General features: G+C 72.7%; 52 protein-coding genes (2 of these 52 cut by a window edge). 18 read left to right on the top strand and 34 right to left on the bottom strand.

The window, feature by feature from the left end; genetic code table 11:
- The 3 genes from IGS69_RS14610 to IGS69_RS14620 form a co-directional block, all read left to right on the top strand.
- Window positions 1–826, top strand: partial view of a D-alanyl-D-alanine carboxypeptidase gene (locus tag IGS69_RS14610; protein WP_232543523.1) — the 3' portion only. It extends 1,997 nt beyond the left edge of the window; only the last 826 of its 2,823 coding nucleotides appear in the window; its start codon lies beyond the left edge, outside the window; it ends in the stop codon at window positions 824–826.
- 159 nt (window positions 827–985) lie between these two features.
- Window positions 986–2,851 carry an MFS transporter gene (locus IGS69_RS14615; protein ID WP_190899905.1) on the top strand — a complete coding sequence of 622 codons (1,866 nt, stop codon included), beginning with the start codon at window positions 986–988 and terminating at the stop codon, window positions 2,849–2,851.
- 92 nt (window positions 2,852–2,943) lie between these two features.
- On the top strand, window positions 2,944–4,059 hold the full coding sequence (locus IGS69_RS14620; RefSeq protein WP_190899907.1) for an ADP-ribosylglycohydrolase family protein: 1,116 nt from the start codon (window positions 2,944–2,946) through the stop codon (window positions 4,057–4,059).
- Window positions 4,060–4,161: 102 nt separating this feature from the next.
- Here the strand turns inward: IGS69_RS14620 and IGS69_RS14625 are convergent, their stop codons facing one another.
- Window positions 4,162–5,730 carry a sodium:solute symporter family protein gene (locus IGS69_RS14625; RefSeq protein ID WP_190899909.1) on the bottom strand — a complete coding sequence of 523 codons (1,569 nt, stop codon included), beginning with the start codon at window positions 5,728–5,730 and terminating at the stop codon, window positions 4,162–4,164.
- A gap of 126 nt (window positions 5,731–5,856) precedes the next feature.
- Window positions 5,857–6,642: an SDR family oxidoreductase gene (locus IGS69_RS14630; RefSeq protein WP_190899911.1), complete on the bottom strand. Its 786-nt coding sequence runs from the start codon at window positions 6,640–6,642 to the stop codon at window positions 5,857–5,859.
- A gap of 84 nt (window positions 6,643–6,726) precedes the next feature.
- Between IGS69_RS14630 and IGS69_RS14635 the strand changes: the two genes are divergently transcribed.
- The gene (locus IGS69_RS14635; RefSeq protein WP_190899912.1) at window positions 6,727–7,566 is read left to right on the top strand and encodes a hypothetical protein; all 840 of its coding nucleotides are present in this window, start codon (window positions 6,727–6,729) and stop codon (window positions 7,564–7,566) included.
- Here the strand turns inward: IGS69_RS14635 and IGS69_RS14640 are convergent.
- Window positions 7,517–8,464, bottom strand: coding sequence for an amidohydrolase family protein (locus IGS69_RS14640; RefSeq protein ID WP_190899914.1), 948 nt, complete (start codon window positions 8,462–8,464; stop codon window positions 7,517–7,519). The genes IGS69_RS14635 and IGS69_RS14640 overlap by 50 nt on opposite strands.
- A 293-nt stretch (window positions 8,465–8,757) precedes the next feature.
- Between IGS69_RS14640 and IGS69_RS14645 the strand changes: the two genes are divergently transcribed.
- Window positions 8,758–9,270 carry a DUF2165 domain-containing protein gene (locus IGS69_RS14645; RefSeq protein ID WP_190899916.1) on the top strand — a complete coding sequence of 171 codons (513 nt, stop codon included), beginning with the start codon at window positions 8,758–8,760 and terminating at the stop codon, window positions 9,268–9,270.
- Here the strand turns inward: IGS69_RS14645 and IGS69_RS14650 are convergent.
- Complete coding sequence (locus tag IGS69_RS14650; protein ID WP_190899918.1) at window positions 9,263–9,817, bottom strand: hypothetical protein; 555 nt, start codon at window positions 9,815–9,817, stop codon at window positions 9,263–9,265. The genes IGS69_RS14645 and IGS69_RS14650 overlap by 8 nt on opposite strands.
- A gap of 124 nt (window positions 9,818–9,941) precedes the next feature.
- Window positions 9,942–10,940, bottom strand: coding sequence for a glycosyltransferase family 2 protein (locus IGS69_RS14655; protein ID WP_190899921.1), 999 nt, complete (start codon window positions 10,938–10,940; stop codon window positions 9,942–9,944).
- 124 nt (window positions 10,941–11,064) lie between these two features.
- Here IGS69_RS14655 and IGS69_RS14660 point away from each other — a divergent pair, with 124 nt between their 5' ends.
- Entirely contained in the window at window positions 11,065–11,535 is a 471-nt protein-coding gene (locus IGS69_RS14660) for a GtrA family protein (RefSeq protein WP_190899924.1), read from the top strand.
- A gap of 18 nt (window positions 11,536–11,553) precedes the next feature.
- A complete protein-coding gene (locus IGS69_RS14665; protein WP_190899926.1) occupies window positions 11,554–12,963 on the top strand; it encodes a hypothetical protein in 1,410 nt (469 codons plus the stop codon).
- 24 nt (window positions 12,964–12,987) lie between these two features.
- On the opposite strand, the gene IGS69_RS14670 is transcribed toward IGS69_RS14665, so the two are convergent.
- The 9 genes from IGS69_RS14670 to IGS69_RS14710 all read right to left on the bottom strand — a co-directional run bounded on the left by IGS69_RS14670 (window position 12,988) and on the right by IGS69_RS14710 (window position 21,758).
- Window positions 12,988–15,573, bottom strand: coding sequence for a bifunctional FO biosynthesis protein CofGH (locus IGS69_RS14670; RefSeq protein ID WP_190899927.1), 2,586 nt, complete (start codon window positions 15,571–15,573; stop codon window positions 12,988–12,990).
- Window positions 15,570–17,039 (bottom strand): phytoene desaturase family protein, encoded by a 1,470-nt coding sequence (locus IGS69_RS14675; RefSeq protein ID WP_190899929.1) that lies wholly within the window; start codon window positions 17,037–17,039, stop codon window positions 15,570–15,572. Before IGS69_RS14675 ends, IGS69_RS14670 begins: the two co-directional genes overlap by 4 nt.
- A 46-nt stretch (window positions 17,040–17,085) precedes the next feature.
- Window positions 17,086–17,292, bottom strand: coding sequence for a hypothetical protein (locus IGS69_RS14680; RefSeq protein WP_190899931.1), 207 nt, complete (start codon window positions 17,290–17,292; stop codon window positions 17,086–17,088).
- Between the two features lie 43 nt (window positions 17,293–17,335).
- Window positions 17,336–18,187 carry a serine hydrolase domain-containing protein gene (locus IGS69_RS14685; protein WP_190899934.1) on the bottom strand — a complete coding sequence of 284 codons (852 nt, stop codon included), beginning with the start codon at window positions 18,185–18,187 and terminating at the stop codon, window positions 17,336–17,338.
- 20 nt (window positions 18,188–18,207) lie between these two features.
- Window positions 18,208–19,230 (bottom strand): HTTM domain-containing protein, encoded by a 1,023-nt coding sequence (locus IGS69_RS14690; protein ID WP_190899936.1) that lies wholly within the window; start codon window positions 19,228–19,230, stop codon window positions 18,208–18,210.
- Complete coding sequence (locus IGS69_RS14695; RefSeq protein ID WP_190899938.1) at window positions 19,227–19,868, bottom strand: DUF5819 family protein; 642 nt, start codon at window positions 19,866–19,868, stop codon at window positions 19,227–19,229. The genes IGS69_RS14690 and IGS69_RS14695 overlap by 4 nt, the downstream gene beginning before the upstream one ends.
- Window positions 19,869–19,875: 7 nt before the next feature.
- Entirely contained in the window at window positions 19,876–20,247 is a 372-nt protein-coding gene (locus IGS69_RS14700; RefSeq protein WP_190899940.1) for a hypothetical protein, read from the bottom strand.
- Between the two features lie 192 nt (window positions 20,248–20,439).
- Window positions 20,440–20,712, bottom strand: a complete 273-nt coding sequence (locus IGS69_RS14705) for a response regulator transcription factor (protein WP_190899942.1) — start codon at window positions 20,710–20,712, stop codon at window positions 20,440–20,442.
- Between the two features lie 191 nt (window positions 20,713–20,903).
- The gene (locus IGS69_RS14710; protein WP_190899943.1) at window positions 20,904–21,758 is read right to left on the bottom strand and encodes an LLM class F420-dependent oxidoreductase; all 855 of its coding nucleotides are present in this window, start codon (window positions 21,756–21,758) and stop codon (window positions 20,904–20,906) included.
- A gap of 199 nt (window positions 21,759–21,957) precedes the next feature.
- Here IGS69_RS14710 and IGS69_RS14715 point away from each other — a divergent pair, with 199 nt between their 5' ends.
- Window positions 21,958–23,472 (top strand): CehA/McbA family metallohydrolase, encoded by a 1,515-nt coding sequence (locus tag IGS69_RS14715; RefSeq protein ID WP_190899946.1) that lies wholly within the window; start codon window positions 21,958–21,960, stop codon window positions 23,470–23,472.
- On the opposite strand, the gene IGS69_RS14720 is transcribed toward IGS69_RS14715, so the two are convergent.
- The gene (locus tag IGS69_RS14720; RefSeq protein WP_190899948.1) at window positions 23,469–24,290 is read right to left on the bottom strand and encodes an endonuclease/exonuclease/phosphatase family protein; all 822 of its coding nucleotides are present in this window, start codon (window positions 24,288–24,290) and stop codon (window positions 23,469–23,471) included. The two genes, IGS69_RS14715 and IGS69_RS14720, sit on opposite strands and share 4 nt — an antisense overlap.
- A 99-nt stretch (window positions 24,291–24,389) precedes the next feature.
- Here IGS69_RS14720 and IGS69_RS14725 point away from each other — a divergent pair, with 99 nt between their 5' ends.
- Complete coding sequence (locus tag IGS69_RS14725; RefSeq protein WP_190899950.1) at window positions 24,390–24,782, top strand: nitroreductase/quinone reductase family protein; 393 nt, start codon at window positions 24,390–24,392, stop codon at window positions 24,780–24,782.
- A gap of 6 nt (window positions 24,783–24,788) precedes the next feature.
- On the opposite strand, the gene IGS69_RS14730 is transcribed toward IGS69_RS14725, so the two are convergent.
- The 10 genes from IGS69_RS14730 to IGS69_RS14775 form a co-directional block, all read right to left on the bottom strand.
- Complete coding sequence (locus IGS69_RS14730) at window positions 24,789–26,240, bottom strand: aldehyde dehydrogenase family protein (protein ID WP_190899952.1); 1,452 nt, start codon at window positions 26,238–26,240, stop codon at window positions 24,789–24,791.
- Window positions 26,237–27,967: an N-acyl-D-amino-acid deacylase family protein gene (locus tag IGS69_RS14735; RefSeq protein ID WP_190899954.1), complete on the bottom strand. Its 1,731-nt coding sequence runs from the start codon at window positions 27,965–27,967 to the stop codon at window positions 26,237–26,239. Before IGS69_RS14735 ends, IGS69_RS14730 begins: the two co-directional genes overlap by 4 nt.
- An 88-nt stretch (window positions 27,968–28,055) precedes the next feature.
- Complete coding sequence (locus IGS69_RS14740; protein ID WP_190899956.1) at window positions 28,056–29,174, bottom strand: LLM class flavin-dependent oxidoreductase; 1,119 nt, start codon at window positions 29,172–29,174, stop codon at window positions 28,056–28,058.
- Window positions 29,175–29,270: 96 nt separating this feature from the next.
- Window positions 29,271–30,041 (bottom strand): SDR family NAD(P)-dependent oxidoreductase, encoded by a 771-nt coding sequence (locus IGS69_RS14745; protein ID WP_190899958.1) that lies wholly within the window; start codon window positions 30,039–30,041, stop codon window positions 29,271–29,273.
- A gap of 10 nt (window positions 30,042–30,051) precedes the next feature.
- On the bottom strand, window positions 30,052–30,954 hold the full coding sequence (locus tag IGS69_RS14750) for a TIGR03619 family F420-dependent LLM class oxidoreductase (protein WP_190899960.1): 903 nt from the start codon (window positions 30,952–30,954) through the stop codon (window positions 30,052–30,054).
- A gap of 14 nt (window positions 30,955–30,968) precedes the next feature.
- On the bottom strand, window positions 30,969–32,216 hold the full coding sequence (locus IGS69_RS14755) for an amidohydrolase family protein (protein ID WP_190899962.1): 1,248 nt from the start codon (window positions 32,214–32,216) through the stop codon (window positions 30,969–30,971).
- Between the two features lie 123 nt (window positions 32,217–32,339).
- Entirely contained in the window at window positions 32,340–33,266 is a 927-nt protein-coding gene (locus IGS69_RS14760) for an endonuclease domain-containing protein (RefSeq protein ID WP_190899964.1), read from the bottom strand.
- Window positions 33,267–33,412: 146 nt separating this feature from the next.
- Complete coding sequence (locus tag IGS69_RS14765) at window positions 33,413–33,589, bottom strand: hypothetical protein (RefSeq protein WP_190899966.1); 177 nt, start codon at window positions 33,587–33,589, stop codon at window positions 33,413–33,415.
- 218 nt (window positions 33,590–33,807) lie between these two features.
- On the bottom strand, window positions 33,808–36,858 hold the full coding sequence (locus IGS69_RS14770; protein WP_190899968.1) for an AfsR/SARP family transcriptional regulator: 3,051 nt from the start codon (window positions 36,856–36,858) through the stop codon (window positions 33,808–33,810).
- 320 nt (window positions 36,859–37,178) lie between these two features.
- Window positions 37,179–38,786: a FadD3 family acyl-CoA ligase gene (locus IGS69_RS14775; protein ID WP_190899970.1), complete on the bottom strand. Its 1,608-nt coding sequence runs from the start codon at window positions 38,784–38,786 to the stop codon at window positions 37,179–37,181.
- A gap of 97 nt (window positions 38,787–38,883) precedes the next feature.
- Between IGS69_RS14775 and IGS69_RS14780 the strand changes: the two genes are divergently transcribed.
- Genes IGS69_RS14780 through IGS69_RS14790 form a run of 3 tightly spaced genes read left to right on the top strand, consistent with a single transcriptional unit; the run spans window position 38,884 to window position 41,241 of the window.
- On the top strand, window positions 38,884–40,044 hold the full coding sequence (locus IGS69_RS14780) for a lipid-transfer protein (protein ID WP_190899972.1): 1,161 nt from the start codon (window positions 38,884–38,886) through the stop codon (window positions 40,042–40,044).
- A 10-nt stretch (window positions 40,045–40,054) separates the two neighbouring features.
- A complete protein-coding gene (locus tag IGS69_RS14785; RefSeq protein WP_190899974.1) occupies window positions 40,055–40,468 on the top strand; it encodes a Zn-ribbon domain-containing OB-fold protein in 414 nt (137 codons plus the stop codon).
- On the top strand, window positions 40,465–41,241 hold the full coding sequence (locus tag IGS69_RS14790; RefSeq protein ID WP_190899976.1) for an enoyl-CoA hydratase/isomerase family protein: 777 nt from the start codon (window positions 40,465–40,467) through the stop codon (window positions 41,239–41,241). The genes IGS69_RS14785 and IGS69_RS14790 overlap by 4 nt, the downstream gene beginning before the upstream one ends.
- A gap of 59 nt (window positions 41,242–41,300) precedes the next feature.
- On the opposite strand, the gene IGS69_RS14795 is transcribed toward IGS69_RS14790, so the two are convergent.
- From IGS69_RS14795 to IGS69_RS14805, 3 genes are all read right to left on the bottom strand, one after another.
- A complete protein-coding gene (locus IGS69_RS14795) occupies window positions 41,301–41,936 on the bottom strand; it encodes a hypothetical protein (protein WP_190899978.1) in 636 nt (211 codons plus the stop codon).
- A 164-nt stretch (window positions 41,937–42,100) separates the two neighbouring features.
- The gene (locus tag IGS69_RS14800; RefSeq protein ID WP_232543525.1) at window positions 42,101–44,479 is read right to left on the bottom strand and encodes an outer membrane protein assembly factor BamB family protein; all 2,379 of its coding nucleotides are present in this window, start codon (window positions 44,477–44,479) and stop codon (window positions 42,101–42,103) included.
- Between the two features lie 192 nt (window positions 44,480–44,671).
- Window positions 44,672–45,397: a VOC family protein gene (locus IGS69_RS14805; RefSeq protein ID WP_190899980.1), complete on the bottom strand. Its 726-nt coding sequence runs from the start codon at window positions 45,395–45,397 to the stop codon at window positions 44,672–44,674.
- A 134-nt stretch (window positions 45,398–45,531) separates the two neighbouring features.
- Between IGS69_RS14805 and IGS69_RS14810 the strand changes: the two genes are divergently transcribed.
- Window positions 45,532–46,167, top strand: coding sequence for a TetR family transcriptional regulator (locus tag IGS69_RS14810; protein WP_190904503.1), 636 nt, complete (start codon window positions 45,532–45,534; stop codon window positions 46,165–46,167).
- Between the two features lie 93 nt (window positions 46,168–46,260).
- Here IGS69_RS14810 and IGS69_RS14815 read toward each other — a convergent pair whose 3' ends face one another.
- Window positions 46,261–46,731, bottom strand: a complete 471-nt coding sequence (locus IGS69_RS14815) for a nitroreductase family deazaflavin-dependent oxidoreductase (protein ID WP_190899982.1) — start codon at window positions 46,729–46,731, stop codon at window positions 46,261–46,263.
- Window positions 46,728–47,945, bottom strand: coding sequence for an acyl-CoA dehydrogenase family protein (locus IGS69_RS14820; RefSeq protein WP_190899986.1), 1,218 nt, complete (start codon window positions 47,943–47,945; stop codon window positions 46,728–46,730). Before IGS69_RS14820 ends, IGS69_RS14815 begins: the two co-directional genes overlap by 4 nt.
- A 104-nt stretch (window positions 47,946–48,049) precedes the next feature.
- Between IGS69_RS14820 and IGS69_RS14825 the strand changes: the two genes are divergently transcribed.
- Window positions 48,050–49,219, top strand: coding sequence for a thiolase C-terminal domain-containing protein (locus tag IGS69_RS14825; protein ID WP_190899989.1), 1,170 nt, complete (start codon window positions 48,050–48,052; stop codon window positions 49,217–49,219).
- A 102-nt stretch (window positions 49,220–49,321) separates the two neighbouring features.
- The gene (locus tag IGS69_RS14830; RefSeq protein WP_190899991.1) at window positions 49,322–49,999 is read left to right on the top strand and encodes a pyridoxine/pyridoxamine 5'-phosphate oxidase; all 678 of its coding nucleotides are present in this window, start codon (window positions 49,322–49,324) and stop codon (window positions 49,997–49,999) included.
- A gap of 6 nt (window positions 50,000–50,005) precedes the next feature.
- Here IGS69_RS14830 and IGS69_RS14835 read toward each other — a convergent pair whose 3' ends face one another.
- From IGS69_RS14835 to IGS69_RS14850, 4 genes are all read right to left on the bottom strand, one after another.
- Complete coding sequence (locus IGS69_RS14835) at window positions 50,006–50,917, bottom strand: GNAT family N-acetyltransferase (protein ID WP_190899992.1); 912 nt, start codon at window positions 50,915–50,917, stop codon at window positions 50,006–50,008.
- Window positions 50,918–50,986: 69 nt separating this feature from the next.
- The gene (locus IGS69_RS14840; RefSeq protein ID WP_190899994.1) at window positions 50,987–51,199 is read right to left on the bottom strand and encodes a DUF4287 domain-containing protein; all 213 of its coding nucleotides are present in this window, start codon (window positions 51,197–51,199) and stop codon (window positions 50,987–50,989) included.
- 107 nt (window positions 51,200–51,306) lie between these two features.
- Window positions 51,307–51,933, bottom strand: a complete 627-nt coding sequence (locus IGS69_RS14845; protein WP_190899995.1) for a GNAT family N-acetyltransferase — start codon at window positions 51,931–51,933, stop codon at window positions 51,307–51,309.
- A gap of 71 nt (window positions 51,934–52,004) precedes the next feature.
- Window positions 52,005–52,463 (bottom strand): Zn-ribbon domain-containing OB-fold protein, encoded by a 459-nt coding sequence (locus IGS69_RS14850; RefSeq protein WP_190899996.1) that lies wholly within the window; start codon window positions 52,461–52,463, stop codon window positions 52,005–52,007.
- Between the two features lie 269 nt (window positions 52,464–52,732).
- On the opposite strand from IGS69_RS14850, the gene IGS69_RS14855 reads away from it, so the two are divergent.
- From IGS69_RS14855 to IGS69_RS14865, 3 genes are all read left to right on the top strand, one after another.
- Complete coding sequence (locus tag IGS69_RS14855) at window positions 52,733–53,950, top strand: flavin-containing monooxygenase (protein ID WP_190899997.1); 1,218 nt, start codon at window positions 52,733–52,735, stop codon at window positions 53,948–53,950.
- A 138-nt stretch (window positions 53,951–54,088) separates the two neighbouring features.
- Complete coding sequence (locus tag IGS69_RS14860) at window positions 54,089–56,314, top strand: acetate--CoA ligase family protein (RefSeq protein ID WP_190899998.1); 2,226 nt, start codon at window positions 54,089–54,091, stop codon at window positions 56,312–56,314.
- A protein-coding gene (locus IGS69_RS14865) for an enoyl-CoA hydratase/isomerase family protein (RefSeq protein ID WP_190899999.1) crosses the window boundary here: on the top strand, window positions 56,314–56,423 show its 5' portion. It continues 682 nt past the right edge of the window; the window shows 110 of its 792 coding nt (coding positions 1–110); its start codon is at window positions 56,314–56,316; its stop codon lies beyond the right edge, outside the window. Before IGS69_RS14860 ends, IGS69_RS14865 begins: the two co-directional genes overlap by 1 nt.

Here is a 56,423-nt window from a genome sequence, read left to right on the forward strand (position 1 = left end):
GGGCGACAAGATCACCCAGCGGGAGGCCCTGGAGAGCATCCTGATCGCGTCCGCGAACAACGTGGCGCGACTGCTCGCCCGCTGGGACTCGGGGTCCGAGAAGGCGTTCGTACAGAAGATGAACGACGCCGCCGCGGACCTCGGCATGAAGAACACGACGTACACCGACCCGTCGGGCCTGAACAACACGACCGTCTCCACGGCCGTGGACCAGGTGAAGCTCGCCCGGGCCGCCATGCTCCAGCCGGTGTTCCGCGAGGTCGCGACGATGATGTCGTACGTCGACTACAAGCAGAAGAAGCACGACAACTGGAACCGCCTGGTCGGCTACAACAACGTCACCGGCATCAAGACCGGCACCACCACCTCGGCGCTCGGCAACCTCGTCTTCGCGGCCAAGAAGGACGTGAACGGCGAGGTCCACCGGATCATCGGCGCGGTCGTGCGCCAGCCCGCCGGCGGACCGGACAACACGATCCTGGGCGCCGCGCTCCACGAGGGCGACAAGCTGATCCGGGCCGCGCAGGGCGCGCTGGAGTCGGCGACGATCCTGAAGAAGGGCGACGTCGTCGGGTACGCGGACGACGGTCTCGGCGGCCGTACGCCGGTCGCCGTCACCGAGGACGTCACGGCCGTCGGCTGGGCGGGCCTGTCCGTCAAGCTGACGTTCGCCGGTGACGACCTGCCGCACACGGCCAAGGCCGGCACCAAGGTGGGCACGCTCACCGTCGGTGACGGAACGACCAGCGCCGTGAAGGTTCCGGTCGCCCTCCAGAAGGACCTGGTGGAGCCGGGCCTCGGGGCCAAGCTCACCCGCCTCGGCTGACCCGGGGCGGCCGCAGCACCGCACTCCGCCGGCAACGGCCCGTCCGGGCGCCGCCCGGCGGGGTGCGTGCTAGCGTCCCGAACCGGGACAGGTCGCCGCCCGCGGCGGCGTGGCGGCGGAAGCCGAGAACAGAAGACGGGACACGGGGAGTGCCTTCGAGTGGCCACTGCGGAGCCGACACGCGCAGACGACGCCGAACCGGGCTCGGTACCAGGCCCGCGAATAGGCCTGCCCGAAGCGGCGGAAGACGGTGCGCCCGGGAGCGGCGCGGCTGAGGACGGCGGTTCGCGGTTCGAGTGGCCCGCGCCCGTCCTGGCGCTGCGTGAACGCATGCTGCGGCACCCGGTCCTGTCCGTCACGGGCCTGGCCGCGGCGCTGCACATCCTCTGGTTCTTCACGTTCGCGAACAGCGGCGGCGATCTGGCCGCGCAGGACGCGTGGGCCGAGTTCGTCGGCCGGCACCCGGACTCGGCGTACAACCTCGCCTGGTACGGCGGGATGCACCCGGTGTCCTACAGCGTGGTGTCGCCGTATCTGATGTCGGTGCTCGGCGTGCGGACGACGATGATGATCGCGGGGACGGTCTCCGCCGGGCTGCTGACCCTGCTCCTGCTGCGCAGCCGTTCCGTGCTCAATCCCCTGTGGGCCTCGCTCGCGGGCGTGTTCGGCCTGTTCTGCAACGCGGTGTCCGGGCGGGTGACGTTCGGTCTCGGCATGATGTTCGCGCTCGGCGCGGTCGCCGTCGTGTTCTGCTGGCCGTACCGGTGGCGGTACAAGCGCTGGGCGAAGGCACTGAGCGCGGCGCCGCTGGCCGCGCTGGCCACCATGGCGTCGCCGGTCGCGGGCCTGTTCGTGGGCCTGGTGGCGGTTGCGCTGTTCCTGCAGAAGCGGCGGCCGGGCGCGTGGGCACTGGGGCTGGCGCCGACCGCGGTGGTGGCGGTGTCGGCGTGGCTGTTCCCGTTCTCGGGCACGCAGCCGATGATGATCGGCTCGGTGCTGCTGCCGCTCGCGTTCTCGGTCCTGGCCTATGTGCTGGTGCCGCGGGACTGGAAGACGGTCCGGCTCACGGCGGCGGTGTACGGCCTGGGGGTCGTGCTGGTGTGGCTGATCAGCTCCCAGATCGGTTCGAACATCACGCGGCTGGCGATGCTGTTCGCCGGGGTCGCGCTGGTCGCCGCGCTGCCGTTCACGGTGCCGCGCAGCCGCCGGTGGTACGCGGCCGTGGTGGCGCTCTGCGGTTTCGGCGTGTGGATCGGCTTCAAGACGGTCGACGACATCGTGCACACGGCCCCCGCGGCGTCCTGGTCGCGCGAGCTCGCACCGCTCGTCAACGAGTTGCAGGAGGTCGGCGCCGAGAAGGGCCGGGTGGAGGTCGTGCCCGCCCGCTCCCACCGCGAGGCCTCCGCGCTCGCCCCCTACGTCAATCTGGCCCGCGGCTGGAACCGCCAGGCCGACATGGAGCGCAACCCCCTCTTCTACGACGACACGCTCAACTCGGCGAACTACCACGAGTGGCTGAAGCGCTGGGCCGTGCACTACGTCGTGCTGCCGAAGGGCGAACCGGACGGTGACGGGGGTCAGCGGGAGCGGGCGCTGGTGCAACGCGGGCTGCCGTATCTGACCCAGATCTGGGGCAACGACACCTGGCAGCTGTTCCGGGTGACCGCCCCGACCTCGCTGGCCGAGCCGAACGCCGTGGTCGACCGGGCCGAGCAGGGCGAGATGGTCCTCCAGGTGAAGAAGGCGGGCCGGGTCCTGGTCCGCATCCCCTACTCGCCCTGGCTGAGCATCGTCGACGCGGAGGGCAAGAGCCTGAAGCCGCCGCAGGAGACGGAGGAGTCCAGGAACCGTCCCGAGGGTGAGCCGAGGACGTATGTGAACGTCAACGGCTGTCTGGCGGAGACGGAGGAGGACGCGCACGGCGACAAGTGGACGGAGCTGCTGGCCCCGAAGGCCGGGACCTACCGCCTGGCGGCGCCGTACCAGTTCCCCCGTGGCACGCCGTGCCCGGAGGAACTGCGCTGAGCCGGTCCGTCGCACCCCACTGAACCCCTCGTTCCCGTTCGATTACAGTGCTGAGCTGTCGTACGTATGGACGGTGCCCCGGGGAGGTCTAGGTGGGTGCGACTGCCGGCGCCGTCTGGGGCCGTACAGAGCAGCAGGACTTCCGCAGCCGGGTGCGCGGGACCCTGCTCGGCGTGGCCGTGGGAGACGCGCTGGGCACGCCGGTCGACAGGCTGGGCATCGCGGCGATCCGGGAGGCGCACGGGGCGGAGGGCCTGGTGGACCTGGCCCCCGCCTACGGCAGACGCGGCGCGGTCACGCACCTCACCCAGCTCACCCTGTTCTCCGTAGACGGGCTGATCCGGGCCCAGGTCAGACGGGACACCGGCGCCTGGCATCCGCCGACCGATCTGCACCGGGCGTATCTGCGCTGGGCCGCCACGCAGCGCGACTGGGGGCCCGACGAGCGCCGCAAGGAAGACGGGTGGCTGGCGCGGGAGGAGTGGCTGTACGCGCGGCGCGACCCCAGTCGCCCCCTGCTGCTGGGGCTGGGCGACGAGACCATGGGGACCCCGGAGGCGCCGAAGAACCCCGGGGAGGCCGGGGCCGAGGCCGCCGCCCGGTCGGCGCCCTTCGGGCTGCTGGTGGGCTGGGAGCCGCAGCTGGTCGCCCAGCTCGCCGTGGAGTGCGCGGCGCAGACCCACGGCCACCCCACCGCCTCCCTCGCGGCGGGCGCGTACGCCGTGATCGTGCACGCGCTGGCGCTGGGCGAGAGTCTCGACGCCGCCGTGCAGCGGGCCTTCGGGCTGCTGGCCGCCCGGCCGGGGCACCAGCCGGTGTCGGAGGCGCTGCAGCATGCGCTGGGCGCCGTGCGGCAGGGCATGCCGGGCCCGGAGCGGGTGGCCGAGCTGAGCGGGGCGGGTACGGCGGAGGGGCTCGTGGCCGCCGCCGTGTACTGCGCGCTGGTCGCGGCGGACGTCCGGCACGGGCTGTGCCTCGCGGTGAACCACGACGGCCCGTCCGCCACCACCGGCGCGCTGACCGGCGGCCTGCTCGGCGCGCTGCACGGGGAGACCGCCCTGCCGCCGGCCTGGCTGGCCGAGCTGGAGGGCCGCCCCACCATCCTGGAACTGGCCGACGACTTCGCCATGGAGATGACCCAGGGCCCGGCCCTGCACGGCCCCGCGGGCTCCTCCCCCGGCTGGCTCGCCCGCTACCCGAGAGCCTGATCCGGCCCCCACCCGTGCGACCGGGCGGCACGGGACCGGCCCCGGGGTCGGTGCCCTGCCGAGGGGTGGGCGCACGGTGGGGGGTGAGTGCACGGTGGGGGGTCACTCCTTGGCGAGTCGGATCACGTCGTCGGCCGGGCCGGCCGGTGCCGGGATCGTGGCCGACGCCGTGTCGTCCCCGTCCGTGTTGATGCGTTCGATGATCGCCAGCCGCTCCGGTGTGTCCTCCGGCCGGATGTAGCCGACGAGGATGTACAGGACCAGCGACACCGCCAGCGGGATCGAGACCTGGTACTGGAGCGGCACGCCGCCCTCGACGTTCCAGTTGACCGGGTAGTTCACCAGCCAGAAGGCGAACAGGCCCATCGACCAGCTGACCAGGGCCGCGGTGGGGCCGGAGCGGCGGAACGCGCGCAGCAGGCCCAGCATCATCGGGATCGCCATCGGGCCCATCAGGCCGGCCACCCACTTGATGACGACCGTGATGATGTCCTGGAACGCGGGCGAGTTGACCTGGGTCGCCGCCGCCATGGACAGTCCGAGGAAGACGACCGTGGCGATGCGGGCGACCCGCAGGCCCTGGTTCTGGTTCCAGGCCCGGGCCCGCGCCCAGATCACCGGCGCGCAGTCCCGGGTGAAGACGGCCGCGATGGCGTTGGCGTCGGAGGAGCACATGGCCATGGTGTGGGAGAAGAAGCCGACGATGACCAGGCCCAGCAGGCCGTGCGGCAGCAGCTGTTCGGTCATCAGGGCGTAGGAGTCCGAGCCGTCCGGCTTCTGCGACTCGACCAGCAGCGGCGACATCCACATGGGGAAGAACAGGACCAGGGGCCAGACCAGCCAGAGGATCGCCGACAGCCGGGCGGAGCGCTCGGCCTCCTTGGCGTTCGGCGTGGCCATGTAGCGCTGGGCCTGGTTGAGCATGCCGCCGTTGTACTCGAAGAGCTTGATGAACAGGAACGCGAGCAGGAACACCGTGCCGTACGGCCCGACCAGCGGCTTCCCGTGGCCCTGGAGTTCGGGCGAGTCCCAGACGCCGAAGAAGCCGCCGTGGTCGTCGAGGCGTACGAACACCGCCACGAACATCGCGATGCCGGCCAGCAACTGGATGATGAACTGGCCGAGTTCGGTCAGCGCGTCCGCCCAGAGGCCGCCGATCGTGCAGTAGATCGCCGTGATGCCGCCGGTGATGAGGATGCCCTGGTTGAGGGAGATTCCCGTGAAGACGGACAGCAGGGTCGCGATGGCCGCCCACTTGGCGCCCACGTCCACGATCTTCAGCAGCATCCCGGACCAGGCCAGCGCCTGCTGCGTCTTCAGGTCGTAGCGGTTCTTCAGGTACTCCAGCGGTGAGGCCACGTGGAGCCGGGAGCGCAGCCGGTTGATGCGCGGCGCGAACAGCTTCGACCCGATGGCGATGCCGAGGGCGATGGGGAAGGACCAGGTGACGAACGACGTGACGCCGTAGGTGTAGGCGATGCCCGCGTACCCGGTGAACATCACCGCGCTGTAGCCCGACATGTGGTGCGAGATGCCGGACAGCCACCAGGGCATCTTGCCGCCCGCGGTGAAGAAGTCGCTGACGTCGTCGACGCGTTTGTGCGACCAGACTCCGATCGCGACCATCACGGCGAAGTAGCCGATGAGCACGGCCCAGTCGAGACCGTTCATGTGCGCCCTCCCAGGGATCAGCCCGGGGCTCATCGTGGGCGCTGCCGCGTGAACACGACAAGTAACCGTAGGGTCAAAGGGAGGTAAAAATGTTCGGCGTGATGGCCTTGGTTCACCTACATGAACTCACCGCATCAGCTCCCCCGCGTTGACCAGCAATGACTGTCCGGTGATCGACCGCGCCCGGTCCGACGCCAGGAACACCGCCGCGTCGGCCACGTCCGCGTCCGTGGCCAGTTCGGGCAGCGCCATCCGCTCGGTCAGCCGCTCCAGGACGGCGCTCTCCCCCACCCCCTCCGACTGCGCCGCGAACCGCACGTACGCCCGCACCGGCGGCCCCCACATCCAGCCGGGCAGCACGGTGTTGACCCGGATCCGGTACGGACCGAGCTCCCGCGCGAGCGAGTACATGGCACTCGTCAGCGCCCCCTTCGACGCCGCGTACGCCGCCTGCCGCACCTGCGAGGGGGCGGCCACCGCCGACTGCGTCCCGATGAACACCACGGATCCGCCGGCCTCCTTGAGCGACGGCAGACAGGCCCGGGTCATCCGCAGCGTGCCCAGCAGGTTCACGTCGAGGACGGACCGCCAGGACTCGAAGTCGGCGTCCTCCAGGCCGCCGAAGTAGCCGTCCAGCGCGGCCACATGGACGACGGCGTCGATCCCCCCGAACCGCTCCCGCGCCACCCGGGCCAGCGCCTCGCACTGCGCCTCGTCACGGATGTCCGTGGAGCGGTACGCGGTGAGCTCCCCGCCGGGGTCGATCTCGCCGGCCGTCTTCGCCAGGCCCGCCTCGGTGCGGGCCCCGAGGACGGCACACCCTCCGTCCCGCACGACGGCCGCCGCGACCTGCCGCCCCAGCCCGGCCCCGACTCCCGACACGACGACCGTCTTTCCCGCGAGCAGTGACATGGCAGGACCTCCCCGGACCGGACCCTGGCGTTCAATCTGACGGAGCGTCAGAGTATGGGTCAGTCACCGACGAAGGGGAAGGGCATGAGCGAGGACACCCGCAGCGAGCTGTACGCCGAACTGGCCGCCGTCGGCCCCTACGGCACCCACCCCGGGCACGCCCTCATCACCATGGTCGAGCCGCGTCCCGGCCACGAGTACGCCTACAACCGCTGGTACGAGGACGACCACTACTACGCCGGTGCGATGGCCATGCCCTGGATGTTCGCGGGCCGCCGCTGGGTGGCGACCCGGGATCTGCAACTCCTGCGCCACCCCGAGAAGTCGGCGATCGCCCAGCCGGTCACCGCGGGCTGCTACCTCTCCACGTACTGGATCACCGCCGGCCGCTACGACGACCACATGCGCTGGACGGTCGCCGTCAACCAGCGCCTCAACCGGGACGCACGCGTCTACCACGACCGCACGCACGTCCTCACGGCGTTCCAGAACCACGAGGCGACGGTGTACCGCGACGGCGCGGCCGGCCCCCGGGACGTCCACGCGCTCGACCACCCCTACGCGGGCCTGGTCCTCCAGGTTGTCGAGGCGGACACCCCCGAGCGGCGCGCCCCGCTCCTGGAGTGGCTGCGCACCCGCCACCTGCCCAAACGCCTGGCGGGTTCCCCGGCCGCGCTGGTGACGGTCTTCAGCCCGACCCCCCTCCCCGGCGACCGCATGACCTATGTGAAGCAGGTCGAGGGCGTCGGCACCCGGCTGACGCTGCTGTGGTTCCTCCAGACGGACCCGAGGGAGTGCTGGGAGCCGTACTTCACCGGCCTCGACACGGCGGTGACGGAATCGGGGCTGGGCAGGGTGGAGTTGGTGGCCCCGTTCATCCCGACGGTGCCGGGGACGGACACGTACGTGGATCTCTTGCGCTGACATCGGCGCAGAAGAGCGCGGCCGCGTTGTCGTGGCACACGGCCCGGAGCCACTCCTCGCCGAGGTCCAGCCGTTCCAGGGCCTGGAGCTGGTGCAGGTACGGGTAGGGGATGTTGGGGAAGTCGGAGCCGAGCAGGATGCGGTCGCCGAGCGCGGCGAAGCGGGGCAGGGCCTCGCGGGGGTACGGCATGAAGTCCTCGGTGAAGTCCGTGAACGCCATCGTCGTGTCCAGCCGCACCTCGTCGTACCGCTCGGCGAGGTCGAGGAACTCCTCGTACTCGGGCATGCCCATGTGCGCGACGATCAGCCGCAGCCTCGGGTGCCGCGCCAGGACCCGCGCGACGGGCTCGGGGCCGGTGTGCTTGCCGGGCGCGGGCCCGGAGCCGCAGTGCATCACCACGGGTATCCCGGCCTCGGCCAGCACGCCCCACGCCGGGTCGAGCCGCTCGTCGGCCGGGTCGTACGCGCCCACCTGCACATGTGCCTTGAACACACGCGCCCCCGCCTCCACGGCCTCGCGGACGTACGTCTCCACGTCCGGCTCCGGGTAGAGGGTGGCGGTGTGCAGGCAGTCGGGGGTGCGGCGGGCGAAGTCGGCGGCCCAGCCGTTCAGCCACGTGGCCATGCCGGGCTTGTGCGGGTAGAGCATCGAGGTGAAGGCGCGCACACCGAAGTCCCGCAGCAGCGCCGCCCGCTCCTCCTCGGCCCTGCGGTACGTGATCGGCCACTCCAGCCCGCCGACCAGCGGCCCGTTGCTGTCGAAGTAGTCCCACACCTTGTGCAGTACGCGCTCCGGCATGAAGTGGGTGTGGACGTCGATCAGCCCGGGAAGTCCGAGCCGCCCCCAGAACCGCCGGACCTCACCGGCCTCCTCGGACGCCTTGCGCTGCTCACTCATGCCGGTCTCCGTCACGGGGTGCGGTCCCGCTCCTTCGAAGTCGTGGAGCGGGGCGGTGGGGTCACCGTAATAGGAGGGCATCTCCGTCCCCCCGGCCAGGGGTCGGTTCAGCCCACACCGTCTTGCCGTGAGCCGCCGTCTCCACCACCCCCCAGCGGTGCGCGTACGTCACAACCAAGGACGCCGCCCAGCCGGCGTTCCCCGCTGAAGTCCGGTCCGGTTTCCTGGAGTTCACGGCGGGGCACTGACCGGCGGGGTACACCCGAGGGCCGTGCGCGGGGAGAATGATCGCCATGGCCACCTCCTCCACATCACGCGGCGCGCTGTCACTCGCCGCCACCCTGCTCACCGCGACCATCGCCCTCTACATGGCGCTCGTCGCCTTCGGGAACATCACCGACTTCGGAACCAACCAGCAGTTCGTCCGGCACGTGCTGGCCATGGACACCACGTTCAAGGACGAGGACCTGATGTGGCGCGCCGTCACGAGCCAGGGGCTCCAGGACGCCGCCTACGTCGCCATCATCGTCTGGGAGACCCTCGCCGCGCTGGTCCTCATATACGGGAGCTGGCTGTGGGCCAGACGCGATGACGTGCGCGCCCGGCGGATGTCCACGTACGGGCTGCTGATGGTGATGCTGCTGTTCGGGGCCGGGTTCATCGCGATCGGCGGTGAGTGGTTCTCGATGTGGCAGTCGAAGAGCTGGAACGGGCTGGACGCCGCGACCCGGGTCTTCCTGTTCAGCGGGGTCGTGCTGCTCGTCAACCAGCTGTCGTCGCCCCGGTCGGCGGCCTCCGCTACCTGACCACCGTGACGGTCGTGCCGACCGTGCCGAACGCCCACAGTGCCGTGCCGTCCGCCTTCTTCATCCGGACCCCGCCCGTCTTCCCGCCGGAGGCGGCGGGCGGCGGTGAGGCGCCGTCGACCGCGTTGGAGAAGGCGACGGAGACCCCGTCCTTCGCGGCGAAGTACAGGATGTGCTCGATCTGGACGCCGTCCGAGCCGGTCGTGGCCGCGTTGCGCGACGACACCGTGTAGCTGCCCGGGTCGGGGCTGACCGACCCCGGCCAGACGGTGAACGTGCGGCGGGTCGCCTCGCTCGCGTCCACCAGCCAGACCCGCTTCTCGCCGAGGGAGTAGACGACGCGCCGGCCGGTGCCGGAGCCGTCGGGCACCTTCGCCGGGGCCGATGCCGTGGGGGTGGGCTTCGCCGAGGCCGTGCTGCTCGGCTTGGCCGAGGTGGCGGTGGGGTGCGAGCCCCGGTCCGCCTGCACGCCCAGGACCGTCACCGCGGCTATCGCTCCCACGGTCAGCCCGGTCACCCAGGCCCACGAAGGAAGTCGGGCAGGCACCGGCACGCATCTCCTCAGTCACGGGACCCCCCACCGAAGGGGGGTTCCGATCATCGTACTGCGCACCCGCCGACCCCCTGTCCCGCCGTCCCCTGTGCCTCCGTCCCTCTGCCCCTCCGCTCCCTCAGCGGCCGTCGGCGGTCTTGCGGACCGGGACCGGGCCCGCGCCGGCGCCGCGGGCGGCGTAGCGCGGCGTGCGCACCGGGGCCGGGTAGGAGAGGTGCACCAGCCGGGTCTGCTCCTGGCGCATGTGCATGAGCGACTCGAGGATGTAGCCCACGAGCAGCACGAGCGCCGCGATGGTCATGATCGCGGCGGCGAGGATCGCCGTGGGGACCCGGGGGACGGTGCCGGTTTCGACGAAGTCGGCGATGACGGGGATGCCGAGGATGACCGAGACCAGGGCGAGCAGGCCCGCGAGCAGGGTGTGGACCAGCGAGGGGCGCTCGCGCCGCGCCAGGTCGAGGATGACCCGCAGGATGCGCCAGCCGTCCCGGTAGGTGCGCAGTTTGCTCTCGCCGCCGGCGGCCCGGACCCGGTAGTCGGTGAGGATCTCCGCGGTGGGCAGCCGCAGGTGCAGCGCGTGGATCGTCATCTCGGTCTCGGTCTCGAACTCGCGGGCCAGCGCGGGGAAGGACTTCACGAAGCGCCGCGAGAAGACCCGGTAGCCGCTGAGCATGTCGGTCACGTCGTTGCCGAACAGGGATCTGACCGCCCCGGTGAGCAGCTTGTTGCCGACCGCGTGCCCGGCCCGGTAGGCCCCGTCGACGGTCACCCGGCGGGCTCCGACGACCTGGTCGTACGGCCCTTCGAAGAGCAGGTCCACCAGGTCGCGGGCACGGGAGGCGTCGTAGGTGTCGTCGCCGTCGATGATGAGCAGCGCGTCGGCGTCGACGTCGGCGAAGGCGCGGCGGATGACGTTGCCCTTGCCCTTGCGGGTCTCCTCCCGGACGATCGCGCCCGCGGCCCGGGCGACTTCCACGGTGCGGTCGGTGGAGGCGTTGTCGTAGACGTAGACGACGGCCTCGGGCAGGGCCGCGCGCAGGTCGCGGACCACCTTGCCGACGGCCGCCTCCTCGTTGTGGCAGGGCACGACACACGCGATCGTCGGTTCCACGACCACTCCTCACTCGACCGGGTTCCGCACACCGTCGGCACCTCATACATCAGCACCTCATACAGTCGGACATAGTGCGATATGAGCGCGCCTGACCGGATGGCGCGTGCCGGGTCGTTACGCTCGCCGGGTGCCGGTCCTCGACTCTGTGACGCTGCGCGCGCGTGACGCCATCAAGGGCATCTGGCGTGAGGCCGCCAAGTTCGGCGTCGTCGGGGCCCTGGCCTTCGTCGTCGACAACGGCGGCTACAACCTGCTCGTCTTCGGCCTGCCCGGCGGCGCGGAGGGCGGGGTGATGCGGACCGCTCCCGTGCAGGCGTCCGTCATCGCCACGACCGCGGCCGCGCTCTTCAGCTGGGTCGGCAACCGCTACTGGACCTACCGCGGCCGGCACCGCGAGAAGGTGACCCGCGAACTGCTGCTGTTCCTCGTCGCGAACGGGGTCGGCCTCGCCATCACCGCGGGCACGGTCTACGCCTCGCGGCAGCTGCTCGGGCTGGACTCGCCGCTCAGCGACAACACCGCCCGCATCCTCGGCTGGGTCCTCGCGACGCTGTTCCGCTTCTACGCCTACCGGCGCTACGTCTTCGTCGCATCCTGAGCCGCTAACATCCGACATATGGGACAAAAGCCTACGGTGGCGCGTGCGCAGCGCTGGGTCTGGGTTCTGGCCGCCGTCGCCGCGCTCTGCTGCCTGGCCACGGTCCTCGTCTTCGCCCCCGGCTTTCTGAGCCCCGACAGTCTCGACCAGCTCCGGCAGGCCCAGGGCAAGGCCCCCCTGACCGACTGGCATCCGCCGGTGCTGAGCCTGGTGTGGCGGGCGCTCATCGCCATGACCGGGTCGATCACGTCGATGCTCGTCCTCCAGTCCGCCGTCCTCTGGGGCGCGCTGTGGGTGCTGGCCCGGTGCGTGTGGGAGCTGACCCGGAGCCGCGGCGGGTCACTCGCCGTGCTCGGCGTGGGGCTCGCGCCCTTCGTGCTGAACTTCGCCGGGGTCGTGTGGAAGGACGTGCACGCGGCGTTCGCGCTGCTCGCCGCCTGCGCGGTCGCCTTCACCGGGCTGCGGCTGCGCGACCGGGACCCGCGCCCGGCCGTGCGGTGGGCGCTGCTCGGGCTGGGGGCGCTGTTCCTGGCCTACGCCATGCTGGTGCGCAAGAACGCCTTCGTCGCCGCGATCCCGGTGTTCGTCATGCTCGTCCTCACCCTGTGGCGCGCCCCGGGACGCCGTACATGGCTGACGTGCACGGCCGCACTCGCCGCGGCCCTGGTGGTGCCCGCCGCCGCGATCTCCCTGTTCGCGCAGCCCCTCCAGACGAAACAAGGCGCGCAGATCATGCTCGACGACCTCGTGCACGTCCTGACGGTGGACGAACTGCGCTCCGCGGACGTGCCGCCCGGACTGCGGGACCGGCTGGTGGCCTCGGCGCGGGAATGCGACCGGGTCGGCGCCCTGTCGGACGCCTACTGGGCCTGCTACCGGCGCCCGGCGGACGGGCTGCGCGGGGACTCCGGCACGATCACCTCGCTGTGGCTGAGCGAGATGAGCGGGCATGCGCCGGGCTATCTCCAGTACCGGCTGCGGCTCTTCGCGACGCTGCTGTTCGAGACCGACTACGTGTACAAGGCGGGCATCACCCGCAACGACCTGGGCATCGCGGTGGCGCACCCTCAGCTGGCGGACATGCTCGGCTCGTACGTCGAGGGCATGGCCGCGGACCTGCGGTGGCTGTTCCGCGGCTGGTTCTGGCTCACGGTCGCGCTGGTGCTGGCCATCCGCCCCGGCCGGGGCCTGTTCGCCATGCCGGTGCGGGCGCTGGGCATCAGCTCGGCCGCCTACATCCTCGGCTATCTGCCGATCATGCCCGCGACGGACTTCCGCTACGTCTACTGGCCCGCGCTCGCCTGCGCCCTCGGCCTGCTGCTGCTCTGGCTGGGCCGCGGCAGGACCGCACCGGCCCCCGCGGCTCCCGGCGCCACGGCCGGCCGCGCCCTGCCGGCGCATCAGCCGGCGGACGCCGGAAGCCAGTAGGGCGCCGCAAGCCGCCCGGGGGGTTCAGTCGAGCACCGGCAGCAACTCGGGCAGATGCCCGTCCGAGGCCGCCGCCGCCCGCTGCCGCTCCTGCGGGACGTCACCGTAGAGGGTGGTGCGGGGCCGGGCGGGACGGCCGGCCGCGTCCGCCACCGCGATGAGGTCCTTCACCGACTTGTACGAGCCGTACGACGAGCCCGCCATGCGGGAGATGGTCTCCTCCATGAGCGTCCCGCCGAGGTCGTTGGCGCCCGAGCGGAGCATCTCGGCCGCGCCCTCGGTGCCCAGCTTCACCCAGCTGGTCTGGATGTTGGGGATGTGCGGGTGCAGCAGCAGCCGGGCCATGGCCGTGACCGCGCGGTTGTCCCGCATGGTCGGGCCCGGGCGGGCGATCCCCGCGAGATAGACGGGCGCGTTGGTGTGCACGAAGGGCAGCGTCACGAACTCGGTGAAACCGCCCGTGCGCTGCTGGATGCCGGCCAGGGTGCGCAGGTGCCCGAGCCAGTGCCGGGGCTGGTCGACATGGCCGTACATCATCGTCGAGGACGAGCGGATGCCCAGCTCGTGGGCCGTGCTGACGACCTCGATCCAGTCGGCGGCGGGCAGCTTGCCCTTGGTGAGGATCCAGCGGACCTCGTCGTCGAGGATCTCGGCGGCCGTGCCCGGGATGGTGTCCAGGCCCGCCTCCTTGGCGGCGGTCAGCCACTCACGGACGGACATGCCGGTGCGGGTCGCGCCGTTGACGACCTCCATCGGCGAGAAGGCGTGCACGTGCATGTCCGGGACGCGTTCCTTCACGGCCCGCGCGATGTCGAAGTACGCCGTGCCCGGCAGGTCCGGGTGGATGCCGCCCTGCATGCACACCTCCACCGCGCCCACGTCCCAGGCCTGCTGGGCCCGGTCGGCGACCTGGTCCAGGGAGAGGGTGTAGGCGTCGGCGTCGGTGCGGCGCTGGGCGAAGGCGCAGAAGCGGCAGCCGGTGTAGCAGACGTTGGTGAAGTTGATGTTGCGGGTGACGATGTAGGTGACGTCGTCACCCACGGCCGACTTGCGTACGTCGTCGGCGACCCGGGCGAGGGCGTCCAGCGCCGGTCCGTCCGCGTGCAGCAGGGCGAGCGCCTCGTCGTCGGTGAGCTTCGTCGGGTCGTCGGCCGCGGTGCGCAGGGCCTCGCGTACGTCGGTGTCGATGCGCTCGGGGGCCATGCCGGGGGCGGCGGCCTCGCGCAGGGCGTCCCAGTCGCCGTACACCTCGTCGAAGTCGTCCCGGCGGTCGGAGGTGCGGCCCTCGGTGTCGATGGAGCTGTGCAGGTCGGTACGGCCGGAGGCGACGAAGACCTCCTCCGGCTCCTGCCACGGCAGGCCCTGCGGCAGGGCGTCGGGGCGGGCCAGGCCGGTCTCCGGGTCGGCGAGGGCCGCCACGTGCGGACGCAGCCGCGGGTCCAGCCAGGGCTCGCCGCGCCGCACGAACTCCGGGTACACGCAGAGGCGTTCGCGCAGTTCGAAACCGGCAGCGCGGGACTTCTCGGCGAGCTGCTCGATCTGCGGCCAGGGGCGCTCGGGGTTGACGTGGTCGATGGTGAGCGGGGAGACCCCGCCCCAGTCGTCGATACCGGCCGCGATCAGCCGCTCGTACTCGTCGTCGACGAGGTTGGGCGGGGCCTGGATGTTGCCGCTCGGGCCCATGAGGAGCCGGGCGACGGCCACCGTGGCGACCAGTTCGTCCAGTTCCGCGTCGGGCATGCCGCGCATCGCGGTGTCCGGCTTGGCGCGGAAGTTCTGGATGATCAGTTCCTGGATGCCGTGGTAGGCGCGGGAGACCTTCCGCAGGGCGAACAGGGACTCGGCGCGCTCCTCGTGGTTCTCCCCGATGCCGATCAGGACGCCCGAGGTGAAGGGCACGGAGGACCGCCCGGCGTCCTCCAGCACCCGCAGCCGCACCGCGGGCTCCTTGTCGGGAGAGCCGTGGTGGGGGCCGCCCGGCTCCGACCAGAGGCGGGTCGCGGTGGTCTCCAGCATCATGCCCATGCTGGGCGCGACGGGCTTGAGGCGCTGGAAGTCGGTCCAGCTCATGACGCCCGGGTTGAGGTGCGGCAGCAGGCCCGTCTCCTCCAGGATGCGGATGGAGATGGCGCGTACGTAGGCGAGGGTGTCGTCGTAGCCGTGCGCGTCGAGCCACTCCCGCGCCTCCGGCCAGCGGTCCTCCGGCTTGTCGCCGAGGGTGATGAGGGCTTCCTTGCAGCCGAGGGCGGCGCCCTTGCGGGCGATGTCCAGCACCTCGTCCGGCGACATGAACATCCCGTGGCCCTCCCGGCGCAGCTTGCCCGGGACGGTGACGAAGGTGCAGTAGTGGCACTTGTCCCGGCACAGCCGGGTCAGCGGGATGAAGACGGACTTGGAGTACGTGATGACACCGGGCCGCCCGGCCGCCTCCAGGCCCGCGTCCCGCACCCGGGCGGCCGAGGCCGACAGGTCCTCCAGCTGCCCGCCCCGGGCCTGGAGCAGCACCGCCGCCTCGGCGACGTCGAGCGAGACACCGTCCCTGGCCCGTTTCAGGGCGCGACGCATGGAGTTGTCGGTGGGGCCGGTTCCGGAGGTCGCGGGAGTCGTCATCCCTCGAGCATACGATCGCCCTGATCAGCCCGGGCCTGAGCGGTCGGGCCCGCCTCCGGCCACTCCCGCAGCGCCGCCCGGGCCGCGTGGTGACCGCACATACCGTGCACCGACGGGCCCGGCGGGGTCGCCGAGGAGCACAGGAACGTGCCCGGCAGGGGCGTGCGATAGGGGTTCCAGCGGGGCACCGGACGGGCCAGCGTCTGCCACAGGCTCATCGCGCCCGAGGCGATGTCACCGCCCACGTAGTTCGCGTTGTAGGCGCCCAGCCGGGCTGCCGTGACGCCGCGTTCGGCGAGCACCGTGTCGGTGAAGCCCGGGGCGTGGGTCTCCAGGGCGGCGCGGATCACCGGCAGCGGGTCCCGGGTGTCGCCATGGGGCACGTGCGCGTAGGCCCAGACCGGTCTCCTGCCGCGCACGGCCCGGGCCGGGTCGGCGGCGGCCGGGTCGACCACGATGATGTACGGGTGCCCGGTCCGCAGCCCCCGGGCCGTGGCCGTCTCGGCGCGGGCCAGCTGCGGGGCCGTGCCGTGTGTGCCGCCCAGGTGGATCGTGGCGGCCCGGGACAGCCGGGGGTCGCTCCAGGGGATCGGGCCCTCGACGAGGAAGTCGGCCTTGGCGGCGCCCGGACCGTAGCGGTAGCGGGACAGCGCGCGGAGGTAGCCGCCCGGCAGGGGGGCGATCCGGGCCAGTTCGCGGGGCGAGACGTCCAGCAGGGTGAGGCGGCGGGCGGGCAGGTCGTGCAGGCTGTCCACCCGGACTCCGGTGTGGATGCGGCCGCCGAGCCGCTCGATGTGCGCGGCCATGACGTCGGCGACGGCCTGCGAGCCGCCCCGCGGGACGGGCCAGCCGGTGGTGTGGGCGAGGTGCCCGAGCAGCAGCGCGACCGCGGCGGCCGCCGGGGAGGGCAGCCGGCCGATGCCGTGGGCGGCCACGCCCGTCAGCAGCGCCCGGGCCGCCTCGGTGCGCAGGCCGCCGCCCACGCGCAGGGCCTGCGCAGGCAGCCGGGGGGCCAGCACGGCCAGGGCCCGCGGGTTGGGCGGCGTGCGCTGGGTGGAGAGCATCAGCTCCACCACGTCCGCCGAGCGCTCCATCAGCGGCAGCATCAGCCGCCGCCAGCGCCGCCCGTCCGCGCCCAGTTCCGCGCAGGTGGCGTCGAGGTCGCGCCAGGCCAGCACGGCCGGGCGGCCCTTGAGGGGATGGCCGTAGGCGGCCGGAGAGTGCAGCAGGGGGACGCCGTGCCCCTCCAGGTCCAGGGACCGCATGAACGGGGAGACCGGCGCCATGGGGTGGACCGCGGCGCAGATGTCGTGCAGCACCTCCGAGTCGAACAGGGCCTCCGAGCGCAGCCCCCCGCCGATCCGCTCGTGCGCCTCGAACACCTCGACCCGCAGTCCCGCGCGGGCGAGGGTGAGCGCGGCCGCGAGCCCGTTGGGCCCGGAGCCGACGACGACGGCGTCCGTCATGCGAGTCCCCCGAGTGGAAAGGAATGGAGATGAGTTGAAAGGCCGGTCAGTGGAAGGCCAGCCACCCGATGCCCGCGGCACAGATGAGGCCGGCGGCGGCCACGGCGGCCGGGCGGTGGCGGTGCAGCGCGAACCACACCAGCGCGGCGGTCACCAGCACCGCGCCGGTGCCGATCGCGGCGCGCAACGGCCCGTCGCTGTACCCGTACTCGCCGAAGTGCTGCGCCAGCCAGCCGAACCAGGCGATCCTCATGACGTTCCCCGTGCTTCTCTCGGTGTGGTGCGGGTGGTCGTGATCAGTTCTCGCCGCGCGGGGCGGGAGCCGCGAGGAGGGTCTTTCTGGCGAGGCTGTCGGTGCCGTCCGGGTCGCCCAGGCGGTGCAGGACGAGCCAGCGGCCGTCGTCGTGCGCCGCCGCCACGACGGACGAACCGCGGGTGGCGCCGTTGTGCCAGGTGATCGACTGACCCCGCTGCCAGCTGGGCGCGGGCGGGCCCAGCCGTTGTTCGACGAGCAGACCGACGACGACCCGGGACAGGGTCCGGCAGGTGGACCACAGGCCGCCCGACGGCAGGATCGGTCCGGTCAGCGTCCACAGGGGCCGGGGCCGGCCGAACAGGCCGCGCGGGATCAGCCGCAGCTCCCGCGGCGGCAGCGCGGTCACCGAGCCCGGCTCCAGCCCGAGGGGCGACAGCACCTGCTCGTCGACGAGTTGCTGGTAGGAGCGTCCCGTGACGGACGTGAGCGCGTGCCCGAGCACCGCGTACCCGAGGTTGGAGTACTCCTCCTCGCCCAGCCGGCCCGTGGCCACCCGGTCCAGCTCGCCCAGTGAGGCGCGCAGGGCCTCCTCGGTGAAGGCCGCGTACGGGTCGTCGGGCGGGCCGGAGGGACCGACGGGCAGGCGCGGCAGACCCGAGGTGTGCTCGGCCAGGTGCCGCAGGGTGATGCCCGTCCCCGCGGGCACCTCCGGGAGGCACTCCTCCAGCGGGGTGTCGAGGCCGACGACGCCGTCCCCGGCCAGCCGGGTCAGGACGGTTCCGGTGAACACCTTGCTGAGGGAGCCGATTTCGACGAACCGGTCCTGGTCATGGCCGTGGGCGGCCCGGTCGTCGATACCGGGGCCGCCCAGCAGGCAGGTCGGGGTGGGCACGTGGGGTGTCGCTCCTGTCGTCAGACGAGTTCGGCCTCGGGTGCGGCCGACTTGGTTCCGTTCTCCCCGCTCGCGGGGTCCGCCTGCGCGGATGCCGCGGGCTCCGCCTCGGGCTTGCGGGCCCCGGGCAGCAGGCCCTTGACCCGGAGCACCGCCCGGTCGAGGGCGCCGGAGAGGAAGACGAGATCACAGGCGATCATGGTCAGCGCGAAGCCGGTCAGCCCCATGAAGAACGCGATCGACAGGTGGAAGCAGATGGACGCCGCGGCCGCCCAGGGGCGCAGCGCCGGGACGAGCACACCCAGCGGGAAGTACACGAGGAAGGCGACCGTGCCGTAGGTGCCGAGCACCACCAGGAAGTCGCTCTCGTACACCAGGTTCGACCAGCCGGGTAGTTCGAACTCCGCGACGCGCATGATGTAGAAGAGCGCGGTGCCGTCCTGCCACTCCTCGCCCATCACCTTGTACAGGCCGGAGACGACGTAGACGAGGCAGATCTGCGCGGCCACCATGAGGACGCCCAGGTTGTGGAACGGTACGGACACCGCCCGCAGCTGCCCGGGGACCCGCTCGGCGAGGCGGCTCGCGAGCCCGGTCGGCAGGGCGAACCGGTCGTAGCAGCGCGTCAGCAGCAGGAACGGGATGACGACGTAGGCGAGGTTGTCGCCGCCGTCGAGGAGGCCGGGCTGGCGCTGGTAGACGGACCACAACAGGGCCCAGTGCAGGGCCAGTCCGGGCCGGCCGCCGACACCGAGCGTCACGGCCAGCGCCACCGCGATCCCCAGGTGGTAGACGACCTGGAAGAACACCGGCGACGCGGACAGCGCGTAGACGCTGAAGCCGGTCAGCTGCGCCGTGAACTCGTCGTGCGGCAGCACCCCGTCGGGCCCGAACAGGTAGTTGCGCTCCCGGTACTGGCCGACGTAGTACATGAGCCCGACGAAGCCGAGGAGCGCGCGCGTTCCCGAGACGCCGGTGACGGCGACCGGGTTCAGCGACCAGGAGTCGAGCCGGCCGGTGACGTTCTTCAGGGCGTTCCTCATCGCAGGTCCCGGGTCTTGTGCCAGGAGAAGTCCTTCACGAGGACCTTCCCTTCGGCGGACGGGTCGTGACGCTTGGACCACGGCGGCAACTCGTGGACGTACATACGGACCTGTACCTTCTCGGCTTTTCCGTCGCACGCGTCGGGCATCTGGTCGTAGGCGTACCGGGACAGCCCCTTCACGGCCTCCGCCTCGGTGGCCTTTTCGAAAGGCAGCGGGGGGAGTGCGGGTTTCTTGTCGTTGGTCTGCTGCTGCCGCAGTCTGCGCAGGAGTTCCTCGCTGCTGGTGATGTTCTGCAGATGCGCGGACACGATACGGACCTCACGCGACGGGAAGAACCGGGAACTCTGCGCCTTTTCCACTCCTCGGGCGGAGACGTCGTAGTACGGCGACACCGATCCGTCCGCGCAGGTGGCCCGGGCCAGGATGCCGCGGTCGTCGGAGACGGGTGTCGGCGCGAAGAGCTGCCAGTTCTGCGAGAAGTACGGGTCGAGGTATTCCGCCACGGTGTCGCCGTAGACGAGTTTCGCGGGGCTGAGGGGCGCCTGGGACAGGGCGGCCATGGTCATGTGAGCGCCCAGGAGGGCGCCGCCGACAACGAGCGCCGCCCTCCTGGTCGTGCGATACGTGGTCGTCACGTGGTGCTTACCGGTCGAAGACCGAGTCGGCCGTGACTCCCTGCGGCAGGTCGGCCGGAGGGGCGAAGACGCTGCCGTGGGACAGCATGTTGTCGGCGTTGCTCTTCGCGACGACGGCCGCGCCCTTGCCGACGGCCGTGGCCTTGTTGGCCGCCTTGGTGGCGGCCTTGCCCACGGACTTGGCGGCCTTGCCGACGAGGGAACCGATGGCCTGCGGGGCCTTGTCCTGCGACGGCTGGGCGGCGGCCACGGGCGCGGCCGGCTGGGCCGGGGCGGCCTGGGCGCTGCCCTGGGTGGCGACGAAGAGGGCGACACCGGCGGTGGCGACACCGGCGGCGGTGGCGATCTTCTTGATGTTCATCGGGTTTGTCTCCCCCATGATGGTGATCCAGTTACGGACATGCCATGCGCCCGGTGTGGTGTTCCGGAAATGCTGCACACGCATGGCGAACAACGCCGTCGAGCCTGCCATTTGCGGGGCGGGCCCTCCATTGCCTCTTGCGGCATTGCCGGGTGCGGCATTGCCGGGTGCGGCATTGCCGGGTGCGGCATTGCCTGGAGCGGCTATGCCTCAGGAGGCGATTGCCTCCTCGGCGAGGGCCTCGTAATGATGGAACGCCACCAGGCCGGCCTCGAATCTGGATCCCAGTTCCAGTTTGCGCACGATGCTGGTGACATGTGCGCGGACGGTCCGTTCGGCGATGCCGAGGCTCCGGGCGAGCACGCGATTCGACTCGCCTTTCGCCAGGTGGCGCAGCACTTCGCGCTCCCGGCCGGTCAGACGCGCCAGCGTCTGACCGGCCACGGAAACATCGAACGGCCGGGTCTCTTCGACCGTGGTCAAGTGAAATCTCCCCCTGTTTGCTTCCCTGCCGGTCCGGAAAACGACACGACAGCACGAGCCGGTCACACCTACGGGCGGGCGGTGGTCAGTCGCCACGCCGGTGTTCACCCGGCTCGGTTGTTAACTCGCAGTTTAGTAGGGGGAGATGGACCGGAACCAGCAGGCGTGGGCTGAATCACAGTCAGAAACCGTCACGGGCCTGCGATATAGGGCTGGTACGCCTCCAGAGCCTTCAGCACCTCGCTCTCCCTCCCCGGCGGCAGCTGCGCCACGACCTCCTCGATGCCGAGGTCGGCGTAGTGGGCGAGCTTGCCCGGGGTGGGGTGGACGGCGTAGGGGACGATCTGGAGGGCCCGGGGGTCGCGGCCGGCGTCGGCCCAGACGGTGCGCAGGACGGGCAGCGCCTCGCCGAGACCACGCCCGCCGATCGGCAGCCAGCCGTCGGCGTACTCGCTGATATGGGCGAACAGCCTGGGTCCGGCGGTCCCGCCGACGAGCGTGCGCGGGCCGACGACCGGGCCGCGCGGCTTCCGCACCGGCTTGGGATGGGCGTGGCTGGCCCGGACGCCGCCGAACTCCCCTTCGTAGGCGACCGGTTGCTCCGACCACAGGGCCCGCATCAGCGCCATCCGGTCCCGGACCAGCTCGCGCCGGGCGCTCCAGCGCACGCCGTGGTCGGCGGCCTCCTCGGCGTTCCAGCCGAAGCCGACCCCGAGCGTGAACCGGCCGCCGGAGAGGTGGTCGAGGGTGGCGATCTGCTTGGCCAGGGCGATCGGGTCGTGCTGGGCCACGAGTGTGATGCCCGTGCCGAGCCCGAGCCGCTCGGTGACGGCGGCGGCCTGGCCGAGGGCCACGAACGGGTCGAGGGTGCGTCCGTACTCGGGCGGCAGGTCACCGCCCGCCGGATACGGGGTGGTCCGCTCGACGGGGATGTGGGTGTGCTCGGGCAGGTACAGCCCGGCGAAACCGCGGTCCTCGAGCTCCCGGGCGAGCCGGGTCGGGGTGATCGTCTCGTCGGTGAGGAAGATCGTCACGGCGATGCGCATGCACCATCTCTACCCGAACGGGGCAGAGGTGTCCATACCGACCGGTCGGCACAGGTGGGCGGGCGCGGCCCGTTCCCCTGTTCCCCGCCGCCGGATCCCCCTCCCTTGTCCCCCGGTTCACGCCTCGATACAAGGGTGGCACGCACCACCCCCGCACCACCCATGTCAGGTCAGCCGACGACACCTTGGGAGCAGCAGCATGTGCGAGGACCACCACGGCGGGCCCGGCCGGCGCGCCCTGTTCGTGACGGGAGCGGCCGCCGCCCTTACGTTGGGGAGCGTGAGCTTCGCTTCAGCGGCCGACGGGGGCCGGGAGAGCAGAACCGTGCGCGGCACGCTGCCGCCCGGCTCCCCCGACTTCGTGTACGTGCCCGTCGAGGTCCCGGCCGGTGTCCGGGAGCTCAAGGTCGCCTACACCTACGACCGGCCGTCCGTCCCGGCCGGCACCATGGGCAACGCCCTCGACATCGGCGTCTTCGACGACCGCGGCACCGAGCTCGGTGGCCGGGGCTTCCGGGGCTGGTCGGGCGGGGCGCGCACCGAGTTCTTCATCCGCGCGGACGACGCGACGCCCGGCTACATCCCCGGCCCGGTGCGCGAGGGCACCTGGCACATCGCGCTCGGCCCGTACACCGTCGCCCCGCAGGGCCTGTCGTACGAGATCACCATCACGCTGGCCTACGGGGAGCCGGGCGAGGCCGCCCGGCCGGTGTATCCGCCGGAGCGTGCGAAGGGACGGGGCCGGGCCTGGTACCGGGGCGACTGCCATCTGCACTCCTGGCACTCCGACGGCCGCCGCACCCCCGCCGAGATCGGGGAGCTGGCCCGGGCGGCCGGCCTGGACTTCATCAACTCCTCCGAGCACAACACCCACTCCGCGCACGCCCACTGGGCCGACGTGGCCGGGGACGACCTGCTCGTCATGCTGGGCGAGGAGATCACCACCCGCAACGGGCACGTCGTCGCGCTCGGCACCGACCCCGGCACCTTCGTCGACTGGCGCTACCGGGCCCGCGACAACCGCTTCGGCCGGTTCGCCCGGCAGATCCGCCGCGCCGGCGGCCTGGTCGTCCCGGCCCACCCGCACGCCACCTGCGTCGGCTGCAACTGGAAGTTCGGCTTCGGCGAGGCGGACGCGATCGAGGTGTGGAACGGCCCCTACACACCCGACGACGAGGTGGCGCTGGCCGACTGGGACAGCATGCTCGTGGCGTCCGTACGGGACGGGCGCGGCTGGCTGCCCGCGATGGGCAGCAGCGACGCCCACCGCTCCCCGGACGCCGTGGGCAGCCCCCAGACGGTCGTCCTCGCCGACGACCTGACCCGGGAGGCGATCCAGGAGGGCATCCGGGCGGGGCGGTCCTATGTCGCGGAGTCCGCGCGGGTCGCGCTGTCGCTGCGGGTGTCCGGCGGACGCGGCGAGCACGCGGGCATCGGCGAGCGGCTCACCGTCGGCCGCGACACCCCCGTCACCGTCCGCCTGGAGGTCACCGGTGCCCCGCGCTGCACCGTCCGCCTCGTCACCGACCAGGGCGTCCTGCACACCAGCGCCCCGCTGCCGGTCTCCGGCTCGGGCGTGGTCGAGTGGCGCACGACCCCGTCGTATGCGGCGTACGTACGGGCCGAACTGCGGCACGAGGCGGCCGCGGGCCCGCTCCCCGGCCCACTGGCGGCGTTCACCAACCCGGTGTTCCTGGGGCGCCGCGAGGACTAGAGCGTGTCCTCCAGGTCGGCGACGACCGCCGCGTGGTCGGAGGGCCAGACGCCGTCCACGGGGCCGTCGCAGGCCCGCCGTACGTCCCGTACGCGGCCGAGGCCGCCGGGGCCGGGCGGGCCGACGTGGATGTAGTCGATGCGTGCGCCGGGCCGCCGGGCGGGTGTCACGTGCGGGTTGGCCGCGTCCCAGGTGACACAGGGCGCGGCCGGGTCGGCGTGCTCCCAGGCGTCGATCAGGACCTGACCGGGCACGGTCGGGGCGGTCTTGCGGCCGCCGAGGAGACGGACCTCGTCGGAGTCGGGCCGGGCGTTGAGGTCGCCGGTGACGACGGGCGGGAACGGGGTGCCGCCGCGGTGCCGGGCGACGAACTCGGCGAGTGCGGCGACCTGCCGGCAGCGCACCGCCGAGGCGTGCGGGCCGGAGGTGAAGTGGGCGGTGAAGAAAGGCACTTCGTGACCGGGCGCGGCCAGACGGGCGTAGAGGGCGAGGCGGCCGTCATCCGTCTCGGCCGGGGCGGGCAGCGGCAGCACGTCCTGGTCGAGGACCGGCCATCTGCTGAGCACCGCGTTGCCGATGCCGACCGTGGGGTCCCCGATCCGCCGCTGCCAGCGCTCCGGGGCGGGCGAGGCGCCCCAGGCGCAGTGCAGGCCCAGCTCACCGGCCAGCCACTCGGCGAGGTTCTCGCCGCCGGCCGCCCACACCTCCTGCAGTCCGACGACGTCGGGCCGCAGCTCCCGCAGGGCCGTGAGGATCGCCTTCTGCCGCGTCTGCCACGGCCCGAAGCGCCACCAGAGGTTCCACGTCACGATCCGCACCCGCAGCCACCCGCTCTCCTCGATGCCGCGTGGGGGAACATTGAAGCAGGCCGCGTTGCAGAATCCGTGAGAGCTTCGTGCGAAGGAGAGCAGCAGACGATGTCCCGCCGCACCGACCTGAGGTTCCGTGCCACCACGGCTTTCCAGCGCCGCCTCAACCCGGTCCTGCGCCGGCTCCCCCTTCAGACGGTCCTGGAGACCACGGGCCGCGTCTCGGGCCTGCCGCGTCGCACACCGGTGGGCGGACGCCGCGTCGGCGGCTCCTTCTGGCTGGTGTCGGAGTTCGGCGAACGGTCGCAGTACGTGCGCAACATCAAGGCGGACCCGAGGGTGCGGGTACGGATCCGCGGCCGGTGGCACGAGGGCACCGCCCATCTGCTGCCCGAGGACGACCCGGTGGCCCGGCTGCGGAAACTGCCCCGGGTCAACAGCCTGGGCGTACGGGCCCTCGGGACGAACCTGCTGACGGTCCGGGTGGATCTCGACACCTGAGCGGCGTCACCCCGGCCAGACGATCGCCTGCACCTCGCTGTAGGCGTGCAGCGCGTAGCTGCCGACGTCGCGGCCGACGCCGCTGCGCTTGAAGCCGCCGAAGGGCGCCTCCATGTTCCGCCCGACGGTGTTGATCCCGACGCCCCCGGCCCGCAGCCGCCGCGCCACCCGGAAGGCCCGGGCGACGTCGGCCGACCAGACGTAGTCGATGAGCCCGTAGTCCGTGTCGTTGGCAAGCGCGATGCCCTCCTCCTCGTCGTCGAAGGGGACGACGGCCACCACCGGCCCGAAGATCTCCTCGCGGACCACGCGCATGTCGCTGGTGCAGTCAGCAAGGAGGGTCGGCGCGACGTAGAAGCCGCTGGGCAGGTCCGGGCGTTCGCCGCCCGCCACCACCACCGCGCCCTCCTTGCGGCCCAGTTCGACGTACGACTCCACCCGGTCCCGGTGCGCCGCCGAGATCACCGGCCCGACCACGGTGTCCCGCTCGGCCGGGTCCCCGACCTTCAGCCGCCGGGCGTACGCGGCCAGCCGCTCCACCAGCCGGTCGTGGATCCCGCGCTGCGCCAGCACCCTCGTGGGCGCCGTGCAGATCTGCCCGCTGTAGAAGGAGAAGGTGGTGCCGATCCCGGCGACGGCCGAGTCCAGGTCCGCGTCGTCGAAGACGACCGCCGCACCCTTCCCGCCCAGCTCCATCAACTGCCGTTTCATGCCCCGCCCGCACACCTCGGCGATGCGCTGCCCGACCGCCGTGGAGCCGGTGAAGCTCACCATGTCGACGTCCGGCGAGGCGACGGCGGCCTCACCGGCGTCCGTACGGGAGCCGCTGACCACGTTCACCACGCCCGGCGGCACGCCCGCCGCCTCCAGGGCCTCCGCCATCCGGTAGACCGACAGCGGGTCCTGCGGAGCCGGCTTCACCACGACCGTGTTGCCCATCGCCAGGGCGGGGGCGACCTTGCCGGCCGGGTTGGCCCAGGGGTTGTTGTACGAGGTGATACAGGTGACGACCCCGACGGGCTGCCGGACGGCCAGGGCGCCCACCACACCGGCCTTCCCCATCGGCCCGGCCTCGTTGATCTGGGGCGGGATCGCCCACTCGGCGGGCTCCACGCGCGCGTAGCGCCGGAAGCGGGCGGCGGCGACTCCGACCTGCATGGCGCGTGCGGTGCCGAGCGTCGCGCCCGTCTCCGCCCGGGCCAGTTCCGCGTACTCCGGCAGCCGGCCGGCGATGATCCCCGCCGCCCGGCCGAGCACCGCGGCCCGCTCCTCCGGGGCGGTGCGCGACCACGGCCCGAAGGCCTCGCGGGCCGCGGCACAGGCCGCGAGCACCTGATCCCGCGAGGCCTCCGGCGCCCACCCGACGGTCTGCTCGCCCGCCGGGTCGATCACCTCGTAGTGCCCGCCGTCCGGCTCCACCCAGGAGCCCCCGACGAACAGCGGCTGCCGTGCCGTCACCGCGTGCTCACCGTCTCCGTGTCCCGCCCGGAGCGCAGCACCCGGCCCGGTACGGCCCCGGTCACCACGTCGTCCCGGATGGCCTCGACCCCGTTGACCCAGACGGCCCGCACGCCGAGCGCCCGGGAGTCCAGCCGCGGGCTGTCACCCGGCAGGTCGTGCACCAGGGTGGCCGGGCCCGCGTCGATCCGCTCCGGGTCGAGCAGGACCAGGTCGGCGTGCCAGCCCTCCCTGATCTGCCCCCGCTCCCGCAGTCCGAAGAGCCGGGCCGGGTCGTCCGTCAGCATCTTCACGGCCTGCTCCAGACCGGCCAGCTTCCGCCCGCGCAGGCAGTCCCCGAGGAACCGGGTGGTGTACGGCGCCCCGCACATCCGGTCCAGATGGGCGCCCGCGTCGGACCCGCCCAGCAGCACGTCCTCGTGCTGCCAGGTCTGAGCCCGCAGCGCCCAGGAGGCAGGGTCGTTGTCGGTCGGCATCGGCCACAGCACCGTGCGCAGTCCGTCGTGGGCGCAGATCTCCACCAGGCAGGCGAAGGGCTCCTGGCCGCGCTCCTCGGCGATGTCGTTCACCACCCGCCCGGTGAGCCCGGCGTTCGCCTCGCTGTAGGTGTCGCCGATGACGTACCGCCCGAAGTTGGACAGCCGCCGGAAGACACCCGCCTCCTTGGACCGGGCCCGCCGCAGCAGCTCGGCCCGCACCCGCGGGTCGCGCAGTCTCCCGATCCGCTCGGGCACGGGCAGCGCGAGCACCGGCCCCCAGCCGGGGATGAGGTTCAGCGCGCAGAACGTGCCCAGCGACATGTTCATGGGCGTGAGGATCGGCATGGTCAGCGCCACGACCCTGCCGCCGGCCTTGCGGGCCTGCTCGCTCGCGAGCAGCTGCCGGGGCACGCGCTCGGGAACGGCCGCGTCGATCGTCAGCACGTTCCAGTTCAGCGGCCGCCCCGCCACCGCGCTCATCTCCACGAACAGATCGATCTCCGCGTCGCTGAACTGATCCAGACAGCCCGCGACGATCGCCTCGATCTGCGTGCCCTCGCACTCCCCGACGGCCCGCGACAGCGCCAGCAGTTCGGCCGGCTCGGCGTGCCGCGAGGCGACGGGCTGTCCGTCGCCGTCGGAGTGGCTGGTCGACTGGGTGGTGGACAGCCCCCACGCCCCGGCGTCCATGGCCTCCCGCAGCAACCGCACCATCGCGGCGAGCTGCTCCTGGCTCGGCTGCCCGCCCACCGCCTCCGGCCCCATCACGTACCGCCGCAGCGCACAGTGCCCCACCATGAACCCGGCGTTGACCGCGATCCGCCCCTCCAGGGCGTCCAGGTACTCCCCGAAGGAGTGCCAGTTCCACGGCGCGCCCTCCTCCAGCGCCACCAGGGCCATGCCCTCGACCCGGGACATCATCCGCCGCGTGTAGTCGGCGTCCCCGGGCCGCTCGGGGTGCAGCGGCGCCAGCGTGAACCCGCAGTTCCCGCCGGCGACGGTGGTGACCCCGTGGTTGAGCGAGGGCGTGGCGTACGGGTCCCAGAAGAGCTGGGCGTCGTAGTGGGTGTGGGGGTCGACGAAGCCGGGGGTGAGGACGAGGCCGGCGGCGTCCTCGACCGACCGCGCCTCGCCGGTGACCGTCCCTACGACGGCGATCCGACCGTCTCGGATACCGACATCGGCCCTCCGGCCGGGCGCACCAGTCCCGTCGACGACGGTCGCCCCTTTGATGACGTGATCGAGCATGACCACTCAACTCCTCGAGCTGCATGTCCCTGAGGGGCGCGGGGAACTGCGCGATCGGCCACGACGCGCCCGCACCCGCCGACAACGCTCAGCCAATCCCCCGGAACCGCGAAGTCCGATGAACAGGATCCGTATCGATCTTGGGAATCACGTACTCCCCGACCAGCCGGATCGTCTGCAGCGTCTCCTCCTTCGGCACCCCCACCGGCAACCCGAAACTCAACTGGTCCGCCCCGGCCCGCTCCCACCGCTCGCACTGCCGCAGCACCTCGTCCGGATCGCCGCAGATCAGCAGCTCCTCCTCGATGAGCACCTCCACGAACTCCTCGGTGTACTCCGGCAGCGTCTCCGGCCACACCGGGAACCCCTCGGGCCGCGGGAACGTGTCGTGGTACCGGAACACCAGCGAGGGCAGATAGTGCAGCCCCCCGCTCGCCGCGATCCGCACCGCCTCCGCATGGGTCGGCGCGCAGATCGCCGTGGTCGTCACCATCACGTTGTCGTTCACGAACGCCCCGACCGGCTCCGCGTCCACGATCGCCGTCTTGTACTGCTCCAGCACCCACTCCATGTCGGAGACCTTCTGCACGCTGAAGCCGAGCACGCCGAGCCCCTTCTTCGCGGCCATGGCGTACGAGGGCGGCGACCCGGCCGCATACCACATCGCCGGGTGCGCCCCGCCGTACGGCTTCGGCAGCACCTTGCGCGGCGGCAGCGACCAGTGCTTGCCCTGGAAGCCCTGGTACTCGTCCTGGAGCCACATCCTGGGGAACTCGGCGATGGTCTCCTCCCAGAGCTCCTTGGTGTGGTTCATGTCGGTCACCCCCGGCATGAACCCGAGGATCTCGTGCGATCCGGCGCCCCGCCCGCTGCCGAACTCGAAGCGGTTGCCGCTGAGGTGGTCGAGCATCGCCACCTTCTCGGCGACCTTCACCGGGTGGTTGACCGGGGCCAGCGGGTTGAAGATGCCGGAGCCCAGGTGGATCCGCTCGGTGGCGTGGGCGAGGTAGCCGAGGAAGACGTCGTTGGCGGACAGGTGCGAGTACTCGTCCAGGAAGTGGTGCTCGGAGGCCCAGGCGTACTTGAAGCCGGACTTGTCCGCCTGGATGACGTACTCGGTCTCCTCCATCAGCGCCTTGTGCTCGGCGAGCGGGTCGGTCTCGGCCCGCTTGCCGACGTATCCCTGAACGAAGATGCCGAATTCCAAGGAGGTTCACCGCCCCTGTATTTCTCTGACGCATCGTCAGATTCGTGAGTCTGACTGTTCCACCGGCCTCCGGGAGCGTCAACACCTGACGGAACGTCAGATGACGCTGACCCCGGCCAGCCACCCGCCGTCGATCACGAACGGCTGCCCCGTGATGTACGAGGAGTCCTGCGAGGTCAGGAACAGCGCGAGCCTGGCCACCTCCTCGGGCCGCCCGGCCCTGCCCAGCGGCACCAGCTTGCGGTACAGCCGGTCGAGGCCCTTCGCCGTCTGCTCCGGGTCGGCGTCCGGGTCCGGGCTCGCCGGGTTGGACATCGCCGTGTCGACGGCCCCGGGGCAGACGGCGTTGACCCGTATCCCGCGCCCGGCCAGCTCCAGGGCGGCGACCCGGGTCAGCCCCACCACCGCGTGCTTGGACGCCGCGTAGGCACCCACCGCGGCCATCCCGGTCAGGCCCGTGCAGGAGGAGGTGTTGACGATCGTGCCCCCGTCGGACATCTCCGGTGCGACCGCCTTGATGCCCAGGAAGCAGCCCACCTGATTGACCCGAACGACCTGCATGAACTCGTCGACGGGGGTGTCGAGGAGGGAGTTGAAGCGCAGGATGCCGGCGTTGTTGACCAGCCCGTCGAGCTGGCCGTACGCGTCCTTGGTCGCCGTGACGGCGGCCCGCCAGTCCTCCTCCCGGCCCACGTCGAGATGGACGTACCGCGCGCCGATCTCCTTCGCGAGGGCCTCGCCCCGGTCGTCGAGGACGTCCGCGACGACCACCCGGGCGCCCTCGGCCGCGAAGAGCCGGGCCTCCTGCTCGCCCTGGCCGCGTGCGGCGCCGGTGACGATGACGACCCGTCCGTCGAGCTTGCCCATGGGGGTCTCCTCACAGCTCGGGGGCGACCTCGGCGCCGAACGCCGCGATCTGGTCGATGAGTTCGCCACGGCTCCGGCTGCGGAACCGCACCTGGACCTGGTGCACGCCCATCGCCCGGTACGCCCGCAGCGACTCGGCGAGCTCCCGCGGCCCCCCGGTGAGGGTCCGGCGCCCCACCTCCCACCGGGGCGTGCCGACGTACAGCGGTTCGACGATCGCGCCCACGGTGAACGGGCCCTCGACACCGGCCCGTTCGCGCAGCTCCCTGATCCGGGCGATCTGCGCCGGCAGCCGGTCCCTCGGGTCCCCTTGCGGCAGCCAGCCGTCGCCCTTGAGCGCGGCTCGTCGTACGGCGGGGGGTGAGGAGCCGCCGACCCAGACGGGGACCCGGTCCTGTGCCGGCCGGGGCCGCTGCCCGAGCCCCTCGAAGGCGTACAGCTTGCCGTGGTGCTCGGGGAACTCGTCGGGCCCGAGGGCGGCACGCAGGGCGTCGAGACACTCGTCGAGCACGGGCCCGCGCTGCCGGAAGTCCACGCCCAGGGCCTCGAACTCCTCCTTGACATGCCCGGCGCCGACCCCGAGGATCAGCCGGCCTGCGCTGAGGTGGTCGAGGGTGGCGTACTGCTTGGCGGTGAGCAGGGGGTGCCGCAGCCCGACGATCGCGACATGGCTGAGCAGCCTGACGTGTTCGGTGGCGGCGGCGAGGAAGGCGAGGGTGGCGACGGGGTCGTACCAGACGGTGCTCATCGAGGCGGCGAGGCGACGCGGGATGGCGACGTGGTCGCAGCCGGCCAGGTAGTCGAACCCGGCCCGGTCGGCGGCGCGGGCGATCTCCAGCAGGTCCTCCGGCCCGGCCTCCGCCTCCCAGCCCTCGGCGTAGAGGGTGCTCTGCGACTGGACGGGAAGCTGCATCCCGTACCGCAGGCTCACCGCGCACCACCGGCGCTGCCCGGCCACAGCCCCTCGTCCGTCAGCCCCAGCAGGTCGATGGCGTTCCCCCGCACGATCCGCTCCACCACGTCGGGCTCCAGGTGCCCCATCTGCGCCTCGCCGACCTCGCGGGACTTGGGCCAGGTGGAGTCGGAGTGGGGGTAGTCGGTCTCGTAGAGGACATTGCCGACGCCGATGGAGTCGAGGTTGCGCAGTCCGAAGGCGTCGTCGAAGAAGCAGCCGTGGACGTGCTCGGCGAAGAGCTCGGACGGCGGCCGGTGCACCTTGTCGGCGACGCCGCCCCAGCCTCGGTTCTCCTCCCACACCACGTCGGCACGCTCCAGGATGTAGGGGATCCAGCCGATCTGCCCCTCGGCGTACATGACCTTGAGGTTCGGGAACTGCTCGAACTTGCCGCTCATCAGCCAGTCGACCATGGAGAAGCAGCAGTTGGCGTAGGTGATGGTGGAGCCGACGGCGGGCGGGGCGTCGGCGGAGGTGGACGGCATGCGGCTGCTGGAGCCGATGTGCATGGCGACGACGGTCCCGGTCTCGTCGCACGCCTGAAGGAACGGGTCCCAGCCGTCGGTGTGGATGGACGGCAGTCCGAGGAACGGCGGTATCTCGGAGAAGGCGACGGCACGCACCCCGCGGGCGGCGTTGCGCCGGACCTCGGCCGCCGCCAGCTCGGCGTCCCAGAGGGGGATGAGGGGCAAAGGTATGAGCCTCCCGTGCGCGTCCGGGCCGCACCACTCCTCCACCATCCAGTCGTTGTAGGCGCGCACGCACAGCAGGCCCAGTTCGTGGTCCTCGGCCTCGGTGAAGGTCTGGCCGCAGAAGCGCGGGAAGGTCGGGAAGCACAGGGCGGACTGGACGTGGTTGACGTCCATGTCGGCGAGGCGGGAGGTGACGTCGTAGGACCCTGGCCGCATCTGCTCGTAGGTGATGACCTCGAGCCTGATCTCGTCCCTGTCGTACCCCACGGCGGTGTCGAGCCGGGTCAGGGGCCGCCGCAGCCCCTCGTAGACCCACCAGTCCCCGACCGGCCCGTCGTCCCCGGGCTCCCCCATCACCGGCCTGAAGCGGCCCCCGAGGAACGTCATTTCCTTCACGGGGGCCCGGACGACGCGCGGTCCGGCTTCCCGGTACTTCCCCGGAAGCCGGTCCCGCCAGACGCTCGCGGGCTCCACGGTGTGGTCGTCCACGGAGATGATCAGCGGAAAGGTGCTGTCGTGGGTGTCCATGCCGCTCACGGTAGCGCTGATCTGACGGGGCGTCAGCTATGTGGTACTGGAGCGCTTGGGCTCCGGCCACCTCCCCGCACCCGGGCACGCCCGCGCGAATCCCGCCCATCCGCTCCACTCCCGTCACCCCGAGGCGAGCAGCGCCGCGCGGATCTCCGAGATCATCCGGTCGGGGTGGTGGAAGACGTCCTGGGCGGTGAAGCGCAGCAGGCTGCGCACCTCGGGGCACTGGAGGACCTGGTTGAAACGGGAGATGTCCCGACGGTGCGCCTCGCGGGTGCCGTGGTAGGCGTAGCCCTCGATCTCGACCGCCAGCCCCTCGCGCCGGAAGAGGAAGTCGAGGACGACACGGCGGCCGGCCGGGGTGAACAGTTCCACCTGGCTCTCGGGACGGAGAGCGGCGTCGGTCATGCGCAGGCGGGCGATGGTCTCCGCCGGCGAACCGGCCCGGGGGTCGCACAACCCGAGCCGGCGGCGGGCTCTCGCCGCCCCCTGCCCGGGGAGAGCCAGAGCGGCCCCGACGGTGTCCAGCGAGGTGAGCGGCGCCCTGCGCACATGGCCGACTCTCCGGTGGCTCACCCCTGACTCCAGGGCCACGAGCGCGTCGTCCCTCGGCAGGGAACGCAGGAGGTCGGCGAGGGTCCGTGCCGGGCTCGTGAGCCGCAGACCGTAGCGCAGCGCCGTGTCCCCGGCGTCGAGGTGAGCCCGGCGCACCCGCACGCCCCGGGCCTTGCCACGGAAGGTCAGTGCGGGGTCGATGAAGTCCAGGGGCACCTCGGTGGCCGGAGCAAGGGTCTCGATCCGCCACAGGGCGGCAGCGCAGCGGTGACTCACGACGAGTCGTGGATTGAGGAGCTGCACGGCCCGGAGCCGCACGGGCAGGCCCGCGTCCCGGCCCGGTTCCGCCCAGGCGCCCGCCTGCAGCCGGCCCCAGCCCTCAGCCCGCAGAGCACGCGTGAGACCCCGCGCGGGCCAGCCGCACTCCAGGGCACGGCAGGTGAGCAGCACGCCCCCTTCTGCCAGCTCCCGCAGCGGCCTTCGTTCCCCCATGCCCTCAAGATCGCAGAATCCCGCCGGCCGCCTCCGCCCCCTGTGGATAACCCTCCGGGCCGACGGAATGTCCTGGTTCCGGACACACCTCGGCCGCGACGGCTCCCCCTCCGCGCCGCCGCGGCCGAACCCCGTGCAACGGTGGCTTACTTCGTCGGCTTGAAAGGCTCCGACGTGGCGTGCAGGTCCTTCGTCTCCAGCGGCTCGTCCGTGGCGTGCAGGTCCTGCTTCTTGACGGCGTCCTTGTCCGTGGCGTGCAGGTCCTCGGTGCCGAGCGGCTCGTCCGTGGCGTGCAGGTCCTGAGGCTTGAGCTCGTCGCCCATGATCGTCAACTCCCCTTGGCATGGATCAAGCAGTGAGGTCGGCGGGCCCGCCCGGTCACTCCCCCGAGGGTGGCCGGGCGGGCCCACCCGGGCCGCTCACCCCGGACAACCGGAGCGAGGCCCGTGCGGTGACCCGTCTGCCCCCCGACGCGACGGATCGACTGCGTCCATCATGGCGTGGGGGGATAAACGAACGATGAACGCCCCGACCCGTCGCCTCAGGCCGCCTGCACCGGGGACAGCAGCGCCCGCACCTCGGCGGCCTCCGGCGAGCCCAACTCCTCGTAGATTCCGGCCGCTTCCTGCCAGCAGACCTGGGCCCGGCCGGTCTGGCCGATGCCGCTCAGCGCGCGTCCGAGGACCGTGAGGACGTTGCCCCGCCGCCACTCCCCGCCGATCCCGCGCAGGACCGTGAGGGCCATCTCGGCGTTGGCGGCGGCCCGCGCAGCACGCCGGGCGGCGAGATCCACCTCCGCCAGCCGGAACAGACTCATGCCCTCCCAGAGGCGCTGCCGGCTGTCCCGGAACACCTCCAGCGCCTCCTGGAGCCGGTCGGCGGCGCTGCTCAGCTCCCCGCTCTGGGTGAGGGCGAGCCCGAGGGCGTAGCGGGCGTTCGCCCCGCGCAGGGCGTTGCCCATGGCGTCGTAGATGTCGATGCCCTCCTGGGCCAGCGCGACCGCGCTCTGGGTGCGCCCGGTGGCGAGATGGATCCGGGAGAGGTTGCAGAGCGCGGCGGCCACACCGGGGCGGTCGCCCAGGGCCCGGAAGTGCTCGATGGCCCGGGACAGGTGCTCCTCGCCGTCCGCGTGGCGGTTCTGGTAGAGCGCGATGATGCCGCGCGCGTTGCGCGCCCAGCAGACGGGGAGCAGGTCGTCGGACTCCTGCGCGAGGAGGATGGCCCGTTCCGCCTCCTCCTCGGCCCGTTCGAAACGGCCGCTCACGTGATGGACGTTGACGAGCGTCATCAGCGCCCGGGCCTCCGCGCGGCCGAGCCCGTGCGACCGGGCCGCGCCGACGAGCGCCTGGGCGGTCGCCTCGTACTCCTTGGAGTTGGCCCCCGACTCGGAGAGGTCGTGCGCCGCCCACAGCATGTCGATCGCCCGCGGGAGGGTCTCCGGCCGCCCCGCGGCCTGCCGTACGCAGGCGAGGAGGCAGATGGCCTCCGCGTACAGCCAGTCCTGCGCCGCGTGCCGGTTGTCGAACCGCAGCCCCGGGTACGACGTGGGCTCCAGATGGTCCACCAGCCGGTCCCCGGGCCGCTCGATCGCGTACACCCCGGCCGCGGACGCCAGGTAGAAGTCCAGCAGCCGGGACAGCGCCGAGCTGCGTTCGCTCGGGGGGAGTTCGTCTCTTTCCGCGCAGGCACGCGCGTAGAGCCGCACCAGGTCGTGGAAGCGGTAGCGGCCGGGGGCCGCCGATTCCAGGAGGGAGGTGTCCACGAGGGACTCCAGCAGGTCCTCCGTGTCCTCCACCGGCAGGTCGAGGACCGCCGCCGCGGCGGCCAGGGAGATGTCGGGGCCGTCCGCCAGGCCCAGCAGGCGGAACGCGCGGGCCTGGGCGGGTTCCAGCTGGCCGTAGCCGAGCTCGAAGGTGGCCTTGACGGCCAGGTCGCCGGCCTGGAGCTCGTCCAAACGGCGGCGCTCGTCGGCGAGCTTCGCCGCGAGGACGGACACCGTCCAGGTGCGGCGGGCCGCCAGGCGGGACGCCGCAATGCGGATCGCCAGCGGCAGGAAACCGCAGGCCGCGACCACATCGAGCGCGGCCTTCCGCTCGGACGCCACCCGCTCCTCGCCCACGATCTTCGTGAACAGCGCCAGCGCCTCGTCCGGGGACATCACGTCCAGGTCGACCAGATGGGCACCCGCCAGGTCCAGCATCCGCACCCGGGAGGTGACCAGCGCGGCGCAGCCGTCCGTGCCCGGGAGCAGGGGACGCACCTGGGCGGCGTCCCGGGCGTTGTCCAGCAGGACCAGCACCCGGCGCCCGGCGAGGACCGAGCGGTAGAGGGCCGCGCGTTCCTCCAGGGAGTCGGGGATGGCCGAGTCGGCCGTGCCTAGGGCGCGCAGGAAGGAGCCCAGAACCGTCTCCGGCTCCGCCGCCCGGGCGCCCGCGCCCTGGAGGTCGACGTACAGCTGCCCGTCCGGGAAGGCGGCGCGCGCCTGGTGCGCCACGTGCACCGCCAGGGTCGTCTTGCCGACGCCGCCGATGCCGGCCAGGGCCGAGACCGCCATGACCCGGCCCTCGGTGGAGGCCAGGATGTCGCCGAGCTCCCGTACGAAACCGGAGCGGCCGGTGAAGTCCGGGACGGTCGCGGGCAGTTGTGCCGGGCGGACGGGGACGGCGGCCGGCTCGGGCGCCGGGGAGGAAGGCTTGGCAAGCCCGGGGTCCGCCCGGAGGATCCGCTGCTGCAGCTCACTCAGGCCGGGGCGCGGGTCCACGCCCAGTTCGTCGGCGAGCAGGCGGCGGGTGTCGGCGTAGACGGCCAGTGCCTCGGCCTGGCGTCCGCTGCGGTAGAGCGCCAGCATCAGCAGCTCCCGGAGCCGCTCCCGGAGGGGATGGGCCGCGGTGAGGGCCGTGAGCTCCGAGACGGCCTCGGCGTGGCGGCCCTGCTCCAGGTCCATGTCCAGGCGCGATTCGACGAGCTGGAGCCGCCACTCCTCCAGCCGGACGCGCTGGGCCTGCGCGTACGGGCCCGGCACTCCGGCCAGGGTCTCCCCGTCCCACAGGGCGAGGGCACGGCGCAGGGTCTCGCGGGCGTGGGCGAGGTCGCCCGCGGAGCGGGCCTTCTCCGCCCCGGTCGCCAGGTCCTGGGCGACGGTGAGGTCCAGGGCGTCCTCGGCGAGGTCGCGGACCGCGTAGCCGCCGGACTCGCTGACCAGGACGGGGGTGGGCGCGGTGCCGTGGGACCGGCGGGCCTCGCCGCCCGGGTCCAGCACCTTGCGCAGGCGGGAGGCGTACGTCCGTACCGCCGCCAGCGCCTGCGAGGGCGGTTCCTCGCCCCACAGGGCGTCGATGAGCTCCGCCGCCGTGGCGGTGCGGCCCTCGCGCAGCAGCAGGGCGGCGAGCAGGGCGCGTTGCTGGGGGGACCCGGTGGTGACCGGTTCGTCACCGCGCCAGGCGCGCACGGGCCCGAGCACACTGAAGCGCAGAGCGGCGGGCTCCGCCGGCCGCTCCGCCTCGGTCGTCGCCGCCGGCTCCGACGCCGTCGGCGTGGAGTCGAGGCGCCGCTGCTCCGGTACGCGCGGCACACCGTCCGGTACACCGTCCATGCAGTCCCCCTAGACATCCTGAGCAACCACGCCAGTTTGCCTTGTTGGCGGCGGATACGTCAGCCGTGGGAGACACCGATCACAGGGCGGCACACGGGAGTCCACCAGGTCTGCACACTCTCTCCGCACCTGGTTGGCCAGCGGCCGCTTGGGAAAGGGAAGTTGGAGCGTTCGGGCTCACCGGCGAAGCTCTGGACCAGGTCAGGAAGCGAGAGGGCCGCCCAACTGCTCCAGTCGCCTCCTGGTGTCGCCGTGGTGAGGTCGGACGGGGCGGTGTGGGTCTCCGGTCCCGAGTGTCACCGGCACCCCTGCCCTGCCGGTCAGCCGGTGACCCGGGCCCGCAGGGCGCCCTTCACCACCTTCCCGCTCGCATTGCGCGGCAGCTCGGCGACGAACTCCACCGTTCTCGGGACCTTGTAGTTCGCCATCTCCCTGCGGGACCAGGCGATCAGGTCGTCGGCGGTCAGCAGGGCGCCGGGGCGTCGTACGACGTAGGCCCGGCCGACCTCGCCGAGCCGGGCGTCCGGTACGCCGATCACCGCCACGTCGGCCACGTCCGGGTGCAGGCCCAGGAGCTGCTCTATCTCCGCGGGGTAGGCGTTGAAGCCGCCGACGATGAACATGTCCTTGAGGCGGTCGGTGATGCGCAGGTTGCCCGCCGCGTCCAGGACGCCGATGTCACCGGTGCGCAGCCAGCCGTCGGGGGTCAGCACCTCGGCGGTGGCCTGCTCGTCCTCGTAGTAGCCGGACATGACGGTGAAGCCGCGTACCAGGACCTCGCCGGGCACGCCGGGTTCCACGGACCGGCCCTCGGGGTCCACGACCCGGATCCGGGTGCCGGGGACGGCGCGGCCCGACGTGGAGGCGATGACCGTCGAGTCGTCGCCGCGCCGGCACATCGTGACGATGCCGCTCGCCTCGGAGAGGCCGTAGGCCGTCAGGACCGTGCCGATGCCGAGTTCGGTGCGCAGGCGCTCGACCAGGCGCAGCGGCACCACCGCCGCTCCCGTCACGACCAGGCGGAGGGCCGAGAGGTCGTGGGTGTCGCGTGCGGGGTGGTCAAGGAGGGACTGCAGGAGGGTCGGGGGGCCGGGGAGTACGGAGACCCGCTCGGCGGCGATGTTGGCCAGGACCGTGTTCACGCCGGACACCGGCTGGGGGATCATCGTGGCGCCCCGCATGAGGCAGGCGATCACCCCGGCCTTGTAGCCGAAGGTGTGGAAGAAGGGGTTGACGATCAGATAGCGGTCGCCCCGGGTGAGGCCCGCGAGGTCGCCCCAGATGTCGTAGGCACGCAGCGTCTGGTCGTGGGTGATGACCGCGCCCTTGGGGCGGCCGGTCGTGCCCGAGGTGAAGATGATGTCCGAGGGCCAGGAGCCCTGTACGGCCGCGGACCGGTCGCGTACGTCCGCCGTTCCCACGCCCTCTCCTCCGGCCAGGAAGTCCTTCCAGGTCAGGAAGCCGGCCGGGGCGTCCTCCGAGAGGACGACCGCGTGCTTCAGGGCGGGCAGGCCGGGCAGGGGGCCGGTGCCCGGGCCGTCGCCTGCGGCCCTGCGCAGGGACGCCACGTACGACGTGCCGAGGAACGTGCCCGTCACGAACAGCAGTCGGGCGCCGCTGCGGCGCAGCACGTCCGCGGCTTCGGCGCCCTTGAACCGGGTGTTCAGCGGCACGAGCACGGCGCCCGCCGACACCGCGCCCAGGGCCGCGACGATCCAGTCGAGGGAGTTGGGGGCCCAGATGGCGACCCGGTCGCCCGGTTCGGCGCCGGTGGCCAGGCAGGCAGCCGCGGCGCGCTCCACGCGTGCGCCGAGTTCCGCGTAGGTGACGCGGGTGCGGCCCTCGACGACCGCCTCGACGTCCGCATAGCGCTCGGCCGCCGTCGTGACCAGGTCCGGAACGCTTTCCCATGCCGTATTCGCCCGCACCGTACGCCTCCCCGCACCCTAGGAGCTGACTATCCGTCAGATTATCTGTAATCTGACGGGCTGTCAGCGACCGTTCCGGCCCGGAGGTGCGCGCAGCATGGCAGCAGGATCGGGCGGCCTCAAGGACGCCACCGCTCTCGTCGGCATAGGCCAGACGCCCTTCGCCAAGCGGCTCCCGGAGGACGAACGCACCCTGGCCTGCCGGGCCGTCCTGGCCGCTCTCGACGACGCCGGGATCACGCCCGGCGAGGTCGACGCCCTCGCCTCCTACACCATGGAGGAGACGGACGAGGTGGAGCTGGCGAAGGCCTGCGGCTTCGGCGACCTCACCTTCTTCAGCAAGGTCGGCTTCGGCGGCGGGGGTTCATGCGCCACCGTCGCCCATCTCGCCGCCGCCATCACGGCCGGGCAGGCGAGCGTCGGGGTCGCCTGGCGGTCCCGGAAGAGGGGCAGCGGCCCCCGGCCCTGGACCGACACCACCGTCCAGCTCCCGACCCCGGCCCAGTGGACCCGCCCGTACGGGCTGCTCAGGCCCGCCGACGAGATCGCGATGCTCACCCGCCGCTACCTGCACGAGTACGGCGCCACCCGCGACCACCTCTTCAACGTCGCCCTCGCCTGCCGCAACCGGGCCAACCAGAACCCCGCCGCGATCATGTACGACCGCCCCCTGACCCGCGAGATGTACATGGCCTCCCGCTGGATCAGCGAGCCGCTGTGCCTGTTCGACAACTGCCTGGAGACGGACGGGGCGCTGGCCTGTGTGGTCGTCTCCGCCGAGCGCGCCCGCGACTGCCGCCGCACACCCGTCTACGTCCACTCCGTCGCCCAGTCGCTGCCCGCCCAGCACCACGGCATGGTCAACTACTGGAACGACGACCCCCTCACCGGCCCCGCCTGGAGCGCCGCCCGGCATCTGTGGAAGCACTCCGACCTGGCCCCCGAGGACGTCGACGTCGCCCAGATCTACGACGCCTTCACGCCCCTGGTCCTGCTCTCCCTGGAGGGCTACGGCTTCTGCGGGCGCGGTGAGGGCGGGGCGTTCACCGAGGGCGGGGCGCTGGAGACCGGCGGGCTGCTGCCGGTGAACACCGGCGGGGGCGGGCTGTCCGAGGCCTATGTGCACGGCTTCAACCTGATCAACGAGGGGGTCAGACAGCTGCGCGGGACCAGTACCGCGCAGGTGCCGGGCGCCTCCGCCTGTCTGGTCACGGCCGGGGAAGGGGTCCCGACCTCCGCCCTGCTGCTGAGGAGTTGAGGAGCCGCTCATGCTGCGTCCCGTGCCCGACACCGACGGCGCCCCCTTCTGGGAGTACGCCGCCCAGGGTGAACTGCGCGTCCAGGCCTGCGCCGCGTGCGGAGAGCTCCGCTTCCCGCCCCGGCCCTGCTGCCCGCACTGCCAGTCCTTCGAGAGCGCGTGGCGTCCGATGTCCGGCCGGGGCCGGGTCTGGTCGTACGTCGTCGCCCATCCGCCGCTGCTGCCCGACTACGCGGCGCGGGCGCCGTACGACGTGGTCGTCGTCGAGCTGGCCGAGGCGCCTCGCATCCGGCTGGTGGGGAACCTGGTCGGGGGGGCCGGGGAGCCGCTCGGCTCCCTGCCGCCGGAGAGCGTGCGCATCGGGGCCCGGGTGCAGGCCGTCTTCCACGACGGCCTCGTCCAGTGGGTTCCGGAGCGGCCATGAGGAGCGTCCTCGTGCGGGCCGACCGGGACAGCGGGGTCGCCGTGGTGACGCTCAACCGGCCCGAGCGGCTCAACGCCGTCGACCTCGCCATGGCCGGCGAACTGGCCTCAACCTGGCACGAGTTGCGGTTCGGCGACGCCGTGCGCGCGATCGTCCTCACCGGGGCCGGTGAGCGGGCCTTCTGCACCGGCATCGACCGGGACGCCGTCGTGCCGCAGCCGGACTCGCCGTACGCGCAGGACGATCCGCTGCTCGGCATCGGCCCCAAGGCGAACGACCTGTGGAAACCGGTCGTCGCCGCGGTGCGCGGCATGGCCTGCGGGGGCGCCTTCTACCTGCTGGGCGAGGCCGAGTTCCTCGTCGCGGACACCACCGCCACCTTCTTCGACCCGCACACCACCTACGGCATGGTCAGCGCCTACGAGTCGGTGCTGATGGCGCAGCGCATGCCGTACGGGGAGGTCGCGCGGATGGCGTTGATGGGGACGGCGGAACGGATCTCGGCCCGGCGGGCCTACGAGGTCGGGCTGGTGTCGGAACTCGTGGCGGAGGGCGAGGCGTTGAGGGCGGCGGTCTCGTGCGCCGCGGTTCTCGCCGGGTATCCGACCGAGGCCGTCCAGGGCACCGTACGGGCGCTGTGGGCGGCGAGCGAGGCGGGGCGCTCGCAGGGGGTCGCGCAGGCGCCGCACCTCATCGCACTCGGGAACGCGACGGGCGAGCGGCAGGCCCGGTTGTTCGGGGAGCGGTCGCGGGAGTACCGGTTGCGCGACTGACTTCCTGACGGAGCCGCGGGGCCGACGCCTCGCGGGTCCGGCGCCCGCCGCGGGTCCCGTCAGTCGTCGACGAGGGCCTGGCGGTCGGCCTCGCAGTGGTCGACCGAGGCCACCAGGCCCGAGCCGCCCACCCGGACGTCGACGGTGGCCCTGCCGTTCGCGGGGACCGTGACGTCCCCGTACCGGCTGACGACGGTGATGCCCCGGTCGTCCTCGAAGGTGACCGAGACGGAGAAGCCGGCCTTGCGGCCGTTGGGGTTGCTCACCTCGACGGTCGCGTACGGCCGGGCGGAGGTCGCACAGCTCACCAGCCGCGCCGTGCCGTCCTCCAGCTCCTTGCGGCTGCCGGAGCCGGAGGAGGACGTCGGTGTGGAGCCGTAGCCCGGCCTTCGGGTGTAGGAGCCGCCGCCGGTGCTGCTGCCACTGCCACTGCTACTGCTTCCGTAGTCATCGTCGTCGGAGCCGTAGGACCCGCCGCTCGATCCGCCGCTCGATCCGCCGGAGCCGTACGCGCCGCCGCTCGACGAGGACGAGCTCGAACTGTCGTGGTCCTGGCTGGAACTGCTGCACCCGCCGCCTCCGCCGCCGTGACCGTGGCTGCCGCCGCGGCCCCGGCCGGAGGAGAATCCGGTCAGTGCCAGTACCACCAGGACCAGCACCGCCGTGAACCTGACCTTGCGCCCCCGTGTCTGCATGACGGAGAGCCTAGTGATCAGCTGTCACGGTCATGTCACCGCGTGGCGACCGGTGCGTGCCCGGCGTAGCGTCGGGGGTGGAAGCGGTGAACCGCTTCCCGACAAGCGACGGCCGCCGTCCGCAACCCCTTCCGCACACCGGTACGACGGCCGTCCCGGGCCGGTCAGGCGGTGCGCGCCGTGCCCGTGCCCTTCTCCGCGTCCAGCGCGTACACACAGCGGTCCTTGCTGCACGCGTACACCACCCCGTCCCGGACGACCGGGGAGCCGGTGATCTCGCCGCCGGTGGCGAGTTTCCAGCGCAGCCGGCCGTCGTCGGCCTTCAGGGTGTAGAGCAGGTGGTCGGTGGAGCCGAAGTGGATCCGGCCCTCGGCCACCGAGGGGGCGCCGACGATGTCGCCGCCTGCCTGGAAGCGCCACTTGGGCGTGCCGGTGACCGCGTCGAGGGTGTAGAGGCCCTTCCCGCTGCCCACGTGGACGTGGCCGGCGGCGACCAGGACGGGGTCGACGGAGGAGCGGGACTCGGTGGCGATGCGCCAGCGGTCGCGGCCGTCGGTGGCGTCGAGGGCGTAGACGGTGCCGAGGTAGTCGGCGAGGTAGATGCCGCCGCCGGTGACGGCAGGGCCGGGGACGAACGTGGGCGGGCTGAGGAACACGGCCGGGGCCTCGAAGTGCCACTTCACGTGCCCGGCGGCCACGTCCAGGGCGAGGACGCGGGTGCCGGCGCAGACGTAGACGTAGCCGTCGGTGGCCTGGGTGAGCCGGATCGGCACGCCGCCGCAGGAGGCCGCGTCGCCGATCGGGTACGACCAGCGCTCCTCGCCGGTGCGGGCGTCCAGGGCGCGCAGCCGGGCGTCCTGCCACACGTAGACCGTGCCGTCGTGCAGGGCGGGCCCGGCCTCGGGGGACTCGAAGTCGGACTGGCAGCCGGTGATCTCCCAGAGCTTCTGGCCGCCGGTGGCCTCCCAGCCCTGGACGCCGCCGCCGCGGGTGCCGGTGACGACGGTGCCGCGCCCGGCCTGGAGCGAGTAGACCCAGGCGTCCGTCTGGAGCCGCCACAGGTCGGCGCCCTCACGGGCGTCGAGGGCGAACAGGGTGGGCCCGTCGGAGGCGTGGATCCGGCCGTCCGCGACCGCCATGGACCAGGCGACGTCCCGGGTCTTGAAGCGGCGGCGGCCGGTGGCGACGTCCAGCGCGTGCACCTCGAAGGAGGTGACGTAGACCAGGTCGTCGGCGACGGAGGGCGTGCCCCAGACGTCGTTGGACATGCGGAAGCGCCAGGGCCGCCAGCCCCCGGCCTGCTCCGGCGGCGCGGCCGGGGCCGGAGGGGTGGTGACGGCGGGGCCCACGGCGGGGTCGGTGCCGTTGACACCGGGGCGGGGCTTGGACCAGGAGGCGGCGAGGGCGGCCTCCGGCCGGGGCGCGGCGACGGCGGCGGCGCGCACGTCGGCGACGCGCGGGCCCGGGCCGATCGGCACCGGGACGCCGGCCAGGCGGACCGGGCCGGTGTCGGGGCCGCCGGCCGGGGCCGGTACGGGCACCGGGACGACGGGGTCGTGCGAGGGCGGGGGCGGGATGGGCGCGGGGCCGGGGGCGGGGCGTCCGCCGCCGCCGCGGGCCGCGCCGGGGGCGGGCTTGCCGGCCGGCCGGCCGTTGCGGCGGGACTCGATCAGGCTCACGGCCCGCTCGGGCAGCCACGCGGAGGCCGTACCGCTGTCGTCGGAGCCGGAGCCGAAGAGATGCGGGGCCAGCTGGGACTGGAGGTCGGCCGGGTTGGGGCGGGCCGTCGCCTCCATCTGCATACAGGACTCGATGAGCGGACGCAGTTCGTCCGGGAGGCCCTCCAGGTCCGGGCCCTCGCGCAGCAGCATGAAGACCGTCTCGACCGGGTTGGCGCCGTGGAAGGGCGGGTGCCCGGTGGCGGCGAACACCAGCATCGAGCCGAGGGAGAAGACGTCGCTGGCGCCGGTGACGCTGCGGGAGTCCTTGGCCTGCTCGGGCGACATGTAGGCGGGGGTGCCGACGGCGACGTTGGTCATCGTCAGACGTGTGTTCGACACGCCCGACGCGATACCGAAGTCGATCACCCGGGGGCCGTCCTCGACGACGAGGACGTTCGACGGCTTGAGGTCCCGGTGCACCAGCCCCGCGCCGTGGATGGACTGGAGCGCCTCGGCCACGCCCGCCGCCAGCCAGCGCACCGCCTGGGCCGGCAGGGGGCCGCAGTCGTTCACTATCTCCTCGAGGGAGGGCGCGGGGACGTACGCGGTGGCCAGCCACGGCACGGCGGCGCGCGGGTCGGCGTCCACGACCGCGGCCGTGTAGAAGCCGGAGACGGCGCGGGCCGCCTCCACCTCACGCGTGAAGCGGACCCGGAACAGCTGGTCCTCGGCCAGCTCCGTCCGGACGGTCTTGATCGCCACGCGCCGGCCGGACGCCGAACGCGCGAGATAGACCAGCCCCATGCCGCCGGCACCCAGCCGTCCCAGCACCTCGAACGGCCCGATCCGCCGCGGATCGTGCTGCGTCAGCTGATCCACCACTCTGCCTGCCACCTCCCCGTACGCGCCGCGCCGAGCCACATGTTCCACGCGACCCCGTGCAGCGTCTCACCACCGCACCGCCATGGCGGCACGCACCCTGATTCTTCCTGGCCGGAGCCCCGGTTGCGAACCCGGTGACAATTGGGATGTCTCGACACAGAAGTGATCAAACGATGACCAAACAATGCCTGGTCAGCGGTGCAGCAGCGCGAAGGACGCCCCCTGATTGTCCGTGACGACGGCGACCTCGCCGTACGACGTCTCGAAGGGCGGGACCTGGACCCGTCCGCCGAGCCGCGTCACGTCCTCCAGCGCGGCCGCCATGTCCTCGACGGCGAAGTGCACGAGGAAGTGGGGCGGCATCTCGGCCGGGTACACGTCGGAGACGGGGGCGCGGCCGAAGTCGGGCTCGGCGTCCGGCCCGAACAGGGCCTCCCGGAAGAGGTCGCCGTAGAAGGCGTTGGCCGCCTCGGTGTCCCGGGCGTACAGCTCCGCCCAGGCGAAGGTGCCCGGCTCGTGCCGCTTGCCGAAGCCGGGGTGCTCCTCCGGCTGCCACAGGGCGAAGACGGCGCCCTCGGGGTCGGTGACGAGCGCGGTGACGCCCAGGTCCCCGGCCGGCACGGGCGCCGAGACGATCTGCCCGCCCGCGTCCCGGATGCGCCGGGCCAGGGCCGGGGCGTCCGGGGTCGCGAAGTACACCGTCCAGACGGTGGGCAGCCGCCCGTCCACCTTGCGGACCAGGGCGGCCACCGGTTCGCCGTCCTTCAGCGCCTCGGTGAAGGAGCCGAACCACTCGTCCTGGAAGGTCCACCCGAAAAGTTCACCGTAGAATCGCTTGCCCGCCTCGACGTCGCGAAGCTGCGCGTCCACCCAGCAGGGGACGCCCTCTCCGTACACCGATGCCCTGTTTTCGGCCATGCCGCCAACGTAACCGCGTCCGCCGCACCCCGCAGACCAGGCACACCAGTCCCGGTACTCCCTTGCACCCCATTTGCAGTCGGCCGAATCGCGCCCCGATCACGCCTCGGTAAGCTGACGGCATGACAGGACAAGTGCGTACCGTCGACGGCCGGGTGGCCGGCCGGCGTGGGCAGGCGACCCGGCAGAAGCTGCTCGACTGCCTCAGCGAGATGCTCAGCTCCTCCCCGTACCGGGACGTCAAAGTCATCGATGTCGCCCGGAAAGCGGGCACTTCGCCCGCGACCTTCTACCAGTACTTCCCGGACGTCGAGGGCGCCGTTCTGGAGATCGCCGAGCAAGTGGCCACCGAGGGCGCCGCGTTGACGGAGCTCCTGGAAGGCCGCTCCTGGGCCGGCAAGGCCGGCTGGCAGACGGCACAGGAACTCGTCGACGGCTTCCTGGAGTTCTGGCGCAAGAACGACGCCATCCTGCGGGTCGTCGATCTCGGTGCCGCCGAGGGCGACAAGCGCTTCTACAAACTCCGGATGAAGATCCTCAACTCGGTGAACAACTCCCTGGCGGACGCCGTCGCCGAGCTCCAGGCCAAGGGCAGGGTCGACAAGGACGTGAACCCGGCGGCCATCGCCGGTTCGCTGGTCGCGATGCTCGCGGCCGTCGCCGCCCACCAGAAGGGCTTCTCCTCCTGGGGCGTGAAACAGGCCGAACTGAAGCCGAACCTCGCCCTGTTGGTGCACCTGGGCGTCACCGGCCGGAAGCCGGCGAAATAGCGCGGCGCGACAGCCTCTTACCTCCCACGTCCTGTCTGGCAGGCGGTGGTCCACCCGGGTGGACCACCGCCTGTCGCGCTCTCGCCGTCCGTGCTACCGCCGCACGAGCCGGAACACCCGGATCTCCCGCTCCACCCGCGCCTGGTACGCCGCGTACGGCGGCCAGAACCGCAGCAGCGCCCGCCAGGCCGCCGCCCGCTCCTCCCCCGCCAGCAGCCGGGCCGTGACCGGGACGTCCCGGCCCTTCCAGCTGATATCCGCGTCGGGATGTGCGAGCAGGTTGTGACTCCAGGCGGGGTGCCCCGGCCGCCCGAAGTCGGACCCGACGAGGATCCAGGAGCCCCCGCCGTCCTCGGGCATGCAGGCCAGGGGCGTACGGCGGGGCAGTCCGCTCCGCGCTCCCGTCGAGGTCAGCACGACCCCCGGGAGCAGTTGCGCGCTGAGCAGCACCTTTCCCCTGGTGAGCCGGTGGACGGCACGGTCGAGGGCGGGCACCACGTGCGGTGCCACGCGGGCGAAGCCCCTGGTCGACGACACTCGCTGCACCACACGCGCACCCCTCATGGGCCGGCCTCCTCGAAGACGTGTGCCGCGTCGGCCGCGTGTGCCCGCAGCCGGTGCACCGGCCCGAACAGCAGCTCGTCGCCCGCGGCACGCTTGAAGTACGGGTGAGCCTCGTGCTCCCAGGTGAAGCCGATGCCGCCGTGCAGCTGGATCCCGTCGGCGGCGGCGCGGCGCAGCGCTTCGAGCGCCTGGGCGAGAGCGAGAGCGCCGGCCGTCTCCTCGCGGACGGTTGCGGTCCCGCCAACGGTGAGGCTCGTGGTGGCGGCCGCCCAGGCCGCGTAGTACGCCGCGGAGCGGGCCGCCTGGACCTGGACGTACGCGTCGGCCAGCCGGTGCTTGACCGCCTGGAAGGAGCCGACCGGCCGCCCGAACTGCTCGCGCTGCCCGACGTACTCGACGGTCCGCTCCAGCATCCGGCCGGCCGCCCCGACGGCCTCGGCGGCGAGACAGGCGGCGACGGTGTCACCGAGCCGGGCGAGGGCGGGGAGGGGGTCGACGGTCTCGTCGCCCAGCAACTCGGCGAGTACGTGACGCAGTTGGATCCGGCCTTGCGGGCGAGTGGCGTCCAGCGTGGTCTGCCGTACGCGGGTGAGCCCGGTGGCGTCCCCGCGCACCAGGAAGAGCAGGACCCGGGAGCGGGCGAACCCCCCGGTGTGCGCCGCGACCACGAGCAGCCCGGCGCTGTGCCCGTCGAGGACCTGGTCGGCCTGCCCGTACAGCTGCCAGCCGCCCTCGGCCCGCCGGGCCTGGACTCCCCCGGCCCGCCCCCCGCCGGCCCACCCCCCGTGCCGGTCGAGGCCGGTGAGCGCGAGGGCGGTGGCGAGAGCGGGGCCCGGTACGGCGAGGGCGGCGGTGAGGGCGCCGGAGGCGATGCGGGGCAGGAGGTCGGCGCACTGGGCGTCGGTGCCGAGGGCGAGCAGCAGCGGGGCGGCGAGGACGGCGGTGGCGAGCAGCGGGGTGGGGGCGAGGGCGCGGCCCGTCTCCTCGCAGGCCAGGGCCAGTTCGGTCGCCGTGCAGCCGGCACCGCCGTAGGCCGCGGGGAGGGCCAGTCCGGGCAGGCCGAGTTGCCCGGCGAGGGTGGCCCACAGGGCGGGGTCGTGCCCGGCGGGGGTGCCGACGGCGGCCCGCAGCTCGTCCGGACCGCACCGCTTGCCGAGCAGCTCGCGCAGGGTGCGGCGGATCTCGTGCTGTTCGTCGGTGAAGCGGGCGTCCATGGGGCACCTCTCTCCGCATCTGACGGTGCGTCATATTAGGGCGGCGCATCAGGGAAGCCCAGAGCCCTGCCATGCCCGCCACGATCTGATGTACCGTCAGATTCATGGTGGCGCGGAGGAAAGTGGCCGTCGTCGGCGTGGCCCTCGCGGACTGCGGCCGGGTGGACGACGCGACCCCGTACGCCCTGCACGCCCAGGCGGCCCGCCGCGCCCTGGCGGACGCGGGCCTGGACCGGTCGCTGGTCGACGGCTTCGCCTCGGCGGGCCTCGGCACCCTGGCACCCGTCGAGGTCGCGGAGTACCTGGGCCTGCGCCCCACCTGGGTCGACTCCACCTCCGTGGGCGGCTCCACCTGGGAGGTCATGGCTGCCCACGCGGCGGACGCGATCGCGGCCGGACACGCCCGCGCGGTGCTGCTCGTCTACGGCTCGACGGCCCGGGCGGACGTCAGGGCGGGCCGCCGCACCGGAACCCTGTCCTTCGGCACCCGGGGCCCGACGCAGTTCGAGGTCCCCTACGGCCACACCCTGATCGCCAAGTACGCCATGGCGGCCCGCCGCCACATGATCGAGTACGGCACGACGATCGAGCAGCTGGCGGAGGTGGCGGTGCAGGCCCGGGCCAACGCGGCCCTCAACCCGGAGGCGATGTTCCGCACCCCGGTCACGGTCGACGAGGTGCTGTCCGGCCCGATGATCGCGGACCCGTTCACCAAGCTGCACTGCTGCGTCCGTTCCGACGGCGGGGCGGCGGTGCTGCTGGTGGCCGAGGAGTACGTCCGGGACTGCCGTACGTCGCCGGTGTGGGTACTGGGGAGCGGGGAGTCCGTGTCGCACGCGGCGATGTCCGAATGGCCGGACTTCACGGTGTCGCCCGCGGCGGTGAGCGGGCGGCTGGCGTTCGAGCGGGCGGGGGTGCGGCCGGCGGAGATCGAGGTCGCCGAGATCTACGACGCGTTCACCTATATGACGCTGGTGACGCTGGAGGACCTCGGCTTCTGCGGGAAGGGCGAGGGCGGGGCGTTCGTGGGGATGGGGCGGCTGCGGGTCGAGGGCGGTGAGCTGCCGGTGAACACTGATGGAGGCGGCCTTTCGGCCCAGCATCCCGGGATGCGGGGGCTGTTCCTGCTGGTGGAGGCGGTGCGGCAGCTGCGCGGGGAGTGCGGGCAGCGGCAGGTGCGACGGGCCGACGGCTCGCCTCCGCGACTGGCGGTGGCGTCGGGGACGGGGGGCTGGTTCTGCTCGTCGGGGACGGTGGTGCTGGGGGTGGGGTGACGGCGGGGGGCCGGGGGGAGAGGCTGGCCTGGGAAGCCCGGGAAGGACGGGCCGGGGAGCTCCGTGCTCCCGGCACCGGGCGGGACCGGACACAATCGGGGCATGGCAACCGATCTTCACGAGCTGCTGAGGTCACTGCGGGTCTGGGACCCGGAGGTCACCGACCTGCCCTCCTTCGAGCCGGCCACCACCCCGGCCACTCCCCTGCCCCTGTTCGCCGAGTGGTTCGCGGCGGCGGTGGCGGCCGGCCAGACCGAGCCGCACACCATGTCGCTGGCGACCTCGGACGAGTCGGGCCTGCCCGACGTGCGGATCGTGATGCTGCACGGCGCGGACGCCGACGGCTGGTCCTTCGCGTCCCACGCCGGCAGCCGCAAGGGGCGGCACCTCGCCGACCGCCCGTATGCCGCGCTCGGCTTCTACTGGCCGGTCCTGGGCCGCCAGGTCCGGGTGCGCGGCCCGGTGACGGCGGCGCCGTCCGAGGACGCCCAGGGCGACCTGCACGCCCGCTCGACGGGCGCGCTGGCGGCCGCGCTGACCGGGCGGCAGAGCGAGGTCCTGCCGTCCCTGGACGACCTCGCCCGGGCCTCGCAGTCGGCGTGGGAACGGGCGTCGCGGGAGCCGGAGGCGCCGGTGTCGTCCTGGACGCTGTACCGGCTGCGGGCCGAGGAGGTCGAGTTCTTCCAGGGGGAGGAGCGACGGCGACACGTCCGGCTCCGCTACCGGCGGGACGTGCGGCAGGACGGGGAGGAATGGTCGCGGGAACTGCTGTGGCCGTGAGGGCTTCTACGTGAAGTCGTGCACGTCGAAGTCCGCCACCGGCCGGTAGCCGATGCGCTGGTAGAGGCCGTTGCTGGTCGGGTTGTCCAGGTCGGTGAAGAGGAGGACCTCGGCCGCGCCGGAGGCCAGGGCGGCGCGGCTGACCTCGGCCGTCGCGGCGCCCGCGTAGCCGCGGCGGCGGAAGCGGGGCGGGGTGTAGACGGAGGCGACGCGGACCTGGCCGGCGACCTGGGGGCCGGTGCCGGCCATGGCGACCGGTGTGCCGTCGGGGGTTTCCCACAACGTGATGCCACCGTCGGCGATACGGGCGTCCGCCCACTCGGCGGAGTCGCGGACGGTGCCCAGGCCGACGGACGCGCTGAACTCGTCGTGCCAGCGCCGGAGAAGCTCGCGGTCCGCCTCGACGGCGATCCGGGGGCCGCCGGGCGGGAGGGGCCCGGGCTCGGTCAGGGTGCCGAGCCGGTAGAGCCGCTGGCGCTGGCGGAGGACGGCCCGGGTGCCCGTGTGCCGCTGCCAGGCCTCGGCGAAGGCGACCGCGGTGTCACACTCGGCGTTCACCCCGGGCAGCCGTCGGCCGAGGACGGCCAAGCGCGCGGCGAGGGAGTCGGCGTCCTCGGGGGTGACGGCCGTGAGGTTCAGCCAGTGCGGCGGGGTGCGGAAGAAGGCCGCACGGACCTCTCCCGCCCGTTCCAGCACGCCGAACTCCGGTTCTCCGTCCCCGTACACGCTCCGGCCGTGTGTCCGCAGGGTCTCCGTGACCGTCAGCGGCACGGTGTGCAGCGCCGGCCGGGAGCGGAGGAAGGCGCCCGCACGGGTCAGGAACTCGTCGAGGTCGTGGGTGAGATGCCAGCTGCCCGTACCGGGACGAGGGTGGGCGTCGGGATGGGTATCGGCGTCAGTTCCGGTTCCGGTGTCCATGGTTCATGGTGCCGTGTGCCGCCGCCGGAGCACCCCCGATTTTCCGGCGGTGCCGTCGGCCGGCACTGCTCATGTGCCGCTGTCCTCCGCGAGTGTGTACGCCACCAGCGCGTTGGCGTGGCCGTGGCCCAGACCGTGTTCGGTCTTGAGCCAGTTGACGAGCTCCATGTGCCGGGTCAGCGGCGAGGAGCGGATGAGGTCCTGCCAGTCGGCGATCGGCCGGCCGTACTTCTTCTCGATCGAGGGGAAGTAGGCGGCGGGGCCCTTCACGGGTGCGGTCATCTCGGCCGGTCCCTTCACTTGTCGGCGGTGCAGCTGCGGTCGCGCTGCGGTTGCGGGTATGACCGGCGGGGCCCGGAGAACTGATCGCCCGGCCGACGTGACTCGCGTCACACCGACCCGTTCCGCTCTCCTCGCGGACCCTCGGGCTCCGGGTCCGTGGCCAGGCGGGCGTGCAGATGGGCGTCGCGGAACGCGTCGTGCCGCTCCTCCTGGAAGATCGCACCGCGCAGGGTGCCCTCGTACGAGAACCCGCATCTCTCGGCGATCCGGCACGACGCGTCATGACCGACCGCGTGGTCCAGTTCCAGCCGGTGGATCCCGAGGTCCGTCAGCGCCCAGTGGGCGGTGAGCAGCAGGGCCCGGGTGGCCACGCCCCGGCCGCGGGCCTCGGGCAGGACCCAGTAGCCGACCCGGGCGACCTTCAGGTGGTACTTGATCTCGTTGACCCCGATGTGCCCGAGCGGCGCGTCGGTGCGGGCGTCCGCGACCCGGAACGACACCGACGTCCCCTCCAGGGCACTCTGCGCCCGCGCCAGCAGCGACTCCCGGGCGCTCGCGCGGTCCGTGACCAGCCGCAGCGGGGTGTTCCAGCGCCGGAACTCAGGATCGCGCAGCCCCCGCAGCCACGTGTCGACGTCGGCGCCGGATCCGGCGTCCCAGGGACGCAGGCGGAGACCGTGGCCGTGGAGATCCGGGTGGGGGCCGGTCATGGACTGGTCACGTATGGGGGCCATGGGTCCCATTCAATCCCGTGACTCCCGGAAACCGGCCAACTGTAGGCCAAGGGGAGGCAAGAAGTGGGCAGTCACACCGAAGCCCCCGGGAGCCCCGACGCCCTCGTGAACACCGGCACCCCCTCCCGGAACGCCACCACCAGCTCCGCCCCGGCGGACAGCCCTTCGCCCTCGCTCGCGAGCGGTGCCGGGGGCTCCCCCTCCCCCACGATCACCGTCATCATCCGCGGCCCTTCGGCGAGTTGGACCACGGCGGCGACATAGGGGACGCGGTCGGGGAACGGCGGCAGGTCGTTGCGGTGGACGACGGACCAGGTGTAGAGCGTGGCGCGGCCGCTCGCCGTCTCCCACGTGACGTTCTCGCTCCAGCAGTGGGGGCAGAACTCGCGCGGGTAGTGGTGGGCCCGGCCGCAGTCCCCGCAGCGGCGGATCAGCAGCCGGCCCTCGGCGGCGGCGTCCCAGTAGGTCCGCGTGAAGGCGTCGGGCTCGGGCAGGTCGAAGCGGTGGCCGGTCACGACGTCGTGTGCCATGAAACCTGACGGTACGTCAGATCAGCGGATGCGCAAGAGCCGGCGAGCGGCCGACTGCGTACACCGGGCAGGGACCACCCCCGGCCTTCAAGGCGTTCAAGGCGTTCAAGACATTCAAGGCGTTCGACCAGGAACGATCACCGCCCCGCCACAACCAGGCCCGCTACGCCACGAGCCCCACTCGCTCCTCCTGCAAGCGTGATCAATCCGAAACCAATTCCGGTCTTGACCGAGACCCATCAAGCGGTCCCGTGATTACGCTCGCGCTCATGGCCGACTCCACACCCCCCACACACGCCTCCGCACAGCCCCCACCCGACCGCCCCGTCTACGTCATCGGCGGCGGCCCCGGCGGGCTCTCCGCGGCGTACGCGCTGCGCGCCCGGGGCATACGGGCCGTCGTCCTGGAGAAGTCCGACCGGGTCGGGGCGTCCTGGCGCCGCCACTACGACCGGCTGCACCTCCACACCACCCGCCGCCTCTCGGCCCTGCCCGGGCTGCCGATGCCGCGCCGGTTCGGGCGGTGGGTGTCCCGGGACGACGTGGTGCGGTACCTGGAGAAGTACGCCGAGCACCACCGCCTGGAGATCGTCACCGGCGTCGAGGTGTCCCGTGTCGAGCGCACCTCCGATGGTTCAGGCTGGCTGCTGCACGCCACCGGCGGCCGGGAGCTGACCGGCGCGGCGGTGGTCGTCGCCACGGGCTACAACCACACCCCGCGCCTGCCGGACTGGCCCAGCCGCGCCGGCTTCACCGGCGAGTTCCTGCACGCCGGCGAGTACCGCAGCGGCAAGCCCTACGCCGGCCGGGACGTCCTCGTCGTCGGCGTCGGCAACACCGGCGCCGAGATCGCCGTCGACCTGGTGGAGAGCGGTGCCTCGCGGGTCCGGCTCGCCGTGCGCACGGTCCCCCACATCGTGCGCCGTTCGACCGCCGGCTGGGCCGCCCAGTACAGCGGCGTCCTGGTCCGCCGGCTGCCGGTCGGCCTGGTCGACCGGATCTCCCGGGCGCAGGCCAGGGTCGCCGTGCCCGACCTGTCCGCGCACGGGCTGCCGCGTCCCGACACCGGGCTGTACACGCGGGTGAAGCAGGGGGCCATCCCGGTGCAGGACGTCGGCCTGATCGACGCCGTGCGCACGGGCAGGGTGGAGGTCGTGGCGGCCGTGGAGGGCTTCGAGGACGGCGGCAAGATCGCCCTGGCCGACGGCACCCGGATCTCCCCGGACGTGGTGATCGCCGCCACGGGGTACGTCCGCGCCCTGGAGGACCTGGTCGGGCACCTCGACGTCCTCGACGACCGCGGCAGGCCCGTAGCCCACGGCCCGCGCACCCCGAAGACCGCTCCCGGCCTGTACTTCACCGGCTTCACCAACCCGATCAGCGGCAATCTCCGCGAGATGGCGCTCGACGCCGTGAAGATCGCGAAGGCCGTCGCGAGGAGCGGCTCCGGGCGCGGCCCGGGGAGCGTGTCCCGCCTGCCGGGCTGAGCCCCCGCCCCGGCGGCGAGATCAACCGCCTCGGCCACTCGACAACTTCACCCGCTCACACCGTTCCTGACGTCGCGCCAGTTCAGTAATCTGACAGAGCGTCAGTTGGCGGCTGTCTCACAGGAGCGGGCGGAAACGATGCTTGGATCGACCCACGGCACCCTCAGCACCGACTCCCGCCGGGCCCGGGCCCTCGCCTGTGGCGAGCGGACCGGGCCCGCCGTCCACGGCAGGCCGGCCCAGGCGGGCGACCTGGACGTCAGCGGACGGCCGCTGCACTCCGGCGTACCCGATCTGGACCGCTTCTTCCGCCCCCGGTCCGTCGCCGTGGTCGGCGCCTCGGACGCCGAGGGCCGCCCGAACACCGGCATCACGCGGCAACTGGCCGACTGGGCCGAGCAGGTCGGCGCCACGCTGTACCCGGTCCATCCCAGCCGGCCGTCGGTGTTCGGCGTCCCCTGCTCCGCTTCCGTCGCCGGCCTGCCCGAGCAGGTCGACCTGGCCGTGGTGCTGGTCGGCGACCCCGTCCCGGTGATCGAGGAACTGGCCGAGGCCAAGGCGCGGTTCGCCGTCGTCTTCGCGTCCGGGTTCGCGGAGACCGGGCCGGAGGGCGAGGCCGCTCAGCGCCGGCTGGCCGCCGCCGTGGCGCAGTCCGGGTTGCGGCTGCTGGGGCCCAACACCAACCTGAACGCCTTCGAGCGGTTCCGCGACGACCTGGAGGGACCGGCGATCGCCCTGATCACCCAGTCCGGTCACCAGGGCCGCCCCGTCTTCGCCCTCCAGGAACTCGGCATCCGCCTCTCCCACTGGGCCCCCACCGGCAACGAGGCCGACCTGGAGAGCGCCGACTTCCTCTCCTACTTCGCCGAGCAGCCCGAGGTCGGCGCCATCGCCTGCTACCTCGAAGGGCTGAAGGACGGCCGCTCCTTCCTGCTCGCCGCCGACCGGGCCGCCCGGCGCGGTGTGCCGGTCGTCGCCGTCAAGGTGGGCCGTACCGAGACCGGCGCCCGCACCGCCGCCTCCCACACCGGCAAACTGACCGGCGCGGACGCCGTGGTGGACGCGGCGCTGCGCCAGTACGGCGTGATCCGGGTCGACGGGCTCGACGAACTCCAGGACACGGCAGCCCTGCTGGCCCGGGCCCGCCCGCCGCGCGCCGACGGGGTCGTCGTCTACTCCATCTCCGGCGGTACGGGCGCCCATGTCGCCGACCTGGCGACCGGGATGGGCCTGAGCCTGCCGGTGCTGTCCGAGGCCAAGCAGGCCGAGCTGCACCAGTGGATACCCGAGTATCTGAGCGTCGCCAACCCGGTCGACAACGGCGGGCATCCCGTCGGGGACGAACGCGGCCGGAAGATCATCGACGCGATCCTCGACGACCCGGGGGTGGGCGTGCTGATCTGCCCGGTCACCGGGCCGTTCCCGCCGCTCAGCGACCGGCTCGTGCGGGACCTGGTGGACGCGGCCGAGCAGACCGACAAACTCGTCTGCGTGGTGTGGGGTTCGCCGGTCGGCACCGAGCCCGCCTACCGCGAGGTCCTGCTCGGCTCCTCCCGCGTGGCCACCTTCCGCACGGTCGGCAACTGCCTCACCGCCGTCCGCGCCCACCTCGCCCACCACCGCTTCGCGGCCGCCTACCGCTCCCCCTTCGACGAGGCCCCGCGCACCCTGTCCCCGTCCTACCGCAAGGCGCAGGCCCTGATGCAGCCCGGCCGGCAGCTCAGCGAGCACGCGGCGAAGCAGCTGCTGCGGGCGTACGGCATCCGGGTACCGCGCGAGCAGCTGGTGACCAGCGCGGCGGCGGCCGTCCGCGCGGCCGGGCTCGTGGGCTACCCGGTGGTGATGAAGGCCTCCGGCGCCCGGATCGCCCACAAGACCGAGCTGGGCCTGGTGAAGACCGGGCTGACCTCGGCCAGTCAGGTCCGCGACGCCTACCGGGACCTGACCGACATCGCCCGCTACGAGGACGTCGCCCTGGACGGCGTCCTGGTCTGCCAGATGGTGGAGCAGGGCGTGGAGATGGTCGTCGGCGTCGCCCACGACGAGCTGTTCGGCCCGACCGTGACCGTGGGCCTCGGCGGCGTGCTCGTGGAGGTGCTGCGCGACACGGCCGTAGGGGTGCCGCCCTTCGGGGAGGAGCAGGCGCGGGACATGCTCGCCGGGCTGCGCGGACGGGCCCTGCTCGACGGGGTGCGGGGGCGGCCGGCGGCGGATCTGGACGCACTGGTCGAGGTCGTCCTGCGCGTGCAGCGCATGGCCCTGGAACTCGGGGACCGGCTCGCGGAGCTGGACGTCAACCCGCTGATGGTGCTGCCGCGGGGGCAGGGCGCCGTGGCGCTGGACGCGCTGGCGGTGTGCCGCTGATGACCGGGGCCGCGGTGCTGCACACGACCGGCGACCACGTCCTCACCGTCACGCTCAACCGGCCCGGGAGCCTCAACGCCCTCACACCCGGGCAGCGCGAGGACGTCAT

This window comes from Streptomyces tuirus (genome assembly GCF_014701095.1).
GTDB lineage: Bacteria > Actinomycetota > Actinomycetes > Streptomycetales > Streptomycetaceae > Streptomyces > Streptomyces tuirus.

Coding starts and splice junctions, on each gene's coding strand:
- IGS69_RS14625 (WP_190899909.1), bottom strand. CDS start 5,730: ATGAACGGTCTCGACTGGGCCGTGCTCATCGGCTACTTCGCCGTGATG.
- IGS69_RS14630 (WP_190899911.1), bottom strand. CDS start 6,642: ATGTCACTGCTCGCGGGAAAGACGGTCGTCGTGTCGGGAGTCGGGGCC.
- IGS69_RS14635 (WP_190899912.1), top strand. CDS start 6,727: ATGAGCGAGGACACCCGCAGCGAGCTGTACGCCGAACTGGCCGCCGTC.
- IGS69_RS14640 (WP_190899914.1), bottom strand. CDS start 8,464: ATGAGTGAGCAGCGCAAGGCGTCCGAGGAGGCCGGTGAGGTCCGGCGG.
- IGS69_RS14645 (WP_190899916.1), top strand. CDS start 8,758: ATGGCCACCTCCTCCACATCACGCGGCGCGCTGTCACTCGCCGCCACC.
- IGS69_RS14665 (WP_190899926.1), top strand. CDS start 11,554: ATGGGACAAAAGCCTACGGTGGCGCGTGCGCAGCGCTGGGTCTGGGTT.
- IGS69_RS14670 (WP_190899927.1), bottom strand. CDS start 15,573: ATGACGACTCCCGCGACCTCCGGAACCGGCCCCACCGACAACTCCATG.
- IGS69_RS14675 (WP_190899929.1), bottom strand. CDS start 17,039: ATGACGGACGCCGTCGTCGTCGGCTCCGGGCCCAACGGGCTCGCGGCC.
- IGS69_RS14680 (WP_190899931.1), bottom strand. CDS start 17,292: ATGAGGATCGCCTGGTTCGGCTGGCTGGCGCAGCACTTCGGCGAGTAC.
- IGS69_RS14690 (WP_190899936.1), bottom strand. CDS start 19,230: ATGAGGAACGCCCTGAAGAACGTCACCGGCCGGCTCGACTCCTGGTCG.
- IGS69_RS14700 (WP_190899940.1), bottom strand. CDS start 20,247: ATGGGGGAGACAAACCCGATGAACATCAAGAAGATCGCCACCGCCGCC.
- IGS69_RS14710 (WP_190899943.1), bottom strand. CDS start 21,758: ATGCGCATCGCCGTGACGATCTTCCTCACCGACGAGACGATCACCCCG.
- IGS69_RS14715 (WP_190899946.1), top strand. CDS start 21,958: ATGTGCGAGGACCACCACGGCGGGCCCGGCCGGCGCGCCCTGTTCGTG.
- IGS69_RS14725 (WP_190899950.1), top strand. CDS start 24,390: ATGTCCCGCCGCACCGACCTGAGGTTCCGTGCCACCACGGCTTTCCAG.
- IGS69_RS14735 (WP_190899954.1), bottom strand. CDS start 27,967: ATGCTCGATCACGTCATCAAAGGGGCGACCGTCGTCGACGGGACTGGT.
- IGS69_RS14745 (WP_190899958.1), bottom strand. CDS start 30,041: ATGGGCAAGCTCGACGGACGGGTCGTCATCGTCACCGGCGCCGCACGC.
- IGS69_RS14750 (WP_190899960.1), bottom strand. CDS start 30,954: ATGCAGCTTCCCGTCCAGTCGCAGAGCACCCTCTACGCCGAGGGCTGG.
- IGS69_RS14755 (WP_190899962.1), bottom strand. CDS start 32,216: ATGGACACCCACGACAGCACCTTTCCGCTGATCATCTCCGTGGACGAC.
- IGS69_RS14760 (WP_190899964.1), bottom strand. CDS start 33,266: ATGGGGGAACGAAGGCCGCTGCGGGAGCTGGCAGAAGGGGGCGTGCTG.
- IGS69_RS14765 (WP_190899966.1), bottom strand. CDS start 33,589: ATGGGCGACGAGCTCAAGCCTCAGGACCTGCACGCCACGGACGAGCCG.
- IGS69_RS14770 (WP_190899968.1), bottom strand. CDS start 36,858: ATGGACGGTGTACCGGACGGTGTGCCGCGCGTACCGGAGCAGCGGCGC.
- IGS69_RS14780 (WP_190899972.1), top strand. CDS start 38,884: ATGGCAGCAGGATCGGGCGGCCTCAAGGACGCCACCGCTCTCGTCGGC.
- IGS69_RS14785 (WP_190899974.1), top strand. CDS start 40,055: ATGCTGCGTCCCGTGCCCGACACCGACGGCGCCCCCTTCTGGGAGTAC.
- IGS69_RS14790 (WP_190899976.1), top strand. CDS start 40,465: ATGAGGAGCGTCCTCGTGCGGGCCGACCGGGACAGCGGGGTCGCCGTG.
- IGS69_RS14795 (WP_190899978.1), bottom strand. CDS start 41,936: ATGCAGACACGGGGGCGCAAGGTCAGGTTCACGGCGGTGCTGGTCCTG.
- IGS69_RS14805 (WP_190899980.1), bottom strand. CDS start 45,397: ATGGCCGAAAACAGGGCATCGGTGTACGGAGAGGGCGTCCCCTGCTGG.
- IGS69_RS14815 (WP_190899982.1), bottom strand. CDS start 46,731: ATGAGGGGTGCGCGTGTGGTGCAGCGAGTGTCGTCGACCAGGGGCTTC.
- IGS69_RS14820 (WP_190899986.1), bottom strand. CDS start 47,945: ATGGACGCCCGCTTCACCGACGAACAGCACGAGATCCGCCGCACCCTG.
- IGS69_RS14825 (WP_190899989.1), top strand. CDS start 48,050: ATGGTGGCGCGGAGGAAAGTGGCCGTCGTCGGCGTGGCCCTCGCGGAC.
- IGS69_RS14830 (WP_190899991.1), top strand. CDS start 49,322: ATGGCAACCGATCTTCACGAGCTGCTGAGGTCACTGCGGGTCTGGGAC.
- IGS69_RS14835 (WP_190899992.1), bottom strand. CDS start 50,917: ATGGACACCGGAACCGGAACTGACGCCGATACCCATCCCGACGCCCAC.
- IGS69_RS14840 (WP_190899994.1), bottom strand. CDS start 51,199: ATGACCGCACCCGTGAAGGGCCCCGCCGCCTACTTCCCCTCGATCGAG.
- IGS69_RS14845 (WP_190899995.1), bottom strand. CDS start 51,933: ATGGCCCCCATACGTGACCAGTCCATGACCGGCCCCCACCCGGATCTC.
- IGS69_RS14850 (WP_190899996.1), bottom strand. CDS start 52,463: ATGGCACACGACGTCGTGACCGGCCACCGCTTCGACCTGCCCGAGCCC.
- IGS69_RS14855 (WP_190899997.1), top strand. CDS start 52,733: ATGGCCGACTCCACACCCCCCACACACGCCTCCGCACAGCCCCCACCC.
- IGS69_RS14860 (WP_190899998.1), top strand. CDS start 54,089: ATGCTTGGATCGACCCACGGCACCCTCAGCACCGACTCCCGCCGGGCC.